General features: G+C 70.1%; 50 protein-coding genes, 1 pseudogene and 1 riboswitch (2 of these 52 cut by a window edge). Of the genes and pseudogenes, 31 read left to right on the top strand and 20 right to left on the bottom strand.

Going from position 1 to position 57099, the window contains the following annotated elements; translation table 11 throughout:
* The 5 genes from LUX31_RS09705 to LUX31_RS09685 form a co-directional block, all read right to left on the bottom strand.
* Positions 1-82: the beginning of a response regulator gene (locus tag LUX31_RS09705; RefSeq protein WP_235474384.1), read on the bottom strand. The gene continues 611 nt to the left of window position 1, outside the view; only the first 82 of its 693 coding nucleotides appear in the window; its start codon is at positions 80-82; its stop codon lies beyond the left edge, outside the window.
* A gap of 100 nt (positions 83-182) precedes the next feature.
* Positions 183-863 carry a response regulator gene (locus tag LUX31_RS09700; RefSeq protein WP_235474383.1) on the bottom strand — a complete coding sequence of 227 codons (681 nt, stop codon included), beginning with the start codon at positions 861-863 and terminating at the stop codon, positions 183-185.
* Positions 860-2566: an ATP-binding protein gene (locus LUX31_RS09695; protein ID WP_235474382.1), complete on the bottom strand. Its 1707-nt coding sequence runs from the start codon at positions 2564-2566 to the stop codon at positions 860-862. Before LUX31_RS09695 ends, LUX31_RS09700 begins: the two co-directional genes overlap by 4 nt.
* A 120-nt stretch (positions 2567-2686) precedes the next feature.
* Positions 2687-3625 carry a sucrase ferredoxin gene (locus tag LUX31_RS09690; protein ID WP_235474381.1) on the bottom strand — a complete coding sequence of 313 codons (939 nt, stop codon included), beginning with the start codon at positions 3623-3625 and terminating at the stop codon, positions 2687-2689.
* A gap of 105 nt (positions 3626-3730) precedes the next feature.
* Entirely contained in the window at positions 3731-4987 is a 1257-nt protein-coding gene (locus LUX31_RS09685; RefSeq protein ID WP_235474380.1) for a citrate synthase family protein, read from the bottom strand.
* Between the two features lie 98 nt (positions 4988-5085).
* Between LUX31_RS09685 and LUX31_RS09680 the strand changes: the two genes are divergently transcribed.
* The gene (locus tag LUX31_RS09680) at positions 5086-6261 is read left to right on the top strand and encodes a citrate synthase/methylcitrate synthase (protein WP_235474379.1); all 1176 of its coding nucleotides are present in this window, start codon (positions 5086-5088) and stop codon (positions 6259-6261) included.
* 55 nt (positions 6262-6316) lie between these two features.
* On the opposite strand, the gene LUX31_RS09675 is transcribed toward LUX31_RS09680, so the two are convergent.
* Together LUX31_RS09675 and LUX31_RS09670 are read right to left on the bottom strand one after the other, a co-directional pair.
* Positions 6317-6556, bottom strand: coding sequence for a hypothetical protein (locus LUX31_RS09675; RefSeq protein WP_235474378.1), 240 nt, complete (start codon positions 6554-6556; stop codon positions 6317-6319).
* Between the two features lie 224 nt (positions 6557-6780).
* Complete coding sequence (locus LUX31_RS09670; protein WP_235474377.1) at positions 6781-7344, bottom strand: DUF6082 family protein; 564 nt, start codon at positions 7342-7344, stop codon at positions 6781-6783.
* 320 nt (positions 7345-7664) lie between these two features.
* On the opposite strand from LUX31_RS09670, the gene LUX31_RS09665 reads away from it, so the two are divergent.
* A complete protein-coding gene (locus tag LUX31_RS09665) occupies positions 7665-8762 on the top strand; it encodes a CobW family GTP-binding protein (RefSeq protein WP_235474376.1) in 1098 nt (365 codons plus the stop codon).
* Between the two features lies 1 nt (position 8763).
* On the opposite strand, the gene LUX31_RS09660 is transcribed toward LUX31_RS09665, so the two are convergent.
* On the bottom strand, positions 8764-11220 hold the full coding sequence (locus LUX31_RS09660; RefSeq protein WP_235474375.1) for a DNA gyrase/topoisomerase IV subunit A: 2457 nt from the start codon (positions 11218-11220) through the stop codon (positions 8764-8766).
* Positions 11221-11524: 304 nt separating this feature from the next.
* Between LUX31_RS09660 and LUX31_RS09655 the strand changes: the two genes are divergently transcribed.
* The 4 genes from LUX31_RS09655 to LUX31_RS09640 all read left to right on the top strand — a co-directional run bounded on the left by LUX31_RS09655 (position 11525) and on the right by LUX31_RS09640 (position 16379).
* Complete coding sequence (locus tag LUX31_RS09655; RefSeq protein ID WP_235474374.1) at positions 11525-12919, top strand: M16 family metallopeptidase; 1395 nt, start codon at positions 11525-11527, stop codon at positions 12917-12919.
* Complete coding sequence (locus LUX31_RS09650; protein ID WP_235474373.1) at positions 12916-14304, top strand: M16 family metallopeptidase; 1389 nt, start codon at positions 12916-12918, stop codon at positions 14302-14304. Before LUX31_RS09655 ends, LUX31_RS09650 begins: the two co-directional genes overlap by 4 nt.
* A gap of 215 nt (positions 14305-14519) precedes the next feature.
* A riboswitch (cyclic di-AMP (ydaO/yuaA leader) is annotated at positions 14520-14687 on the top strand.
* A 13-nt stretch (positions 14688-14700) separates the two neighbouring features.
* On the top strand, positions 14701-15495 hold the full coding sequence (locus LUX31_RS09645) for a M23 family metallopeptidase (protein ID WP_235474372.1): 795 nt from the start codon (positions 14701-14703) through the stop codon (positions 15493-15495).
* Positions 15496-15683: 188 nt separating this feature from the next.
* On the top strand, positions 15684-16379 hold the full coding sequence (locus LUX31_RS09640) for a GntR family transcriptional regulator (protein WP_235474371.1): 696 nt from the start codon (positions 15684-15686) through the stop codon (positions 16377-16379).
* Between the two features lie 155 nt (positions 16380-16534).
* Here LUX31_RS09640 and LUX31_RS09635 read toward each other — a convergent pair whose 3' ends face one another.
* Positions 16535-16816, bottom strand: coding sequence for an HPr family phosphocarrier protein (locus tag LUX31_RS09635; protein ID WP_006379745.1), 282 nt, complete (start codon positions 16814-16816; stop codon positions 16535-16537).
* Positions 16817-16994: 178 nt separating this feature from the next.
* On the opposite strand from LUX31_RS09635, the gene LUX31_RS09630 reads away from it, so the two are divergent.
* The 5 genes from LUX31_RS09630 (at position 16995) to LUX31_RS09610 (ending at position 24083) form a co-directional block, all read left to right on the top strand.
* A complete protein-coding gene (locus tag LUX31_RS09630) occupies positions 16995-20036 on the top strand; it encodes a bifunctional acetate--CoA ligase family protein/GNAT family N-acetyltransferase (RefSeq protein WP_235474370.1) in 3042 nt (1013 codons plus the stop codon).
* A gap of 40 nt (positions 20037-20076) precedes the next feature.
* The gene (locus LUX31_RS09625; RefSeq protein WP_235474369.1) at positions 20077-20664 is read left to right on the top strand and encodes a DUF5998 family protein; all 588 of its coding nucleotides are present in this window, start codon (positions 20077-20079) and stop codon (positions 20662-20664) included.
* On the top strand, positions 20664-21854 hold the full coding sequence (locus LUX31_RS09620; protein ID WP_235474368.1) for an alkaline phosphatase family protein: 1191 nt from the start codon (positions 20664-20666) through the stop codon (positions 21852-21854). Before LUX31_RS09625 ends, LUX31_RS09620 begins: the two co-directional genes overlap by 1 nt.
* A 67-nt stretch (positions 21855-21921) precedes the next feature.
* The gene (locus tag LUX31_RS09615; RefSeq protein ID WP_235474367.1) at positions 21922-22572 is read left to right on the top strand and encodes a thymidine kinase; all 651 of its coding nucleotides are present in this window, start codon (positions 21922-21924) and stop codon (positions 22570-22572) included.
* Between the two features lie 218 nt (positions 22573-22790).
* Positions 22791-24083, top strand: coding sequence for a C40 family peptidase (locus LUX31_RS09610; protein WP_235474366.1), 1293 nt, complete (start codon positions 22791-22793; stop codon positions 24081-24083).
* A gap of 69 nt (positions 24084-24152) precedes the next feature.
* Here LUX31_RS09610 and LUX31_RS09605 read toward each other — a convergent pair whose 3' ends face one another.
* Entirely contained in the window at positions 24153-24950 is a 798-nt protein-coding gene (locus LUX31_RS09605) for a VOC family protein (RefSeq protein ID WP_235474365.1), read from the bottom strand.
* Between the two features lie 558 nt (positions 24951-25508).
* Here LUX31_RS09605 and LUX31_RS09600 point away from each other — a divergent pair.
* On the top strand, positions 25509-26351 hold the full coding sequence (locus LUX31_RS09600; protein ID WP_235474364.1) for a sulfurtransferase: 843 nt from the start codon (positions 25509-25511) through the stop codon (positions 26349-26351).
* A 127-nt stretch (positions 26352-26478) separates the two neighbouring features.
* Here LUX31_RS09600 and sepH read toward each other — a convergent pair whose 3' ends face one another.
* From sepH to LUX31_RS09585, 3 genes are all read right to left on the bottom strand, one after another.
* Positions 26479-27498, bottom strand: a complete 1020-nt coding sequence (sepH, locus tag LUX31_RS09595; RefSeq protein WP_235474363.1) for a septation protein SepH — start codon at positions 27496-27498, stop codon at positions 26479-26481.
* A 406-nt stretch (positions 27499-27904) separates the two neighbouring features.
* Positions 27905-29224: a D-arabinono-1,4-lactone oxidase gene (locus LUX31_RS09590; RefSeq protein WP_235474362.1), complete on the bottom strand. Its 1320-nt coding sequence runs from the start codon at positions 29222-29224 to the stop codon at positions 27905-27907.
* Positions 29184-30422: an MFS transporter gene (locus tag LUX31_RS09585; protein ID WP_235474361.1), complete on the bottom strand. Its 1239-nt coding sequence runs from the start codon at positions 30420-30422 to the stop codon at positions 29184-29186. The genes LUX31_RS09590 and LUX31_RS09585 overlap by 41 nt, the downstream gene beginning before the upstream one ends.
* 150 nt (positions 30423-30572) lie before the next feature.
* Here LUX31_RS09585 and LUX31_RS09580 point away from each other — a divergent pair, with 150 nt between their 5' ends.
* Together LUX31_RS09580 and LUX31_RS09575 are read left to right on the top strand one after the other, a co-directional pair.
* A complete protein-coding gene (locus LUX31_RS09580; RefSeq protein WP_235474360.1) occupies positions 30573-31700 on the top strand; it encodes a ferrochelatase in 1128 nt (375 codons plus the stop codon).
* Positions 31701-31708: 8 nt separating this feature from the next.
* Positions 31709-32524, top strand: a complete 816-nt coding sequence (locus LUX31_RS09575; protein WP_235474359.1) for an inositol monophosphatase family protein — start codon at positions 31709-31711, stop codon at positions 32522-32524.
* A 102-nt stretch (positions 32525-32626) separates the two neighbouring features.
* Here LUX31_RS09575 and LUX31_RS09570 read toward each other — a convergent pair whose 3' ends face one another.
* On the bottom strand, positions 32627-32800 hold the full coding sequence (locus LUX31_RS09570) for a hypothetical protein (protein ID WP_167467697.1): 174 nt from the start codon (positions 32798-32800) through the stop codon (positions 32627-32629).
* A 434-nt stretch (positions 32801-33234) separates the two neighbouring features.
* Here LUX31_RS09570 and LUX31_RS09565 point away from each other — a divergent pair, with 434 nt between their 5' ends.
* From LUX31_RS09565 to LUX31_RS09550, 4 genes are all read left to right on the top strand, one after another.
* Positions 33235-33888: a response regulator transcription factor gene (locus LUX31_RS09565; RefSeq protein WP_006380516.1), complete on the top strand. Its 654-nt coding sequence runs from the start codon at positions 33235-33237 to the stop codon at positions 33886-33888.
* A 7-nt stretch (positions 33889-33895) separates the two neighbouring features.
* Positions 33896-35140 (top strand): sensor histidine kinase, encoded by a 1245-nt coding sequence (locus tag LUX31_RS09560; RefSeq protein ID WP_235474358.1) that lies wholly within the window; start codon positions 33896-33898, stop codon positions 35138-35140.
* 394 nt (positions 35141-35534) lie between these two features.
* Positions 35535-35831 (top strand): DUF4193 domain-containing protein, encoded by a 297-nt coding sequence (locus LUX31_RS09555; RefSeq protein WP_235474357.1) that lies wholly within the window; start codon positions 35535-35537, stop codon positions 35829-35831.
* 13 nt (positions 35832-35844) lie between these two features.
* A complete protein-coding gene (locus LUX31_RS09550; RefSeq protein WP_235474356.1) occupies positions 35845-36768 on the top strand; it encodes an EcsC family protein in 924 nt (307 codons plus the stop codon).
* Positions 36769-36852: 84 nt separating this feature from the next.
* Here the strand turns inward: LUX31_RS09550 and LUX31_RS09545 are convergent, their stop codons facing one another.
* Positions 36853-37329 (bottom strand): DUF3093 domain-containing protein, encoded by a 477-nt coding sequence (locus LUX31_RS09545; RefSeq protein WP_235474355.1) that lies wholly within the window; start codon positions 37327-37329, stop codon positions 36853-36855.
* Positions 37330-37387: 58 nt separating this feature from the next.
* Here LUX31_RS09545 and LUX31_RS09540 point away from each other — a divergent pair, with 58 nt between their 5' ends.
* From LUX31_RS09540 to LUX31_RS09510, 7 genes are all read left to right on the top strand, one after another.
* A complete protein-coding gene (locus LUX31_RS09540; protein WP_235474354.1) occupies positions 37388-37972 on the top strand; it encodes a PaaI family thioesterase in 585 nt (194 codons plus the stop codon).
* 11 nt (positions 37973-37983) lie between these two features.
* Entirely contained in the window at positions 37984-38535 is a 552-nt protein-coding gene (gene dut, locus LUX31_RS09535) for a dUTP diphosphatase (RefSeq protein ID WP_235479855.1), read from the top strand.
* A gap of 1 nt (position 38536) precedes the next feature.
* The gene (locus tag LUX31_RS09530; RefSeq protein WP_235474353.1) at positions 38537-39304 is read left to right on the top strand and encodes a DUF3710 domain-containing protein; all 768 of its coding nucleotides are present in this window, start codon (positions 38537-38539) and stop codon (positions 39302-39304) included.
* A gap of 230 nt (positions 39305-39534) precedes the next feature.
* Positions 39535-42126 carry a sensor histidine kinase gene (locus LUX31_RS09525; RefSeq protein WP_235474352.1) on the top strand — a complete coding sequence of 864 codons (2592 nt, stop codon included), beginning with the start codon at positions 39535-39537 and terminating at the stop codon, positions 42124-42126.
* Positions 42123-42806, top strand: a complete 684-nt coding sequence (locus LUX31_RS09520; protein WP_235474351.1) for a response regulator — start codon at positions 42123-42125, stop codon at positions 42804-42806. Before LUX31_RS09525 ends, LUX31_RS09520 begins: the two co-directional genes overlap by 4 nt.
* Positions 42807-42852: 46 nt before the next feature.
* Positions 42853-43251 carry an OB-fold nucleic acid binding domain-containing protein gene (locus LUX31_RS09515; RefSeq protein WP_235474350.1) on the top strand — a complete coding sequence of 133 codons (399 nt, stop codon included), beginning with the start codon at positions 42853-42855 and terminating at the stop codon, positions 43249-43251.
* A 3-nt stretch (positions 43252-43254) separates the two neighbouring features.
* A complete protein-coding gene (locus LUX31_RS09510) occupies positions 43255-43989 on the top strand; it encodes a DUF3159 domain-containing protein (protein WP_235474349.1) in 735 nt (244 codons plus the stop codon).
* A 166-nt stretch (positions 43990-44155) separates the two neighbouring features.
* Here LUX31_RS09510 and LUX31_RS09505 read toward each other — a convergent pair whose 3' ends face one another.
* Both LUX31_RS09505 and LUX31_RS09500 read right to left on the bottom strand, forming a co-directional pair.
* Positions 44156-44821: a potassium channel family protein gene (locus tag LUX31_RS09505; protein ID WP_235474348.1), complete on the bottom strand. Its 666-nt coding sequence runs from the start codon at positions 44819-44821 to the stop codon at positions 44156-44158.
* Positions 44821-45492, bottom strand: coding sequence for a potassium channel family protein (locus tag LUX31_RS09500; protein ID WP_235474347.1), 672 nt, complete (start codon positions 45490-45492; stop codon positions 44821-44823). Before LUX31_RS09500 ends, LUX31_RS09505 begins: the two co-directional genes overlap by 1 nt.
* A 403-nt stretch (positions 45493-45895) precedes the next feature.
* Here LUX31_RS09500 and LUX31_RS09495 point away from each other — a divergent pair, with 403 nt between their 5' ends.
* Positions 45896-47944 (top strand): APC family permease, encoded by a 2049-nt coding sequence (locus tag LUX31_RS09495; protein ID WP_235474346.1) that lies wholly within the window; start codon positions 45896-45898, stop codon positions 47942-47944.
* A 116-nt stretch (positions 47945-48060) separates the two neighbouring features.
* The gene (locus LUX31_RS09490; protein ID WP_235474345.1) at positions 48061-49389 is read left to right on the top strand and encodes a class I SAM-dependent RNA methyltransferase; all 1329 of its coding nucleotides are present in this window, start codon (positions 48061-48063) and stop codon (positions 49387-49389) included.
* 146 nt (positions 49390-49535) lie between these two features.
* On the opposite strand, the pseudogene LUX31_RS37835 reads toward LUX31_RS09490, so the two are convergent.
* Positions 49536-50605: pseudogene (locus LUX31_RS37835) on the bottom strand (IS630 family transposase).
* A 173-nt stretch (positions 50606-50778) separates the two neighbouring features.
* Between LUX31_RS37835 and LUX31_RS09470 the strand changes: the two are divergent.
* Positions 50779-51357, top strand: coding sequence for a hypothetical protein (locus LUX31_RS09470; protein WP_235474342.1), 579 nt, complete (start codon positions 50779-50781; stop codon positions 51355-51357).
* On the opposite strand, the gene LUX31_RS09465 is transcribed toward LUX31_RS09470, so the two are convergent.
* Entirely contained in the window at positions 51332-51991 is a 660-nt protein-coding gene (locus LUX31_RS09465) for a TetR/AcrR family transcriptional regulator (protein WP_235474341.1), read from the bottom strand. The genes LUX31_RS09470 and LUX31_RS09465 overlap by 26 nt on opposite strands.
* 150 nt (positions 51992-52141) lie before the next feature.
* On the opposite strand from LUX31_RS09465, the gene LUX31_RS09460 reads away from it, so the two are divergent.
* Positions 52142-53605 carry an MDR family MFS transporter gene (locus LUX31_RS09460; protein WP_235474340.1) on the top strand — a complete coding sequence of 488 codons (1464 nt, stop codon included), beginning with the start codon at positions 52142-52144 and terminating at the stop codon, positions 53603-53605.
* A gap of 65 nt (positions 53606-53670) precedes the next feature.
* On the opposite strand, the gene LUX31_RS37830 is transcribed toward LUX31_RS09460, so the two are convergent.
* On the bottom strand, positions 53671-54081 hold the full coding sequence (locus tag LUX31_RS37830) for a hypothetical protein (RefSeq protein ID WP_443045941.1): 411 nt from the start codon (positions 54079-54081) through the stop codon (positions 53671-53673).
* Between LUX31_RS37830 and LUX31_RS09450 the strand changes: the two genes are divergently transcribed.
* Positions 54071-56467: a hypothetical protein gene (locus tag LUX31_RS09450; protein WP_235474339.1), complete on the top strand. Its 2397-nt coding sequence runs from the start codon at positions 54071-54073 to the stop codon at positions 56465-56467. The genes LUX31_RS37830 and LUX31_RS09450 overlap by 11 nt on opposite strands.
* An 89-nt stretch (positions 56468-56556) precedes the next feature.
* Positions 56557-57099, top strand: partial view of a helix-turn-helix domain-containing protein gene (locus LUX31_RS09445; RefSeq protein ID WP_235474338.1) — the 5' portion only. It continues 327 nt past the right edge of the window; 543 of the gene's 870 nt are visible here — the first part of the coding sequence; the start codon lies at positions 56557-56559; its stop codon lies off the right edge, out of view.

Below are 57099 nucleotides of genomic sequence, written 5' to 3'. Positions count from 1 at the left end.
TGAATCCGGGGACCTTCTCCACGTACTTGGTGTTGATCTCCGCGACTCGGAGGTCGTCGTCCACCACCAGGACGTCAATCATCGGACCACTCTTGCAAGCAGAGGAGCGGTTTGCGCCCAGAAGGCGGATGTTGTGGCATGCGCCACATCTGTGGTCCTCCGCTGTCGGTTCTCCGGGTTCCTCAGGGGCGGGTCGCCCACACGTAACGGTGTTCGGGGCGGCCCGCGTCGCCGTACTTGAGGGTCAGTCTGGCTCGTCCCGTGCGCTCCAGGAGCTTCAGATAGCGCTGGGCGGTCTGTCGGCTCACCCCTGTCCGTTCGGCGATCTCCTGGGCGGACAGGGGGCCTTCGGCGTTCACCAGGGCGCGGCGCACGAGTTCCGCGGTGGTGGGGGAGTGCCCCTTGGGCAGTTCGGGCTCGGGGCCGGAGGACAAGGCGCCGAAGATCCGGTCCACCTCGGCCTGTTCGGCCTCGCCGCCGCCGTCGAGGGTGCGGCGCAGTTCCGCGTATGCCTCCAGCTTGGAACGCAGTCCCGCGAAGGCGAACGGCTTGACCAGGTACTGCAGCGCCCCCTGCCGCATCGCCGCCTGCACGGTCGACACGTCACGGGCCGCCGTCACCATGATCACGTCGGTCTCGTGGCCGCGTCGGCGCATCTCCTGGACGACCGAGAGGCCCGTGTCGTCCGGCAGGTAGTGGTCCATCAGGACGAGGTCCAGCTGCGGCAGCGCCTCCAGTTGCCGCAGTGCCTCGGCCGCGCTGTGCGCCTCTCCCGCGACATGGAAACCGGGCACCTTCTCCACATAGGCGGCGTTGACGCGCGCCACCCGGATGTCGTCGTCCACTACCAGGACCTCGATCATCTCGACTCCTCCTCAGCAGCGGGGGCGGTGGTGGCGGCCGGCTCCAGGGGCCGTCCCGTGTCCGGGAACCGCACTTGTTCCGGCGCCGGGTCCGGCTCCGCGAGTGCCTCCGGCAGGACGACGGTGAACTCCGCGCCCCCGCCCTCGGCGTCGGCCACGCGCGCGCTGCCGCCCTGCCGCTCCGCGAGGCGACGTACCAGGGGGAGCCCGATTCCGCGCTTGCCGTGCGCCGGGGGCTTCTTCGTGGACCACCCCTCCGTGAAGATCAACTCACGCTGTTCCGCCGGGATTCCGGGCCCGGTGTCCCGCACTCTGAGGACCGCGGTACGGCCCTCCGCGCGCAGTTCGACCTCCACGCGCGCGTGCGGAGTGCCGGCGACGGCGTCCAGCGCGTTGTCGACCAGGTTGCCGACGACCGTGACCAGCTCCCGGGGGTCGATCAGCCGGTTCGGGAGCAGCGTCCGGTCCGAGACCCACAGGGCGACCCCGCGCTCCGCCGCCACGGTGGCCTTGCCGACCAGCAGCGCGGCGAGCAGCGGATCGCGGATCTTCTCGGCGACTTGCTCCGCGGTGGCCCGGTGGTCGCCGACCACCTCACCGACGAACTCCACGGCGTCGTCGTACATCTCCAGTTCGAGCAGTCCCAGCAGGGTGTGCATGCGGTTGGCGTGTTCGTGGTCCTGGGCGCGCAGGGCGTCGAGCAGACCGTGCGTGGAGTCCAGTTCGCGGCCGAGCTGCTCCAGCTCGGTGCGGTCGCGCAGGGTGGCGACGGCGCCCCCGTCGTCGGTGGGCATGCGGTTGGCGACCAGGACACGCTGGCCGCGCACGGTGAGCAGGTCGGTGCCGGTCACCCGGCCGGCCAGCACATCGGTCGTACGTCCGGCGCCGAGCGCCTTGTCCAGGGAGCGGCCGACGGCCTCCTCGCCGATGCCCAGCAGGCGCTGCGCCTCGTCGTTGAGGAGCCGTACGCGGCCCGCGCGGTCCAGGGCGACGACACCCTCGCGGATGCCGTGCAGCACGGCCTCACGTTCCGCGAGCAGCGCCGCGATGTCCGAGAAGGCCAGGTCCCGGGTCTGCCGGTGCACCCTCCGGGAGATCACCCAGGCGGCCAGGGCACCCACGGCCATGGCGCCGCCCGCGTACGCGAACAGTCCCGGGATCGCGTGGATCAGCCGGGCGCGCACACTGTCGTACTCGATGCCGACCGAGACCGCCCCGACGATCCTGCCGTCGGTGTCGCGCAGCGGCACCTTGCCCCGGGCCGAGCGGCCCAGGGTGCCGCTGTCGATCTCCATGACCTCCTTGCCGGCCAGGGCCTCGCGGGGGTCGGTGGAGACGACCTTGCCGATCTCCGCCGGGTCCGTGTGCGACCAGCGCACGCCCCGCATGTCCATCACCACGACGTACTCGGCCCCGCTGGCCTTCCGGATCCGCTCCGCCTCGGTCTGCACCGGCCCGTCGACCGACGGCTCGCTTCCCTGCAGATCCTCGGCGATCTGCGGCTGGGCCGCTGTGGTCTGCGCGATCGCCAGCGCCCTGCGCATCGCCTGGTCGTCCAGCTGATCACTGAGCGGTGCGAGGAACAGCCCGGTCGCGAGCACCGCGACTCCCGCGGCGATCGCCACCTGCATCAGCAGCACCTGCGAGAACATCCGCCGCGGCAGACCGAGGCGCAGGCGGCGTACGGGGGGAGTGGGGCTCATACCCATGAAGGTACGGGGACGAGTGGGTTGTGCCGTAGTGGGATGTGACGTGGATCCCTTGATCAGTACGTGTACGGGGTGCTTGACGGGTGGACGACGGCTGTCCTCTACGTTGCGCGATCAGCGCGTGGGAGCCGTCGGCTCCAGTTCGCGCACCGACACCACATCCATCCGCGCCGGCGAACCCAGCGCCGATCCGCAGCTCTCCGGACGAGGCGGCGCGGAGGCGCTCTGGGCGACCTCGACACTCCACCGGCGCCCGTCCGTGTGCGCGACGGTCACCTTCCAGAGCGGGGCCGAGCCGTCCGTCCGTACGACGCTCAGCGCGTCCGCCGTGTCCTCGCGCGCAGCCGAGCGGACGGCGAGTTCCGCGGCCTGTCCGGGCCGCTCCCAGGCGGAGCCGCCGCGGCAGCCCTCCACGACGACCCGCCCTTCGCGCACGCCCTGGAGGATCTCCTTGACGTGCGGTGCCTGGGCGCGGCCGTAGGCGTAGCCGTACGGCAGGACGAGCAGCGTCGGCGAAAAACGGTGTCCGCCGAGGTGCGTGACCTCCCAGGCGCCCTCGACGCCGGAGGCGGCCAGTTCGGCCGCGAGGGGACGGCCGAGCAGCGCGCAGCAGCGGTCGCGCTTGCCGTTGGTGCAGACGAGCGCGAGGGGATCGCCGGTGTGCGGCCGCCCCTGGAGCGCGGCGTCGAAGGATCGCGGGTCACCCTTGCCGAGCGCGGCGAAGTCGAGGCCGAGCAGTTCCTCGGGGGTGCGGGTCGTGGCGCCGTGCAGCCAGGCGCTTCCGGGCGTGGTGTGGGCCGCGTACACCTGCCGTACGGCGGGCGTCCCGAAGTCGGCGTGGCGGCCGGGGCGGCGGATCAGCGCGATCCGTACGCCGGTGCCCTCCGCGGCCTTCTCCAGGGCGCGGCCGAGCGCGGGGTCCAGGTGGCTCATGGTGAGCGCCTGGGCACCCCAGGGGCCGGGCTGCTCCAGCAGCAGCCACGTCCTCGCGGTCGCCGCGGTTCCCGCGATGGGCTCGTCGAGGTCCCGGGAGACGGTCGCGCACCTACTCACAGAGGTGAGCCTAACCTGACTTGGAGCGGGATGACTTCCAGCCGCGCGGAACGGGTGGTTCAGGGGGGTTGGGGGTGGTTGGCGGTGGCTCCGGGCGTGGTCGGGCTACTCCGGGAGCGGTTGCGGAGGGCGCTCGCCCACGTAGGTTCCGGACGGACGCATCCGCAGGGGGCGCTCGTCGTACTCCTCCAGGGCGTGCGCGATCCAGCCCGCCGTACGGGCCACGGCGAAGATCGTCTCGCCTGCCGACGCGCCCATGCCGCAGGCGACCGTGAACACGGCCAGGGCGAGGTCCACGTTGGCGTGCAGCGGGGTGTGGCGGGCGGCGGTGGTCACGATGTCGCGGGCGGCGGCGAGGGCGGGTTCGGCCTGGGGCATCTCCTCAAGGAGGGTGAAGAGGGCACGCGCGCGTGGGTCCTCGCCGGGGTAGATCCGGTGGCCGAGCCCGGGGACGCGGCGGCCCACACGCAGCTCGTCCGCGACCACGGGAGCCGCGTCGCCCTCTTCGAGCACGGCCAGGAGCATCTTGTGGGCCAGGCCGCTGGCGGCGCCGTGCAGCGGGCCCTCGAGGACGCCGAGGCCGGCCGAGACGGCCGCGTAGGGGTGCGCGCGGGCGGACGCGGCGACGCGTACGGCGAGGGTCGAGGCGGCCAGGTCGTGGTCGACGAGCAGGCCGAGAGCCGTGTCCAGGGTGCGCAGTGATGCCTCGTCGGGGACCCGGAAGGCGAGCCGGGGCCAGAGGCGGTGGGCCAGCGGGCCCTCGTCACGGTGGCCCGGTGAGAGTGTCGGCAGGGCGGCGACGAGGGTGGGGATGAGGGTGCGGGCGGTGCCCAGGACGGTGTCCGCGGAGAGGTCGAAGCGGAGCGGGTCGGCCGCCGCCGCGGCGATCGCGGCGACGCGGAGCCGGTCGACCGGGTCGCTGTGCTCGGGCAGCGCGTTGACGGAGCGGCGGGCGGCGGCGACGGAGGCCTTGGGGGCGGTGAAGGTGACCCCGGGGCGCAGGGTGCCGGTCCACAGCCACTCGGCGACCTCTTCGTAGGAGTGACGCGCGGCCAGTTCGGCGGCGTCGACGCCCCGGAAGTAGTACCGGTCCTTGTCGATGAGGGTGAGCCGGGTCCGTACCGACAGCTCACCGCCGGAGCCCGAACTCGCGGCGCTTTCCCGCTTGTTGCGGCGGGCGAGCGCCTCCACCTCCTTGGCGTCGAAGGTGCTGCCGCGGCCACTGGGATCGCGACGGCTGCTGAGCTGACCGCGGCTCACGTACGCGTACACAGTCTCGGGCTTCACGCCGAGCAACTCGGCGGTCTCCTTGGTGCTCAGCCGCCGGCCGGTGTGGTCGGGGGCGGGGTCTTGATCGCGCATGAGGGTCACCGTATCCGTATGGACTGAGCATTGATTCAATCAATATTGACATCGTTTCAGTCAATCATGGACAGTCGAATCAAGTTCAGGGAGGAACCATGCCGATCAACCAGGCCGCTGCAGTGGCGACCACCGCTGTCGACGTACCGCGAGGGCTCGCGGGCGTCGTCGTCACCGACACCCGAATTGGTGACGTCCGGGGGCGTGAGGGCTTTTACCACTACCGCCAGTACTCCGCCGTCGAACTCGCGCAGACCCGCGGCTTCGAGGACGTCTGGCACCTCCTGGTCCACGGCGATCTGCCGGACGGGGACCGTCTCGCCGCCTTCACCGCCGAGACCGCGGCGCTGCGGCGGCTGCCCGACGAGGTACGGGCGGCGCTGCCCGCGATCGCGGCGGCGAGTGGCCGGTCCGGACCGCTGGCCGGAATGCGTACGGCGCTGTCGCTGCTCGGTGCGGCGAAGGGCTTCCGGCCCGTGTACGACATCGACGCGGAGCAGCGACGGGCGGACGCCCTGGTCGCCTCGGCGGCCGTACCCGCCGTGCTGACGGCGCTGTATCGGCTGGGGCGGGGTCTCGACCCGGTGGAGCCTCGGGACGACCTCCCGTATGCGGCCAACTACCTGTACATGTTGACGGGGTCGGAGCCGGACCCGCTGCACGCCAGGGCGATCGAGCAATACTTGATCTCAACCATTGATCACGGATTCAATGCATCAACATTCACGGCGAGGGTCATCGCGTCGACCGGGGCGGATGTGGCGGCGTCTCTGGTGGGAGCGGTGGGAGCCCTTTCGGGCCCGCTGCACGGCGGTGCCCCGAGCCGTGCGCTGGACACCCTGGACGCGATCGGCACGGCGGACCGCATCGACGGCTGGATCCGCGAACGCGTCCTCGCCGGTGACCGCATCATGGGCTTCGGTCACCCGGTCTACCGCACCGAGGATCCCCGCTCCCGCATGCTCCGGGGCATCGCCGAGCAGTTCGGTGGCCCGCTGGTGGACCTGGCGGTCGAGGTCGAACGGCGGGTGGAGGCGATCCTGGCCGAACTGAAGCCGGGCCGGGAACTGCACACGAACGTCGAGTTCTACGCGGGCGTGGTCATGGAACTGTGCGGTCTGCCACGCGAGATGTTCACGCCGACGTTCGCGGCGGCTCGGGTGGTGGGCTGGAGCGCCAACATCCTGGAACAGGCGGAGGACTCGAAGATCATTCGGCCGGCGGCGCGGTATGTGGGGCCTGTGGCGCCGGTGGCGGTGCCGGCCGTCGCCTGAACGACTGCGACCCGGCGCCGCGTCGAGCGGGCCGGGTCACCTCGTCCGGTCGGTGCTAGAGATCTGGAATGTCGGCCTTGGCGCGAATAAGGGTTTCGCGAGTAATGACTACGATTCTTTCGTAGTCGGCGCGAGACGCATCGGAAGGAAGGTCGGGGTCGAGTGATTCGGTGGCATCGGTGCCGATGACAGCGAAACTTCCGTCGGACAACTCGAAGATATCGGGGCAATTTCCGCCCCCTGTGCTCCCCCGGTCGACAGGAGGCACACCGATCCGACGGACAATCTTGCTCACTGTTGATTTCCTTTTCACGTCTCGCGGGCGGAAAGAAGTCTGCGCACGACTGCTGCGGGACGAAGGCGGCCCTGTGGGGCGTGCGCGTCGAAATCCGGCGGCGTGGGCGACGGTCTTGTGGAGTTGCCCTGCGCGATCACGTGTGAGTCAACCCCAGTGCCGCCTGGGACAACTGGGAACTTGACCCGTTCGTTATGGCCCGTGGGTGTGATTTCTGGCGTGCGCTACTCGTCGGAGCCCGGGGGATCGCCGACCACCCACCACTCGTCGATGTCCGCATCCTCCAGTTGGCGCAGGAGATCGTCGATCATGTGCCCCAACTCGGCCTCGTCCGAATCGCCGGGGATGGTCGCCCGCTGCCCCCGCGTGGCGTACCAGTACTCCCTGAATACGGGGTTCTGGAGGTGACCGCGTAGGTGCCCGAAGAACTCCTCGCGACTCAGGTTGCCGATGCGGTAGTAGAAAAGGGCATTGGTGTACAGGGCGTTGGCGAAGAGGTACTGCTTCCGTTTCTCGGGGGAGGCCGGTATCTCGAAGATGTCCAGCACTTCGGCCAGCTCGGGCCTGTCGATCGCCTTGCTCAGCAGTTCCCAGTGAAGGCGCTGTTGGTGTGCCAGGTTGGTGTGGCGTTGCGTGAGCGCGGACTGTTCCAGGTGGTCGAGCCGCTTGTGCAATGCGTTGAGCGCGTGACGTTGCGCGGCCAGGGTGGCGAGGGAGCCTGCCATCAGGCCGAGGCCCGCTGCCACGGCAGGGCCGAGCCCTCGTATCCCACTCTTCCGTGTGACCATGTCAACCCCCGAATCAGGCGGCCGTCCGCCGGTCGTCGGAATGCGGGTCGACGGAGGGGGACCGGCGAGCGATGGGCGGCGCTTGCCGCCTCCAGAGTGCCGAGCGGCTCTGATCGGCGGGGGAGGCGGAGAGGAGGCGCACGGAAGGAAGCGAGGGTCGCACACTTCGGCGCCATGTCAGACGTGTGCCCCGCGCCGACTGCTAACAATCGTTCACTCAGCGACGATTCCTCCGGCTCGTATCCTGGGGCGGCATTCGTTCCCCGTACGTGCGCGCGGCCGTGAGCCGGTGTGCGCGTCCGCGTGAGAGAGGTCGCAGATTGAGCCAGCCGGGTCCGGGTCCGAGCAGTCACCAGATCCCCGTCATCGTTCTCGCCGGCTTCCTCGGCTCCGGCAAGACCACCCTCCTCAACCACCTCCTGCACCGCAGCGGTGGCAGCCGTATCGGGGCCCTCGTCAATGACTTCGGGGCCATCGAGATCGACGCCATGGCTGTTGCGGGGGCCCTGGGGGACTCCACCGTCTCCCTGGGGAACGGGTGTCTGTGCTGCGCTGTTGATGCGAGTGAACTTGATGTCTATCTTGATCGACTCGCTCAACCCTCGACCCGGATCGACGTCATCGTCATCGAGGCCAGCGGACTCGCCGAGCCGCAGGAACTCGTGCGCATGGTGCTCGCCAGTGAGAATCCCCGGGTCGTGTACGGAGGGCTCGTCGAGGTCGTCGACGCCGTCGAGTTCGACGACACGCGGGCGAGGCATCCCGAGATCGACCGCCATCTCGCCCTCGCCGATCTCGTCGTCGTCAACAAGGTCGGCCAGGTCGCCGACGGCGGCGAGCGGGTCCTGGGCATCGTCCGCGGGCTGGTCGACCGTGCCGCCGTCGTCCCCGCCGACTACGGGCGCGTGGACCCCGAGTTCCTCTTCGACTGCCGGCCGACCGAGGAACGTATCGGGCAGCTGTCCTTCGACGACCTGCACGATCACGGGGAGGACGGGGAGGACGGGGAGGACGGGGAGCAGGGCCACTCCGGGCATCTGCACGCCGCCTACGACAGTCTCTCCTTCAGCTCCTCGACGCCTCTCGACCCGCGTCGGCTCATGGAGTTCCTCGACAGCCGGCCCGCAGGGCTCTACCGCATCAAGGGGTACGTCGACTTCGGGCCGCACGACCCGCGCAACCGGTACGCCGTGCACGCCGTCGGGCCGTTCCTGCGGTTCTATCCCGAGCCCTGGGCCGACGGCGAGGACCGGCTCAGCCGGCTCGTCCTCATCGGGTCCGGCATCGGACTGCCCGCCCTCGGCAAGGAGTTGGAGGCCTGTATGGACGACGCCCCACACGCCGACGAGCACAGTATGTGGGGCGTCCTGAGATACGTACAGGAGCCGAGCCCGGAGGGCTCCGGGGAGAGCGGCTGACCTACAGCGGGCCCGTCACCACGCCCACCGTCTTCGGCAGCGACACGCCCGAGCCGTCGCGGCGCGGGTCCATCTCCGGGAGTTCCGCCGGGGTGCCGTTCTTCTGGGACGCGCGCGCCGGTGCCGGGCCCGCCCAGGCCACGGACAGACAGTCCTCGCCCTTCAGGAACCGCTGGCAGCGGACACCGCCGGTGGCGCGGCCCTTGCGCGGGTACTGGTCGAACGGGGTCAGCTTCGCCGTCGTCTGCACCGAGTCGTCCAGCGTGCCGCGCGAACCCGCGACCGTGAAGACGACCGCGTCCACCGCCGGGTCCACCGCCGTGAACGAGATCACCTTGGCGCCGTCCGTCAGCTTGATGCCGGCCATACCGCCGGCCGGGCGGCCCTGGGGACGGACATGGGCGGCCTGGAAACGCAGCAGTTGGGCGTCGTCCGTGATGAAGACCAGGTCCTCCTCGCCCGTACGCAGCTCGGCGGCGCCGACGATCCGGTCGCCCTCCTTGAGCGTGATGACCTCCAACTCCTCCTTGTTGGAGGGATAGTCGGGGACCACCCGCTTGACGACGCCCTGTTCCGTGCCGATCGCGAGACCCGGGGACGACTCGTCGAGCGTCGTCAGACAGACCACCGTCTCGCCGTCCTCCAGGGACAGGAACTCCGACAGCGGGGCGCCGCCCGAGAGGTTGGGCGCCGCCATCGTGTCGGGGAGCTGGGGCAGGTCGATGACGTTGATGCGCAGCAGGCGGCCGGCCGACGTCACCGCGCCCACCTCACCCCGCGCCGTCGCCGGGACCGCCGAGACGATCAGGTCGTGCTTCGTCCGCCGGCCGTCCTCGTCCGCCGGGAACGGCTCGCCGTTCGCGGTACGCGCCAGCAGGTCCGTAGAGGACAGCAGCACCCGGCACGGGTCGTCGGCCACCTGAAGCGGGACCGCGGCGGCGGTGGCCGCACCGGCCGACTCCAGCAGGACCGTACGCCGGTCGGTGCCGAACTTCTTGGCCACCGAGGCCAGTTCGGTCGAGACCAGCTTGCGTAGTTCCGCGTCCGACTCCAGGATCCGGGTCAGCTCCGCGATCTCGGCGGCCAGCCGGTCCTTCTCGGACTCCAGCTCGATGCGGTCGAACCGGGTCAGCCGGCGCAGCGGGGTGTCCAGGATGTACTGCGTCTGGATCTCGGACAGGCCGAAGCGCTCCATCAGGCGTTCCTTCGCCTGCGCGGAGTTGTCGCTGGAGCGGATCAGCCGGATGACCTCGTCGATGTCCACCAGCGCGGTGAGCAGGCCCTCGACCAGGTGCAGCCGGTCACGGCGCTTGCCGCGACGGAACTCCGAGCGACGCCGCACGACCTCGAAGCGGTGGTCGAGATAGACCTCCAGGAGTTCCTTGAGGCCGAGCGTGAGGGGCTGGCCGTCCACCAGCGCCACGTTGTTGATGCCGAAGGACTCCTCCATCGGCGTCAGCTTGTAGAGCTGTTCCAGGACGGCTTCCGGTACGAAGCCGTTCTTGATCTCGATGACCAGACGCAGGCCGTGGTTGCGGTCGGTGAGGTCCTTGACGTCGGCGATGCCCTGGAGCTTCTTCGCGCCGACCAGGTCCTTGATCTTGGCGATCACCTTCTCCGGGCCGACGGTGAAGGGCAGTTCGGTGACGACCAGGCCCATCCGGCGCGCCGTCACGTTCTCCACCGACACCGTGGCGCGGATCTTGAACGTGCCGCGGCCCGTCTCGTACGCGTCCCTGATGCCGGCGAGGCCGACGATCCGGCCGCCGGTGGGCAGGTCGGGGCCCGGGACGTGCCGCATCAGGGTGTCGAGGTCCGCGTTCGGGTAGCGGATCAGGTGCCGGGCGGCCGAGATGACCTCGCCGAGGTTGTGCGGCGGCATGTTCGTGGCCATACCGACGGCGATGCCCGACGCGCCGTTCACCAGCAGGTTCGGGAAGGCGGCGGGCAGCGCCACCGGTTCCTGCTCCTGGCCGTCGTAGTTCGGCGCGAAGTCGACCGTGTCCTCTTCGATGGACTCCGTCATCAGGGACGTCGCGTCGGCCATCCGGGCCTCGGTGTACCGCATGGCGGCCGGCGGGTCGTCGTTGCCCAGCGAACCGAAGTTGCCGTGGCCGTCGACCAGCGGCACACGCATGGAGAACGGCTGGGCGAGCCGCACCAGGGCGTCGTAGATCGACGAGTCGCCGTGCGGGTGCAGCTTACCCATGACCTCGCCGACGACACGGGCGCACTTCACATAGCCGCGGTCGGGGCGCAGGCCCATCTCGTTCATCTGGTACACGATGCGACGGTGTACGGGTTTGAGGCCGTCGCGGGCGTCGGGCAGGGCTCGGGAGTAGATGACGGAGTACGCGTACTCGAGGAAGGAGCCCTGCATCTCGTCGACGACGTCGATGTCGAGGATCCGCTCCTCGAAGTCGTCGGGCGGCGGGGTCTTCGTGCTGCGGCGGGCCATCGCTGCCGGCTCCTTCTGTTTCCTGGTCGTTCGCTTACGGGGTGCTTGAGTCTGTGACGTGAACAGGATCTGACGCGGACCATTGTGGACTGCCGCACTGACAACGCGGACCAAGGCCCGTCCCTGCGGCGGCGTTGGGCGGTGGGCGCCGTTGCTGAAACGTACCGCCCCGAAGCTGCGGAATCTCGCTGTCGGCGTACGTCCGCCGGGAACTTCGCCAGCACTCCGCACGCTTGCATACAGTGGCAGGACCGGCAGGAAATCAGCGGTTGCAACAACCGCATCCGCGATCGAAGGGACGTACATGCCCATGGGTCACACGGCCACAGCCGAGGCAGGCTCCGGCGGCCTGACAGCGACAGAGCACCGCCTCGCCAACGGGCTGCGCGTGGTGCTCTCCGAGGACCACCTGACCCCGGTCGCGGCGGTGTGCCTCTGGTACGACGTCGGATCACGCCATGAAGTCAAGGGCCGTACGGGCCTGGCTCACCTTTTCGAGCACCTGATGTTCCAGGGCTCGGGCCAGGTGAAGGGCAACGGCCACTTCGAACTGGTCCAGGGCGCGGGCGGCTCGCTCAACGGCACCACCAGCTTCGAGCGCACCAACTACTTCGAGACCATGCCCACCCACCAGCTGGAGCTGGCCCTCTGGCTGGAGGCCGACCGCATGGGCTCGCTGCTCGCGGCCCTCGACGACGAGTCCATGGAGAACCAGCGGGACGTCGTCAAGAACGAACGCCGGCAGCGCTACGACAACGTCCCCTACGGGACGGCGTTCGAGAAGCTCACCGCCCTCGCCTACCCGGAGGGCCACCCCTACCACCACACGCCGATCGGCTCGATGGCGGACCTGGACGCGGCGACCCTGGAGGACGCCCGCGCGTTCTTCCGCACGTACTACGCGCCCAACAACGCCGTCCTGTCGGTCGTCGGGGACATCGACCCCGAGGAGACGCTCGCCTGGGTCGAGAAGTACTTCGGTTCCATCGCCGGGCACGACGGCAAGCCCGAGCCGCGCTCCGGCGCCCTCCCCGACATCATCGGCGAGCAGCTGCGCGAGGTCGTCGTCGAAGAGGTCCCCGCGCGCGCGTTGATGGCCGCCTACCGGCTCCCGGAAGACGGCACGCGCGCGTGCGACGCGGCCGACCTGGCGCTCACCGTCCTCGGCGGCGGCGAGTCCTCCCGCCTCTACAACCGGCTCGTACGGCGGGACCGTACGGCGGTGGCGGCCGGCTTCGGCCTGCTGCGGCTGGCCGGAGCGCCCTCCCTGGGCTGGCTGGACGTGAAGACCTCCGCGGACGTCGAGGTGCCGGTCATCGAGGCCGCCGTCGACGAGGAACTCGCCCGGTTCGCCGCCGAGGGCCCCACGGCCGAGGAAATGGAGCGCGCCCAGGCCCAGTTGGAGCGCGAGTGGCTGGACCGGCTCGGCACGGTCGCGGGCCGCGCCGACGAACTGTGCCGCTTCGCCGTGCTGTTCGGTAACCCGCAGCTCGCGCTGACCGCCGTCCAGCGCGTGCTGGAGGTGACCGCCGAGGAGGTCCAGCAGGCCGCCAAGGACCGACTGCGCCCCGACAACCGCGCGGTGCTCGTCTACGAGCCGGTCCCCGGAGAGACCGCCGAGGACGCGGATCCCCCCGAGGACCCCGAGGCCGAGGCCACGGTCGAAGCCGGCGACAAGGACGAGGAGGCGGCCAAGTGACCGAGCTCACCACGATGAAGTTCCACCCCCAGCCCCAGGCGGGCGAAGCCAGGCCCTGGGCCTTCCCGGCCCCCGGACGCGGCACGCTCGACAACGGCCTGACCGTCCTGCGCTGCCACCGCCCCGGCCAGCAGATCGTCGCCGTCGAGGTGCTCGTCGACGCCCCTCTGGAGGCCGAGCCGGCCGGTCTCGACGGCGTGGCCACGATCATGGCCAGGGCCTTCTCCGAAGGCACCGACAAGCACTCCGCCGAGGAGTTCGCCGCCGAACTGGAGCGCTGCGGCGCCACCCTCGACGCGCACGCCGACCACCCCTGCGTCCGCCTCAGCCTCGAAGTCCCCGTGTCGCGGCTCCCCAAGGCGCTCGGTCTGCTGGCCGACGCCCTCAGGGCACCCGCGTTCGCGGACAGCGAGATCGAGCGGCTGGTGCGCAACCGGCTCGACGAGATCCCGCACGAGACGGCCAACCCGGCCCGCCGCTCCGCCAAGCAGCTCTACAAGGAGCTGTTCCCGGAGACCTCGCGCATGTCCCGGCCGCGCCAGGGCACCGAGGAGACGGTCGCGAAGATCGACTCCGCGGCCGTACGCACCTTCTACGAGAGGCACGTCCGCCCCGCCACGGCCACCGCCGTGGTCGTCGGCGACCTCACCGGCGTCGACCTGGACGCGCTGCTCGGCGAGACCCTGGGGGCCTGGACCGGCTCGACGGCCCAGCCGCGGCCCGTGCCGCCGGTGACCGCCGACGACACCGGCCGGGTCGTCATCGTGGACCGCCCGGGCGCCGTACAGACCCAGCTGCTCATCGGCCGCATCGGCGCCGACCGGCACGACCGTGTCTGGGCCGCCCAGGTCCTCGGCACGTACTGCCTCGGCGGCACCCTCACCTCCCGCCTGGACCGCGTCCTGCGCGAGGAGAAGGGCTACACCTACGGTGTGCGGGCGTTCGGCCAGGTCCTGCGCTCGGCCCCGGACGGCTCGGGCGCCGCGCTGCTCGCCATCAGCGGCTCCGTCGACACACCGAACACCGGTCCCGCCCTGGAGGACCTCTGGAAGGTGCTGCACACGCTCGCTGCCGAGGGGCTCACCGACGCCGAGCGCGATGTCGCGGTGCAGAACCTGGTGGGCGTCGCCCCGCTCAAGTACGAGACGGCGGCGGCCGTGGCGAGCACGCTGGCCGACCAGGTCGAGCAGCACCTGCCCGACGACTACCAGGCCACGCTGTACCGGCAACTCGCCGCCACCGGCACCGTGGAGGCCACCGCGGCGGCCGTGAACGCCTTCCCGGTGGACCGGCTGGTGACGGTCCTCGTCGGTGACGCGGCGACGATCGAGGAGCCCGTCAGGGCCCTCGGCATCGGCGAAGTGACCGTCGTACCCGCCGAGTAGCGGCACCGCGATGCACGACAGGGGCCCGGTGACGGAAGCGTCACCGGGCCCCTCTTGTCCATATTGATGGGCAAGTTGCCCGTATTGATGGAGAGGTTGACTGTCTGACCTGTGGCATGCGCTACAAAACCCGTGATCGGTTTGTTGATTGAAAGTTACGCGGCTTAGCGTCGGTCCGGCTGTCCGTCACGCACTACGCCGCAGCCGCGGCACCCGGACAGTCATCGCCGAGTCCCCACATGGCGCGAGCCAGGGGAGCCGGGGACCCACACTGTGCAGTCCCTGGGGTGAATCGGACGCCCGCGCGCCCAGCGAGGGGGTCCGTAGGAGACCTTCCTGCTCCGAACCCGTCAGCTAACCCGGTAGGCGAGAAGGAAGGAAAGGACCAGCCACTACATGGCGTTCACCCGCGCCACCGGGAAGCACCGTCGTCCCAGCCGCCCCAGTCTCGTCACCCGTACGACCGTCCGCGCGGCCGGAGTCGCGGCCCTCGCCACCACCGGCGTCGTCGGCACCCTCGCCGCCCCGGCGCTCGCCGAGGAGTCCGCCGCCGAGCAGACCGGCCTCACCCCGGTGATCTCCATCGGCGAGGCGCTCGCCGACCAGATCGACGCGCAGGCCGCCGCACAGGAGCAGGCAGCCGAGAAGGCCGCCGCCGAGAAGCGGGCCGTCGCGGCCGAGAAACGCGCCCTGGCCGCCGCGAAGAAGGAGGCGGAGGAGCGGGCCAAGGAGGCACGCGAGGCGGAGGCCCGCGCCGCCCGCGAGGCCGAGCGCAAGCGCCTCAACACCTTCGTCGCCCCGATCTCCGGCTCGTACATCTCCACGGGCTACAAGTCGGGCGGAGCCGTCTGGTCCTCCGGCAGCCACACCGGCATCGACTTCCACGCCTCGTCCGGCACCACCGTCCACGCGGTGGGCTCCGGCACGGTCGTCGAGGCGGGCTGGGGCGGCGCCTACGGCAACAACATCGTGATCAAGATGATTGATGGTACGTACACTCAGTACGGTCATCTGTCGTCCATCAACGTGTCCGTCGGTCAGACCGTCACCCCGGGCCAGCAGATAGGTCTCTCCGGGGCCACCGGCAACGTCACCGGTGCGCACCTCCACTTCGAGGCCCGCACGACCGCGGAGTACGGCTCGGACATGGACCCCGTCGCCTACCTCCGCTCGCACGGTGTGAACGTCTGACAACCACGCGCATCTCTTGTCGTCGCCCCGGCTCCCCGAGCCGGGGCTTTCGGCGTTTCCGGCGGCCCTGTGTCCAAAAAATATCCCTGGATTCCGGCCCGCCGTCGGAAATTCCGGTTCTCTGCAATAGAGTCACTGAACACACGTCAATCGTCGACGTTTCACGGGGATTAAAGCGGAGGTCGGACATGCGTATTCCGGCGCACTCGGTATGCACGGCGATCCGGGACGACATCGTCGCCGGTGTCTACGAGCGCGGCAGCCGGCTCACCGAGGAACTGCTCGCGCGCCGGTACGGCGTCTCGCGCGTCCCCGTCCGCGAGGCCCTGCGCACCCTGGAGGCCGAGGGCTTCGTGGTGACCCGGCGCCACGCGGGCGCGTGCGTCGCGGAACCGACCGAGCAGGAGGCCTCCGACCTGCTGGAGATGCGCATGCTCCTGGAGCCGCTGGGTGCCTCCCGGGCCGCCCAGCGGCGCACCGAGGCCCATCTGAAAGTGCTGCGCGGCCTGGTCAGGCTGGGGCAGGAGCGGGCCAGGAGGGGCAACAGCGAGGACCTGCGCTCCCTGGGCGGCTGGTTCCACGAGACGCTCGCCCAGGCCTCCGGAAGCCACGCCCTGACCTCGACGCTCACCCAGCTCCGGCACAAGATCGCCTGGATGTACGCGGTGGAGGCCCCGGTCAACCCCGTCGAGTCCTGGACCGAGCACGGGGCGATCGTGGACGCCGTGGCGCGCGGCGACAGCGAGCGGGCGCGAGCCGTCACGGCGCTGCACACCGAGCGGTCGGCCGGCGCGCACCGGCTGCGCTTTCCCGGCGGCGGAGACCGTCCGGAGCGTGTGAGGACTTCGCAACATCCCGTAAACATGACGGGCCTGCGTCATTAACACGGGCGCCGTATACAAAGAGGGTGGAATTCGCGGGGGATTATTTCTGCTGCCCATAAACGATAAACGCGAAGGGGTCGCCCGGAATTCCGGGCGACCCCTTCGCGTATGCGGATGGTGCCTTTGAGGCGACGGCTGTCGCCGCCCTCAATTTCTCAGACCGTCTCGGGAAGTTCCTCGAGTCCCTCGGCCACCAGCTTCGCCAGGCGGTCGAGCGCCGCGTCGGCGCCCTCCGCCTCGGAGGCGAGGACGATCTCCTCGCCGCCCTGGGCACCCAGGCCGAGGACCGCCAGCATGGAGGCCGCGTTGACGGGGTTGCCGTCGGCCTTGGCGATCGTCATGGGGACGCCGGCGGCCGTGGCCGCACGGACGAAGATGGAGGCGGGGCGGGCGTGGAGGCCCTCCGCCCAGCCGACGTTGACGCGGCGCTCAGCCATGTGATGCTGCCCTTCACTGTCTCAGGGTTGTCTAGACCATTGTTCCATAGCGTGAAGCGTTCCGGGAGGCAGGTGGAAACCTGTCCCGGAACCGCGTTCGGACCCCGGCCTGGGCCCGACTTCGGTCCCCACAGACTGCCTCGCGACGTTGTCGTACGCGAGCCGTACTCTGGGGCGCATGCAGAACTCGTCGGACCGGCACGAGTACCCCGCCCACTGGGAGGCGGACGTCGTGCTGCGCGACGGCGGCACCGCCCGCATCCGGCCCATCACCGCGGACGACGCCGACCGGCTGGTCAGCTTCTACGAGCAGGTTTCGGACGAGTCGAAGTACTACCGCTTCTTCGCGCCCTATCCGCGCCTGTCCGCAAAGGACGTCCACCGCTTCACCCACCACGACTTCGTGGACCGGGTGGGGCTCGCGGCCACGGTCGGCGGCGAGTTCATCGCCACCGTACGCTATGACCGCATTGATGCCGACGGCCTGCCCGCGTCCGGTCCCGCCCACGAGGCCGAGGTCGCCTTCCTCGTGCAGGACGCCCACCAGGGCAGGGGCGTCGCCTCCGCCCTCCTCGAACACATCGGGGCCGTCGCCCGCGAACGCGACATCCGCCGCTTCGCCGCCGAGGTGCTCCCGGCCAACACCAAGATGATCAAGGTGTTCACGGACGCCGGATACACCCAGAAGCGCAGCTTCGAGGACGGCGTCGTCCGCCTGGAGTTCGACCTGGAGCCCACCGACCGCTCCCTCGCCGTCCAACGCGCGCGGGAACAGCGGGCCGAGGCACGCTCCGTACGTCGGCTCCTCGTCCCGGGCGCGGTGGCCGTCATCGGCGTCGGCCGCGCTCCCGGCGGCGTCGGCCGCAGCGTCCTCGACCACATCAGGGACGCCGGTTTCACCGGTGACCTGTACGCGGTCAACAGTGCCTTCCCGGAGGAGCAGAAGGACATCGACGGGGTGCCGGCCCACCGGTCGGTGCGGGAGATCGAGGGTTCCGTCGACCTCGCGGTCGTCGCCGTCCCGGCCGCGTACGTCCCCGATGTCGTCGCCGAGTGCGGAGAGCACGGAGTGCAGGGGCTCGTCGTGGTCTCGGCCGGGTACGCGGAGAGCGGCCCCGAGGGACTGGAGCGGCAGCGCGAACTCGTACGGCACGCGCGCACGTACGGGATGCGCATCATCGGCCCCAACGCCTTCGGCGTCATCAACACCGCCGAGGACGTCCGGCTGAACGCGTCGCTCGCCCCAGAGATGCCGAGGCCGGGCAGGATCGGCCTGTTCGCGCAGTCCGGCGCCATCGGGATCGCCCTCCTCTCCCGGTTGCACCGGCGCGGGGGAGGCGTCACCGGGGTCACGGGTGTGTCGACGTTCGTCTCCTCCGGCAACCGGGCCGACGTGTCCGGCAACGACGTACTCCAGTACTGGTACGACGACCCGGACACCGACGTCGTCCTCATGTACCTCGAATCCATCGGCAACCCGCGCAAGTTCACGCGCCTCGCGCGGCGCACGGCGGCGGCGAAGCCGCTGGTGGTCGTCCAGGGGGCGCGGCACGGTGGCGCCGCTCCACAGGGACATGCCGTACGGGCCACGCGGCTGCCGCACGCGACGGTGTCCGCGCTGCTGCGGCAGGCCGGGGTGATCCGCGTGGACACGATCACCGAACTGGTCGACGCGGGGCTGCTGCTGGCCCGGCAGCCACTGCCCGCCGGGCCGCGGGTGGCGATCCTGGGGAACTCGGAGTCGCTGGGCCTGCTGACGTACGACGCGTGCCTGTCGGAGGGCCTGCGGCCGCTCGCGCCGCTGGATCTGACGACGGGGGCGTCGCCGGAGGACTTCCGCCGGGCGCTGTCGGAGGCGTTGGCGGACGAGGGGTGCGATGCGGTGGTGGTGACCGCGATCCCCACGGTGGGGGAGGGCTCCCCTGGGGATGCCGCGTTGGCCGAGGCCCTGAGGTCGGCGGCGGCGGAGGTTCCCGGTAAGCCGGTGCTGGTGGTGCATGTGGAGCTGGGCGGACTTGCGGAGGCGTTGTCGGCTGCCGCGAGCACGGCACCACAGGCGGGTTCCGTGGCACCCGGCGTTGCGGGCGGTGCTCACCCTCCCCCGCTCTCGGCTTCGCTCGAGCGGGGGGACCCCCATCGCCCTGCGGAACGCCTGCCCACCGCGGGGGCGGAGCGTTCGTTCACGGCGGGGCCGGGACAGCCGCCTGCCCCCGGGCAGGGGCAGCCGCCCACCGCGGGGGCGGAACGCCCGCGCACGGCGGGGGCGTGGGAGCCCCCCGCCGCAGGGCCGGGACAGCCGTCCACCCCACCCGTGTCACAGACACAGGCACCGCCCCCGCCCACCCCCGACTCCTGCTCCCGTCTCATCCCCGCCTACCCCGCCGCCGAACGCGCCGTCCGCGCCCTCGCCGAAGCCGTGAAGTACGGGCAGTGGCGGCGGGAGGTGGCCGAGCCCGGCAAGGTGCCCGGGTACGAGGACATCGACGAGAAGGGCGCCGCCGAGCTGATCGGCGGGCTCCTCGCGCGCGGGCAGGGGCTCACCCTCGGTACGGACGAGACGTGCGAGCTGCTCGGGACGTACGGCATCCCGGTGCGCAGGGCCCTCCCCGCGCTGAGCGCCGACGACGCCGTGGCCGCCGCGCGGACCATCGGCTACCCGATCGCCCTCAAGGCCACCGCCCCCCACCTGCGCCACCGCGCCGACCTGGGCGGCGTACGCCTGGATCTCGCGGACGAGGAGCAACTGCGGCGGGCGTACGCCGAGTTGACCGGCCTCTTCGGGAATCCGCACGAGGTGCGGCCCGTCGTGCAGGGGATGGCATCGCGGGGAGTCGACACCGTCGTACGGGCGGTCATCGACCCGGCGGCCGGCGCGGTGCTGTCCTTCGGGCTCGCCGGGCCCGCCTCGCAGCTGCTCGGGGACACCGCGCACCGGCTGATACCGGTCACCGACCGCGACGCGGCCTCACTGATCCGGTCGATCCGGACGGCGCCGCTCCTCTTCGGCTGGCGCGGCTCGGCGCCGGTCGACACCGGAGCGCTGGAAGAACTGCTGCTCAGGGTGTCGCGGCTCGTCGACGACCACCCCGAGGTCATCGCCGTCTCCCTGGAGCCGGTGGTCGTCGCACAGCACGGGCTGAGCGTGCTCGGGGCGTCGGTGCGGCTGGCGCCGCCGCCCGTCCGTGACGACCTGGGTCCCAGGACACTTCCTGTGTACTGAGCGGTGCCTCGCAGTCAGTGGGCCCCCGTAGGATGGGCACATGGCCAAGACCAGTACATCGACCCAGGGGCTGCGAGCGGCGATCGAGCGCAGCGGCTACTACCCGGCCCTCGTGGCCGAGGCGGTGGAGGCCGCGATCGGCGGCGACTCCATCCGGTCGTACCTGGTCCACCAGGAGACGACGTTCGACGCGAACGAGGTGCGTCGGCATGTGACCGTGCTCGTCCTCACGGGCAACCGCTTCATCGTCAGCCACACCGACGAGCAGGCCGCGGACACCACATCCCCGACGCCGTACGCCACCACGTCCACGGAATCCGTGAAGCTCGGCCGGATCTCGTCCGTCGTGCTCAGTAGGGTCGTCGCCAACCCGGAGTCGTACACGCCGGGCACGCTGCCCCGTGAGGTCGTCCTGACCATCGGCTGGGGCGCCGTCGCCCGTATCGACCTGGAGCCGGCCGCTTGCGGCGACCCCAACTGCGAGGCCGACCACGGCTACACGGGCAGTTCCACGGCGGACGACCTGAGCCTGCGCGTCAGCGAGGCCGGCGACGGCCCCGAGACGGTCCGCCAGGCCCTCGTCTTCGCGCAGGCACTCTCCGAGGCGACCGCGGACGTCGCCCGCTGATGTCCCAGCCCACCACCTGGGACCACCCGGAACCACTCGCAGTCTCCTCCGCCCCCGTCCCGCACTACGGCACGGGCTCGCTCGCCGACCTGCTGCCCACTCTGGCCGCCGGCATGGACGTACCGGGCATGTCCCCGGCCATCCCGGAGCTGGCGCCCGCCGACCGGAACTGCGTGTTCCTGATCGACGGACTGGGCTGGGAGCAGCTCCTCGCCCACCCGGACGAGGCCCCCTTCATGAGCTCCCTCATAAGCAGCTCACGCGGGGACACGGGCCGCCCGATCACCACCGGCTACCCCGCGACCACCGCGACCTCCCTCGCCTCCGTCGGTACCGGGCTGCCGCCGGGTGCGCACGGCCTGCCCGGCTACACCGTCCGCAACCCGGCCACCGGCGAGCTGATGAACCAGCTGCGCTGGCAGCCGTGGACGGAACCGCGCGCGTGGCAGCCGCACCCCACGGTGTTCCAGCTGGCGCACCAGGCCGGTGTGCACACGGTCCAGGTCTCCTCGCCGACCTTCGAGAACACCCCGCTGACCAAGATCGCGCTCAGTGGCGGAACGTTCCGGGGGAAGCTGTCCGGCGAGGACCGCATGGACCTGGCGGCCGAGCAACTGGCCGCCGGTGACCGCTCGTTGGTCTACACGTACTACGCCGAGGTGGACGGCAAGGGCCACCGCTTCGGCGTCGACTCGGACGCCTGGCGCGGCCAGCTCATGTACGTCGACCGGCTCGTCCAGCGGCTGGCGGAGCAACTCCCGCCGCGCGCCGCGCTGTACGTCACCGCCGACCACGGCATGATCGACATCCCGTTCGACGAGCAGCACCGCATCGACTTCGACGAGGACTGGGAACTGCGCGCCGGCGTCGCCCTGTTGGGCGGCGAGGGCCGGGCGCGGCACGTGTACGCGGTGCCGGGCGCCCAGTCCGACGTACTGACCTGCTGGCGCGAGGTGCTCGGCGAGCAGTTCTGGGTGGCATCGAGGGACGAGGCCATAGCGGCGGGCTGGTTCGGACCGACGGTCGACGAACGGGTGTACGGACGGATCGGCGACGTGGTCGCGGCGGCGCGGGACGACGTCCTGATCGTCGCTTCCGAGCGGGAGCCGAGGGAGTCGGCGATGGTCGGTAACCACGGCTCGATGACCCCCGCGGAACAGCTCGTCCCGCTGCTCCAAGTACGCTCCTGACGCTTCCCCCCTTCCCGACCCACCTGCCACTCCTCCGTGTCTCTCGCCGAAAGGTGCTCAACCTCCCATGTCCGAGCTGGTGTTCTTCTCCGGGACGATGGACTGCGGGAAGTCGACCCTGGCGCTGCAGATCGCGCACAACAGGTCGGCGAGGGGACTGCAGGGTCTGATCTTCACCCGGGACGACCGCGCGGGGGAGGGCAAGCTCTCCTCGCGGCTCGGTCTGGTGACCGACGCGGTCGAGGCGGTCCTGGGGATGGATCTGTACGGCTATGTCGTGGACCGGGTGTCGCAGGGCGGCCGGGTCGACTACCTGATCGTGGACGAGGCGCAGTTCCTGGCGCCGGACCAGATCGACCAACTCGCGCGCGTGGTCGACGATCTGCGCCTCGACGTCTACGCCTTCGGCATCACCACCGACTTCCGCACGAAGCTCTTCCCGGGCTCGCGACGGCTGATCGAGCTGGCGGACCGGATAGAGACGCTCCAGGTCGAGGCGATGTGCTGGTGCGGCGCGCGGGCCACGCACAACGCACGCACCGTGAACGGCGAGATGGTCGTGGAGGGCGAGCAGGTCGTGGTCGGCGATGTGAGCAGCCTCGCCGCGGAGGTCGGCTACGAGGTGTTGTGCCGACGCCACCACCGTCGCCGCATGACGAGCGCCTCCGCCCACGCCGGCGCGCTCTCCCCGGACGTCCTGCCGGTCGGCCCCTCCTGATCGTCGCCGCCCGTCCCGCCTTCCCCGAACGTTCCGCCCGAATCCCGGAACACCCCCGATACGACGAAGGTCACAATTACGTATCGGACATTTCGCGCTTCAACCTTCACTTGAACCGCACAAGTTGGCTAAGTTGACCTCCGTACGACTTCTTCCCAAGTCGCTGTTCGAAGCAGACAGTTGACTCGGGGGTGGAACACGGAAGGAGCTCGTCCCGCATGGCGCCGGAACGAACCCGTAATGATGGGCCGAGCCGTGAGGAGGTCCAGCAGCGGATCAACAGCCTCTACGACCAGGCCGAAAGCGTCACCGGGACCTTCAACGCCACCCGCGCGATGAAGGTCGGCATGCGCAGGCGCGTCAACCCGACGCCCGACACCGCGCGCAGGCGCTCGGACCCCGCCCTCGACGAAGTCACCCGACCGTGGTTCGACGCGGCGCGCGCCAAGCTGGGCCCGACCCTGCCAGCCGTACTGCCGCCCGACAGGAGGCCGGCCCGCGCGGCCGAGCCCCGCCCCGCTCGTCCCGCGAGCCCTCCCGCCGAACCGGCCGCCCGCGCCGTGCCGGAGCTCACCGCCGCATCCATGCCCGAGTTGCCCACGGGATCCGCGCGCGAACTGTCGCCCGTACCCAGGGCCGAACTGCCGCCCGCCCCGGTCGCCGAACTGCCCGCCGCGCCCATGAACGCGCTGTCGGCAGTGCCTTCACCGCGGCAGGAAGCCCCGGGGGGCCTGACCGCGCTGCCCGCCGAGCCCAGCTGGTTCCCGCAGCCCGCCACGGGCACCGCTCCGTTCCCGGCCGAGATGCCGCAACTGCCCCAGTCGGCAGGCCCGGGCACGGACGCGTCCCTCGAAGGCACGCCCCTTTACGCGGGCACGCTCCGCGACGGGAACTATGCCCTCGTCACCGAACTCCCCCTGGTCGCGGACCCGTTCCCGGTGGCGGACCCGTTCCCCGCCGCCGCCCCGTTCCCCGTCGCGGAAGCGCCCTACGTCGCACAGGCGCCCCACGTCGCGCAGACCTCGTACGTCGCACAGACGTCCTACGGCACGGGAACCTACTTCGGCGCCGACCCGTTCCTGGGCGCCGGTGCCGTGGCCGGCGGGAGTATCGGCAACGGCATCGCGTTCGGTCTGGAGCCCGGTGCGAAGGCCGCGAAGGCGGTCGCCTTCGCCCGTGCGCAGATCGGCAGACCGTGCGTCTGGGGCGCGGTGGGACCGGGGTCCTACGACAACTCCGGTCTGATCCAGGCCGCCTGGAAGGCCGCCGGGGTCGCGCTCCCACGTGCCGTGCACGAGCAGGCGGGAGCCGGCATGGCGATCCACCTCGCCGACATCCGCCCCGGCGACCTCGTCTTCTTCCACGGCGACATGGGCCACGTCGGTCACGTCGGCATCTGCGTCGGCGACGGCACGATGATGCACGCACCGAGTCCCGGCGCGACGGTGCGCGAGGACTCGATCTTCGCGGCCGGCGAGGCGGCGATCCACAGCGTCCTGCGGCCGGCGTAGGGGCCACGGCGCAGGGGTCGCCAGGGGGCCGTCAGCGGGCCCCTCCGGATCACCGCGGGCCCTTCCGGATCACTTCTGGATCAGCGAGAACAACGCCCCCTCCGGGTCCGTCACCGTCGCCACCCGTCCGTGTGCGCTGTCGTGCGGAGGCTTGACGACATGGCCGCCCAGGTCCACCAGCCGGGTGGCCGCCGCGTCCGCGTCGGAGACCTCGAAGTACGTCATCCAGTGCGGACCCCGGTCCCGGGGCAGGGAGTTGCCCACGCCGTGGATGCCGGCGACCGGACGGCCCTCGACGTGCAGGGTGACGTAGTCGAAGTTCGCCGACACCACGGGCTCCTCCTCGTAGCCGAAGACGGTCTTGTAGAACTTGGCGACGCTCGACGAGTCACGGGTCACCAGCTCGTTCCAGGCGGGCGTGCCGGGGACACCGGTGATGTCCGTGCCCAGATGGGCGGCGGCCTGCCAGATGCCGAACACCGCTCCCATCGGGTCGGAGGCGATCGCCAGCCGGCCCGCCTCGGCCGCGTCCAGGGGGCCGACGCCCACCGTGCCGCCCGAGTGCCGGACCATCTCCGCTGTGAGGTCCGCGTCGTCCGAGGCGAGGTACGGCGTCCACGCGATGGGGAGATGGCGGTCCGGCGGCAGCTGGCCGATGCCGGCCACCTCATGACCGTCCAGCCGGGCCCGGACGTACCAGCCGAGTTGCTGGGGGCCCGGTTCGAACTCCCAGCCGAACAGCTCTCCGTAGAAGTCCTGGGTCGCCGCCATTCCGTGCACCATCAGACTCACCCAGCAGGGTGTGCCGGGCGCGTGCCGGTCGTGCGCCTCGCTGTTCCGGCCGTCCGACTCCCGTGCCTCGGTCATCGTCACTCTCTCCTCGACCCCTAGGGCCTGTCGTCACATTCCCGTCTGCCGGGCGACGCCATGCACGTACTCTCGCCGCACCGGGCACAGACCCACGTACTACCAGTAAGCGGGCCCGTGCCCGGCACGCCGAGAGTACGCACCTGACGCCGCCCGGCCCGCCCTCCGGGCGGACGACGGGAATGTGACGACAGGCCCTATCGGTGGCCGTGTCACTTCCGCCGTCCGCCGCGTCGGCGGACCTGCCGCATACCGTCGTACGGCGTGCCTCGTCCCGTACGTCCGTCGTGCCGAGCCGCGATCCCGCGCGCACGCACGCCCCGTGCCGATGCTCGCACCACCCGCGGTACCGCGCGCTCCGGCCGCGCCGACCCCCGCACGTCCTCGTCGTGAGGGTGCCCGATCCGCCGTTTCCCGCCCGTTTCCGTGCGATTGCCGCAAGGTGTCCATCGGTCGTACAGCATGTGCCCGATCCAGTACGCCTGGTGATCGAACCTGTCCGGCGGGAGAGTAGCCCGACCTGGCCGCCGCGGCCACCCCGTGCGCAAGGATGGAGCCATGAACGCCATCATCTCCGCATCCGAACTAGTGAACGAGCTGGCTGGTTCCCGTCCGCTGGTCCTGCTCGACGTCCGCTGGCAGCTGAGCATGCCCGGCGCGGCGCCTTTCGACGGGCACGTCGCGTACGTGGCCGGGCATCTCCCCGGCGCCGTCTTCGTCGACCTGGACCGGGAACTCGCCTCCGCGCCGGGGGCGAGTGGCCGGCATCCGCTGCCCGACCCGGAGGTGTTCGGCACAGCGATGCGCCGCGCGGGTGTCTCGTCCGGCGTCCCGGTCGTTGTGTACGACGGTGGACAGGGCTGGGCGGCGGCCCGCGCGTGGTGGCTGCTGCGCTGGACAGGTCACCCGGACGTGCGGGTCCTTGACGGCGGGTTGCCGTCCTGGGCGGGGGCGCTCGACACGGACGTACCTGCGCCCGCCGAGGGCGACTTCACGCCGGTGCCAGGAGCGGTGGACCTGCTGGACGCGGACGGCGCCGCCGCACTGGCCCGCTCCGGACTGCTGCTCGACGCGCGCGCGGGGGAGCGCTACCGGGGCGAGGTCGAGCCCATCGACCGGGTCGGCGGACACATCCCGGGCGCGGTCTCGGCCCCCACGAACGAGAACGTGGGCCCCGACGGCCGCTTCCTGCCCCCGGACGAACTGACGGCCCGCTTCAAGACCCTGGGTGCAACAGACACCACCGCGGTAGGCGTGTACTGCGGTTCAGGCGTCTCAGCCGCCCACGAGGTCCTCGCCCTGGCGGTAGCGGGCATCCCGGCAGCGCTGTACGTGGGCTCCTGGTCGGAGTGGTCGAGCGATCCGGCGCGACCGGTGGCAGTGGGCCCGGACCCGCAGTAGCCCAACAGTTCCATGCCCCCCCCGTTCAACTGAACGGGGGGCCACGCAACGCCCCGTCAGGGGCGCGAGGAACTGCGCGACAAGCCCCCACCGGACCCGCAGCAAACGAACCGCCTACCCAGCGGAGCTACTCCTTGTTCTTTCGGCGCGTGCCGAACACGATCTCGTCCCAGCTCGGTACAGCCGCTCTACGCCCAGGCCGCACCCCATCCGCCTCCGCCTGGCGGTCAGTCGCACCGACCAGCCGGTCACGGTGAGCGCCGACCGAGCGAGGCATCAGCACGTCCGCGTACGCGGAACCCGCCGAGGCCGCAGGAGCAGGAGGCTCCTCCACCTCGGGTTCGGGTGCCGGTTCCTCCGGGACTTCCGTGGAGGAGGGTCGTTCCGGCACGACCATGTCGCCACGGAAGCTCGGTACCGCCTCCAGCAGGCTGGTCAGCGAATCGCGCTCGCTCGCGCTCTCCTCGGTGGCCTCCGGCGACGGCGCCGGCAGGGCCGGACGGTCCAGCGGGCGGTCGCGCGGCAGCCGGGCGATACGCGGTACGAACGGGAAGCTGGGCTCGGGCGCCGAGAGGTCGTCCGACTCGCCGATCAGCGAGCGGGCCTCCTCGTCGACGGCCTGGACGAGCCGCCGGGGCGGGTCGTACGTCCAGCTCGCCGAGTGCGGTTCACCGGCGACCAGATAGACCAGCAGGACTTCCCAGGTGCCGTCGTCGCGGCGCCACGAGTCCCACTGGACGGTGTCCTTGTCGGCGCCACGGATCGTCAGCCGCTCCTGCACGGCCTCGCCGAGCTGTGGACCGGCGTTCTCACCGGGCCGGCGGACCGGAGTCTTCCGGGCCCGCTCGGCCATGAAGGCTCGTTCGGCCAGCACGGGGCCCTCGAAGCGACGCACACGGTCGACCGGAATCCCGGCGAGCTGCGCCACTTCTTCCGCGGACGCACCGGCACGTATGCGTGCCTGGATGTCGCGGGGGCGGAGATGACTCTCCACCTCGATCTCGATCTGGCCGAGGCGGGGACGGTCGCCGCGAACGGCGGCGCGCAGACGCTCATCGATCGGAAGCGTGTACTCCGTGCTGTCCGCAGCCTTCAGCACCAGCCGTGTGCCGTCGTTAGAGACGGCCACGACACGCAGTTCGGGCATGGGGACCTCCCGGGTGGTGCCTGCCGACGTCACGTGCGTCGCTGCTTCCGCTAGTCGAGTGTGGCCTGCCCGGGTGCAGCCTGCCACAACCTTGCCGAGTTGCCCGGCGTGTCGGGCGCGGGCCCGAGATCGCCGTTATGTCACGGTTATCTATTCGCAACGCTAAGTGACAAACTCCGTCACCCTGTGCAACGAGCCCCCTCTTGGCGATCCTGGAAGGCCCCGGACGCCCAGGCGGGAGACCGGACCCAGGGCTCGCAACAGTACTCCATTTGGGCCACGTGCGTGGATTGGCACGCCACCCAATTCCAGCAGGGGAGTGCGAGTTGGCCGATCTTCCACCGGTTCCGTGACCTCGGACGCAACGCAGCTCACGTAAACATCGGAAACGGAACCAATTCCTTCGTTACGCGCCGAGAACCCGTCGCAAGTAGTCGTTCTGGAACAGCCGTTCGGGGTCGAGCCGGTCCCGCAGGGCGGTGAACTCCCCGAAACGGGGATAGACCCCCGCGAAGTAATCGGCGTCCTTCGTGTGCACCTTGCCCCAGTGCGGCCGTCCCTCGTGCGCCGTGAAGATGCGCTCGGCGGCGGTGAAGTACGCCTGATAGGGCGTCCCCCGGAACATGTGGACGGCCACGTAGGCGCTGTCGCGGCCCGAGGCCGTGGAGAGCGCGATGTCGTCGGCGGGGGCCGTACGCACCTCCACGGGGAAGCTGACCCGCAGGTCCGACTTGTCGACCATCGCCTTGAGTTCGCGCAGCGTCTCCACCAGGGCCTCGCGCGGAACGGCGTACTCCATCTCCACGAAGCGCACCCGGCGCGGAGACGTGTAGACCTTGTACGGGATGTCCGTGTACGTCCGCGCGGACAGTGCCTTGCTGGAGATCTGGGCGATCGTCGGGATCGTGGCCGGCACCGTGCGGCCGACCAACTGGGCCGCCTGGAAGACGCCGTTGGAGAGGAACTCGTCCTCGATCCAGCCCTTGATCCGACTGACCGGTTTCTCGGGGCCCGCGCTGCGGTTGTTGCGCTTGGTGTTGGTGTTGCCGGTGTGCGGGAACCAGTAGAACTCGAAGTGCTCGTTCTCGGCCCAGAGTTCGTCGAAGGCGCTGGTGACCTTGTCGAAGGTCATCGGCTCCTCGCGGGCGGTGAGCAGGAAGAGCGGCTCCACGGCGAACGTGATCGCGGTGATGATCCCCAGGGCACCGATGCCGACCCGGGCCGCCGCGAAGACCTCCGGATTCTCCTTCTCGGAGCAGGCGAGCACCGAACCGTCCGCCGTCACCAGCTCAAGACCCTTGATCTGGGCGGCTATCGAGCCCGACTCACGGCCGGTGCCGTGGGTGCCGGTGCTGGTGGCGCCCGAGACCGTCTGCTCCATGATGTCGCCCATGTTCGTGAGCGACAGACCCTCGCGGGCCAGAGCCATGTTGAGTCTCTTGAGCGGAGTGCCCGCCTCGACCCTGACCGTCAGGTTCTCGCGGTCAATGTTGCGGATACCGGTCAACAGTTGAGGGCGGATCAACACCCCGTCGGTGGCGGCGGTCGCCGTGAAGGAGTGCCCGGTGCCGACGGCCTTCACCTTGAGACCGTCCGCGGCTGCTTTCCGTACCGCCGCCGACAGTTCCTCCACGGAAGCGGGCGTGACCTCCCGGGCGGGCCGGGCGGTGACGTTGCCCGCCCAGTTACGCCACGTGCCGCTCTTGCCGCTCGCTGTGCTGCTCAACGATGCCTCCCCGACGCGGAGCCGGCCTGCTCAGCCGGCGGTACCCGAGGAAACCGACCGCGACCGCGACGGCCCCGGACGCCACCGGAACCCCGTACCCGGCGCCCGCACCGGCGGCGTCGATCACCCAGCCGGACACGGAGGAGCCGAGCGCGACGCCGACCGCGAGCCCGGTGCTCACCCAGGTCATGCCCTCGGTCAGTTGCGCGCGTGGTACGTGCTGTTCGATGAGGGACATCGTCGTGATCATCGTGGGTGCGATGGACAGGCCCGCAACGAACAGCGCCACGGCCAGAAACGGCAAGTTTCCGACCAGTAGGAGGGGGATCATACTCACGGCCATCGCACATATGCCCAGCAGCCACCGGCGTTCCGGGGCTCCCGGAAGGTGCAGCAGCCCGAACACCGCTCCCGCCGTGCAGGAGCCCGCCGCGTAGAGGGCCAGCACGACGCTCGCGGCGCCCTGATGACCCCGTTCCTCGGCGAAGGCGACGGTGACCACGTCGACCGCCCCGAAGATCGCCCCGGTCGCCGCGAAGGTGACCACCAGGACCTGGAGACCGGGGGAGCGCAGCGCCGAGCCGCCCTTGTGCTGCGCGCGCGGATGCGGCTCGGGCTCGGTGGCCCGCTGCGCCGTCAGCCAGAAGACACCGGCCGCCAGGAAGCAGGCGGCGAGCAGCGGCCCCGCCTCCGGGAACCACACCGTGGACAGCCCGATGGAGATGATCGGCCCGAAGATGAAGCAGACCTCGTCCACCACGGACTCGAAGGAGTACGCGGTGTGCAGCTGCGGGGTGTCCCGGTACAGGGCCGCCCACCGCGCGCGGGTCATCGCGCCGACGCTCGGTACGCAGCCGATGCCGGCGCCGCACACGAACAGCACCCAGTCCGGCCACTCGAAGCGCGCGGCGAGCAGCAGCCCGGCCGAGGCCACCAGGGCGCAGAAGGTCGCGGGCCGCAGTACGCGGCGCTGCCCGTACTGGTCGACGAGCCGCGAGACCTGTGGACCCGCCACCGCGGCGGCCAGGGCGATGGTCGCCGTGAGGGCGCCCGCGAGCCCGTACCGCCCGGTGAGCTGGGAGATCATCGTGACCACGCCGATGCCCATCATCGACAGCGGCATCCGGCCGAGGAACCCCGCGGCGGTGAAGCGCCCGGAGCCGGGGGCGGCGAACAGGGCGCGGTAGGGGCTGGGCACGGGGAGACTCCGGTCGACCGGTAAGGCGTGAGGGGCGCGTGGGTAAGGCGTGAGGACAGCCGATACAGCTTACGGGTCAGGTGACCCTGATACACCCGTCGGGACGGGCCGCGATCCCGGCTGTCAGAGGGGGGTGGCAGGATCGGAGCCATGCGAGATGCGCTCGACGCCACCCCTTACGACGCCCTGCTCCTGCTCTCTTTCGGCGGCCCCGAGGGCCCGGACGACGTGGTTCCGTTCCTGGAGAACGTGACGCGCGGGCGGGGCATCCCCAAGGAACGCCTCAAGGAAGTCGGACAGCACTACTTCCTGTTCGGCGGGGTCAGCCCGATCAACGACCAGAACCGCGCCCTCCTGGACGCCCTGCGCAAGGACTTCGCGGACCACGGCCTCGACCTGCCGGTCTACTGGGGCAACCGCAACTGGGCCCCGTACCTCACCGACACCCTCCGCGAGATGGTCCAGGACGGCAGACGCCGCATCCTCGTCCTCGCCACCAGCGCGTACGCCTCGTACTCGGGCTGCCGCCAGTACCGCGAGAACCTCGCGGACTCCCTGGCCGCCCTGGAGGCCGAGGGCCTCGACCTCCCCCAGGTCGACAAGCTGCGGCACTACTTCAACCACCCGGGATTCCTGGAGCCCATGATCGAGGGTGTGCTCACCTCCCTCGCCGACCTCCCCGAGGACGTCAGGGACGGCGCGCACCTCGCCTTCTCGACCCACTCCATCCCGACCGCCTCCGCCGACACCTCCGGGCCCGTCGAGGACCACGGGGACGGCGGGGCGTACGTGAAGCAGCACCTGGACACCGCCCGGCTGATCGCGGACGCCGTGCGCGAGCGGACCGGCGTCGACCATCCCTGGCAGCTCGTCTACCAGTCGCGCTCCGGTGCCCCGCACATCCCGTGGCTGGAGCCCGACATCTGCGACCACCTGGAGGAGCGGCACGGTGCCGGCGTCCCGGCCGTCGTGATCGCGCCCATCGGGTTCGTGTCGGACCACATGGAGGTCCTGTACGACCTCGACACGGAGGCCAGGGCCAAGGCGGAGGAACTGGGCCTGCCCATGCGCCGCTCCGCGACCGTGGGCGCCGACCCGCGCTTCGCCGCCGCGGTCCGCGAACTTGTCCTGGAGCGCGCCGCCACCGAGAGCGGCCAGGACATCACGCCGTGCGCCCTGGGCGCGCTCGGCGCGACCCGCGACCTCTGCCCGGTGGGCTGCTGCCCGTCCCGTGCCCCCAGGCCCGCCGCCGCGGGCGCCGACAGCCCGTACGCGTGAGGAACCCAGTGACCGACCCCCTGCTGCCCGAACTGCTCCGGCTCGCCCAGGAGGCCGCCCGCCGCGCGGGAGAGCTGCTGCGGGACGGCAGGCCGGCCGACCTCGCGGTCGCCGCCACCAAGTCCAGCCCCATCGACGTCGTCACGGAGATGGACATCGCGGCGGAGAAGCTGATCACCGACGTGATCTCCGACCACCGCCCGGACGACGGCTTCCTCGGCGAGGAGGGCGCCTCCAGCGAGGGCAGCAGCGGCATCCGCTGGGTCATCGACCCGCTCGACGGCACGGTCAACTACCTGTACGGACTGCCCACTTGGTCCGTCTCCATCGCGGCTGAGCGGGACGGCGAGCGGATCGTCGGCGTGGTCGCGGCGCCGATGCGCGGTGAGACGTTCCACGCGGTGCTCGGCGGGGGAGCCTGGGCCACCGGCGCCTGGGAGGGCGAACGCCGGCTCACCGTCCGCCCGGCCCCGCCCCTGGACCAGGCCCTGGTGTCGACGGGCTTCAACTACGTCGCCGAGGTCAAGGCCCACCAGGCCGAGGTGGCGAGGCAGCTGATCCCGCTGCTGCGCGACATCCGGCGCGGCGGTTCGGCTGCGGTGGACCTCTGCGATCTGGCGGCGGGTCGCCTGGACGGCTACTACGAGCGCGGCCTCAACGCCTGGGACGTGGCCGCGGGCGACCTGATCGCCCGGGAGGCGGGCGCCCTGACCGGTGGACGCCCCGGAGAACGCCCGTCACGCGATCTGACGGTCGCGGGCACCCCAGGCGTCTTCGAACCCCTCCAGCACCACCTGGAGGCCTTCGGCGCCTGGCACGACTGATGCTGAAGCGGCCCAGGGGCCGGAAACACAGAAACAGCGGAACCCCGGCGCTGGATTCGCCGGGGTTCCACTGTTACCGCGACGTAGTGCGTACGCACTACGTCAGACGCTCGTCGCGCCGACCTCCACACCGTGTTCGGCGGCGAGGCGGCGCAGGTCGTCGAGTTCGGCCTGTTCCACTTCGACGAGGAAGTCGTCGCCCTCGTCGCGAGCCCGAGTGAGGTCGGTCTCGGTCGCCCTTATGCGCTGCAGAAGTCCTGCGGTGAATGCGTCCATGCTGCGCCCCCTCGTCCTGGGTCGTGGGTCGATGGCACGGGGGTGTGCCGTTCGGAAGGGGCGATCACGTCTCCAACTGGGTGCCCAGCGCTGCCCTGCCGGGCGGCGACGGTGCCGGACACCCACGCCCGCTCTGCGGAAAGCGGTCCGTTGTGCCACTAGGTGTCATGGCACACGCAGAGCGTGATCGCGGGGTGTAAAGCCGTCCTCCCCCCGCTCCGTTCCGGGGAAACCTCAACCCGCCAAGAATTCTTCCCTCCGTTGTCGGCGGGAGCGGCCCGGGGCGGCCGGGAAGGTGTCCTGCGGTGATCGTTCTGAGCCCTCTTACAACCGGTTTACGGGCGAAAGCGGCAGGATGGAGGCCTGACCACACGAAAAGATTCCGCCAACGTGCCGACCGGGCCCGCGGGCGACCCCGAGGAAGGACAAACGACGTGCGCGTACTCGTCGTCGAGGACGAGCAACTGCTCGCCGATGCGGTGGCCACCGGACTGCGCCGGGAGGCCATGGCCGTCGACGTCGTGTACGACGGTGCGGCGGCCCTGGAGCGCATCGGCGTCAACGACTACGACGTGGTCGTCCTCGACCGTGACCTCCCGCTGGTGCACGGCGACGACGTCTGCCGCAAGATCGTCGAACTCGGCATGCCCACGCGCGTGTTGATGCTCACGGCTTCCGGAGATGTCAGCGACCGGGTCGAGGGACTGGAGATCGGCGCGGACGACTACCTCCCCAAACCCTTCGCCTTCAGCGAGCTGACGGCACGCGTGCGTGCCCTCGGCCGGCGTACGAGCCTGCCGCTGCCGCCCGTCCTGGAGCGGGCCGGGATCAAGCTCGACCCGAACCGCCGCGAGGTCTTCCGCGACGGCAAGGAGGTCCAGCTCGCGCCGAAGGAGTTCGCCGTCCTGGAGGTGCTGCTGCGCAGCGAGGGCGCGGTCGTCTCCGCCGAGCAGCTCCTGGAGAAGGCCTGGGACGAGAACACCGACCCGTTCACCAACGTCGTACGCGTGACCGTGATGACCCTGCGGCGCAAGCTGGGCGAGCCTCCCGTGATCGTCACCGTGCCGGGCTCCGGTTACCGGATCTGAGGATTCGATGGCCACGACACCCGCTCCCCCGAAGGCGCCCCCGAAGCCCACCTGGGACCCGAGGAAGCCCCAGCAGCTGCCGCTGCCATGGCTCCGCCCGACCATCCGCATACGCCTGACGCTGCTCTACGGCGGCATGTTCCTGATCGCCGGCATCCTGCTGCTGTCGATCATCTATCTGCTGGCCGCCCAGGCCATCCGGGAGGGCAGCAACCAGTCGTTCCAGATCGAGGGCACCGTCACCCGGATCACCAGTGACACCTGCCCGGTGCTGGACAGCGCGACCACCGACAACCAGCGCAACGCCGCGCTCAAGGCGTGCAGCGACGCCCTGCGCCAGCACGCCCTGGACAGCCTGCTCAGCCGCTCGCTGCTCACGCTGCTGGGTCTCGCCGTGATCGCCTTCGCGTTCGGCTACGCCATGGCAGGCCGGGTCCTGACCCCGCTGGGCCGGATCACCCGTACCGCCCGCGCGGTGGCCGGCTCGGACCTGTCCCGCCGGATCGAGCTGGACGGCCCCGACGACGAGCTGAAGGAGCTGGCGGACACCCTGGACGAGATGCTGGAGCGCCTCCAGCGGGCGTTCACGGCCCAGCAGAGGTTCGTCGGCAACGCGTCGCACGAGCTGAGAACGCCGCTGGCGATCAACCGCACGCTCCTTGAGGTGCACCTGTCCGATCCGGCGGCGCCACCGGAACTCCAGCAACTGGGCAAGACGCTGCTGGCGACCAACGAGCGCAGTGAGCAGCTCGTCGAGGGGCTCCTGCTGCTGGCCCGCAGCGACAACCAGATCGTCGAGCGGAAACCGGTCGATCTGGCCGAGGTCGCCTCGCAGGCCGTCGACCAGACGCATGCCGAGGCCGAGGCCAAGGGGGTCGAGTTCCGCGGACAGCGCGATCCCGTGGTCGTCCAGGGCAACGGCGTACTGCTGGAGCGGATCGCGCTGAACCTCGTACAGAACGCGGTGCGGTACAACGTGCCGGAGGACGGCTGGGTCGAGGTGAACACCGTGGTCCAGCACGGGCAGGCGGTGCTGGTCGTCTCGAACACGGGTCCTGTGGTCCCGGCGTACGAGGTGGACAACCTCTTCGAGCCCTTCAGGCGGCTGCGTACGGAGCGAACGGGCAGTGACAAGGGTGTGGGCCTCGGGCTGTCGATCGCGCGCTCTGTGGCGCGCGCTCACGGCGGCCACATCTCGGCCACACCGCGTGAGGGGGGTGGGCTCGTGATGCGAGTCGCCCTTCCTATCTGAGATCATGTCGCCGACACGCGAGGATGTTCGCTTTGCGCGGAATTTCCGGGGCACCCTCCCGGAGACTTCGTGTGTGATCGATCACAAGGGCGAAATTCCGGCCATCTACTGTCCGTGATCATGCGACCTGCCATAAGGCCCGGATAATCCGGGTTTTCAGGGGTCTTGATCACGGGAAGTACACGGTGGGGCGCCTTTGAAGTGCGGTATTCGGACCGTGTACGGTCCGCATCGCCATCCATGCCGATCTCTCTTGAGGGGGTCGGTTGGGTGTCGATTGAGTAACAGACCTTGATGTGAGGCAAAATCTCCGCCTCAGGTCGGGCACAAGTCCGGCCTCTCACGCGTTACCTGCGCTGAGACACCGCAGACACCCAGAGGGGGAGAGCGCGACATGGCAACGGATTACGACACCCCACGCAAGACCGACGACGACGTCGACTCGGACAGCCTTGAAGAACTGAAGGCCAGGAGGAACGACAAGTCGACTTCCGCCGTGGACGTCGACGAGTTCGAGGCCGCCGAAGGCCTCGAACTGCCCGGAGCGGACCTCTCGAACGAGGAGTTGGCCGTCCGGGTCCTGCCCAAGCAGCAGGACGAGTTCACCTGCATGACCTGCTTCCTGGTGCACCACCGCAGCCAGCTGGCCCGCGAGAAGAACGGTCAGCCGATCTGCCGCGACTGCGACTGAGGGCGGGTCGGCCGTGACTGGCTCGACCCCTCCTTGGAAGCGCCGCTTCCCTTCGCGGGGAGCGGACCAGGGGCCGCAGAACGGCCCTCACGGTGCTCGTGACGACGAGCGAGGCTCATCCGGTACAGGATCGGCCTCGCTCGAACCGGCCGACAGGCCGGCCGACCACGGGGATGACCTCCCGGTGCCGGCCGAGCCTTCCGTCCCCGTCGCCGGGCGACGGACGGCCGCGATCCGGCACAAGGCCAGGGAAGGCGTCCGCAAGGGCGGCAGCCGGGCGAAGGCGAGCCTGGCGTACCTCACCGACCGGATCATCGAGAACGCCCCGCGTATCCCCGTACGCGACCTCGCCACCCTCCGCAGACAGTTCCCGGGCCTCGGGCCCGAGGAGATCGCGGACAAACTCGTCGCGGGCGCCGCGAGCGCGACGGCGACCGTGGGCGCGGGCATCGGGGCCGCAGCCATGCTGCCGGTGCCACCGGCCATGCCGACCGAGCTGGCCGCCGAGATCACCGGTGTGGCCGCGATCGAGCTCAAGATGATCGCCGAGCTGCACGAGGTCTACGGCGTACGGCCACCGGGCAATCTGAAGCAGCGCAGTACCGCGTACCTGAACTCGTGGTCGGGCGAGCGCGGCATCGACGTGACCAAGCCGTCGACGTTCAACTCGGCCCTCGGGGGCCAGATGAAGCGCGAACTCCGCCAGCAGATCATGAAGCGGATGGTCCGGGACCTGCCCAACCTGATCCCGTTCATGGTGGGCGCGGCCGTCGGCGCGGTCATGAACCGGCGCGACACCAGAAAGCTCGCGGGCCACGTCCGCAAGGACCTGCGCAGGTTCCAGGTCCCCTGGGACCAGCTCCCCGAACTGCCCCCGCTGCCGCTGCCCACCGACGCACTGGACATCGCGAACGGGCCGAAGGAACTCGGGAAGTAGCGGCCCGCAGGGGCTCAAAGCCCCCGGGCGCAGGAGCGGCGGGCAAGTCTTTGCCCGCCGTCGAAGAAGAATTTGCCGATCGGTTCAGCCGGCGTCGCGGGCGGCGGCCGCCCGCGCCGATTCCAGCGCTGCCACCAGCCGCTCGGGCTCCCGCGTCGACAGATACAGGTACGGGGTGGGGTCCGCGGGGTCCGTGACCTGGACGCGCAGCGCCGTGGGGATGTAGGCGCGCAGCAGCATGAAGGCGCGGGTGTCGGCCTTGTACGTGCGCCAGGCGCGGGCCTCCTCCGCGTCCAGGATCTCCGCCTCGCCCAGGGCCGCCACCGGGATCTTCGCCTCGCCCGCGATCAACGCGTCGCCCACGATCCGGATCCGGATCGAGCCGTACGAACTCGCCGCCACCGCGGCCGCAGCCGTACCGCCCACCAGGCCGCCGAGCAGGGGCAGCGTGCCGAACGGGAGCAGGATCAGGGCGAAGGAGACGCCGACCAGGAAGGAGATCAGCCACCAGGAGCGGGGGGCCGTGAGGCGTTCTTCGTACGGGGAGGCCGAAAGCTGCATGGAGCCAAGCTTGGCATGGTGTCGGTCGACGGCCGACTCGCGGGTAAGGTCTGCGGCTGTGAGTGGTACATCCGCAGCTCTGAAGCCCCCCGCCGACGCCGTGGCGCCCGTGCGGCACCCGGACGCACCCGCGCCCGGAGAGCTGCTCGGCGCCCACTACGAACAGTGTTTCGGATGTGGCAGCGAACAGGCCCATGGCCTGCACCTCGCCGCGCGGGCCGGCGACGGGGTCACCGTCACCGCCGAGTTCACCGTGCGGGAGGCCCACCAGGGCGCCCCCGGCCTCGCCCACGGCGGAGTGCTCGCCAGCGCGCTGGACGAGACGCTCGGCTCCCTGAACTGGCTGCTGCGCACCATCGCCGTGACCGGACGGCTGGAGACCGAGTTCGTCCGGCCCGTGCCCGTCGGCACCCTGCTGCATCTGGAGGCCGAGGTCACCGCGGTGGCCCGGCGGAAGATCTACTCGACCGCCACCGGACGCATCGGCGGCCCCGACGGGCCCGTCGCGGTGCGCGCCGAGGCCCTCTTCATCGAGGTCAAGGTCGAGCACTTCATCGAGAACGGCCGCCCGGAGGAGATCCAGGCGGCCATGAGCGACCCGGACCAGGTCCGGCGCGCCCGCGCATTCGAGGTGAACCCGTGAGCCCCGCACCCATGGGCCGTGAGCCCCTGGACGTCCTCATCCGCCGCGTCGACCCGGACGTACCGCTTCCGTCGTACGCACAGCCCGGCGACGCAGGAGCCGATCTGCGGACGACGCGGGAGTGCGAACTGAAGCCCGGGGAACGGGCCGTTCTGCCCACCGGGGTGTCCATCGCACTTCCCGACGGGTACGCGGCCTTCGTGCACCCCCGTTCGGGGCTCGCCGCCCGCTGCGGTGTCGCTCTGGTGAATGCCCCGGGGACGGTTGATGCCGGGTACCGTGGGGAGATCAAGGTGATCGTGGTGAATCTCGACCCGCACGAACCCGTGCGATTCGAGCGCTTCGACAGGATTGCCCAACTGGTCGTCCAGCAGGTCGAGAAGGTCCGCTTCCGGGAGGTCGCGGAACTTCCCGGCTCGGCGCGGGCCGAGGGGGGCTTCGGGTCCACCGGAGGTCACGCCTCGGTGGGCGGTGCGAGCGGTCACAGCGGTCAGGCCGCAGTGGGCGGCACAACGGGTGGGAATCGATACGCTTCGGTCGTATCCGACCGGGAAGGACAGTGACGTGTTCGGACGTCGCAAGAAGAAGGGTGCCGCCGAGGACGCGGCCGGCGAGGCCGAGCAGGTCGTCGACAGCGGCACTGAGGCGGACGAGGAAGCCGCGGGCGGACGTGGACGCGTCCGGCTGGAGCCGGAGCCGCGTCCCGACGGACCCTGGGACGACACCGAGGTCCGCGAGCCCGGCGAGGGCCGGGTGGACCTGGGCGGACTGTTCGTGCCCGGAGTCGACGGCATGGAACTTCGGGTCGAGGTCGCGGGTGACGCGATCGTCGCGGCGACCGTCGTGCTGCGCGACAGCGCCGTACAGCTCCAGGCCTTCGCCGCGCCCAAGCGCGAGGGCATCTGGGGCGAGGTGCGCGAGGAGATCGCCTCCGGCATCACCCAGCAGGGTGGCATCGTCGACGAGGTCGAGGGGCCGCTGGGCTGGGAGCTGCGCGCGCAGGTTCCGGTGCAACTGCCGGACGGCACGGGTGGTTTCCAGGTCGTGCGGTTCGTCGGTGTGGACGGTCCGCGGTGGTTCCTGCGGGGGGTCATCTCCGGGCAGGGTGCGGTGCAGCCGCAGGCGGCCGGGCTGCTGGAGCAGATCTTCCGGGACACGGTCGTCGTTCGTGGCGAGGGGCCGATGGCGCCTCGCGACCCGATCGTGCTGAAGCTGCCGAACGATGCGCAGATGGTGCCCGAGGGTGTTCAGCAGGAGGAGCAGGCTGGGTCTCGCTTCTCCGGTGGCATGGGGCAGCTGCAGCGTGGGCCGGAGATTACTGAGGTTCGCTAAGAGTTCCGTCGGTTACGCGGTTTGTTTGCCGCGGGCCGGTGGGGGCTGGTCGCGCAGTTCCCCGCGCCCCTTTTTCGGGCTTCGCCCCGAAAAAGGGGCGCGGCTCGTTTGTGGGCGCGTCAGGGTTGCGTCAAAGGCGTGCTTCGGTCTGCTTCTCGTCCATTTTGTCGGCATTGTTCGACGTAATGTCGACGCTGCGTCCGCAGCGGGCGCGGGAAGACAATGAGGCCATGGGACGCGGCAAGCTTCGGATCTATCTCGGTGCGGCACCGGGCGTCGGCAAGACGTACGCGATGCTCTCCGAGGCGCACCGCCGTGTCGAGCGGGGAACGGACTGCGTGGTGGCCTTCGTGGAGCACCACAGCCGGCCGCGTACGGAGGTGATGCTCCACGGCCTTGAGCAGATCCCGCGCAAGGAGTTGGGCTACCGCGGATCCGTGTTCACCGAGATGGACGTGGACGCCGTGCTCGCGCGTCGGCCGCAGGTCGCCCTGGTGGACGAACTGCCGCACACCAATATCCCGGGCTCGCGCAACACCAAGCGCTGGCAGGACGTCGAGGAGCTGCTGGCCGCCGGTATTGACGTGATATCGACTGTCAACATTCAACATCTTGAGTCGTTGGGTGATGTGGTTGAGTCGATCACTGGTGTACGTCAACAGGAGACCGTTCCCGACGAAGTGGTCCGGCGTGCGGATCAGATCGAGCTGGTCGACATGTCCCCGCAGGCGCTGCGTCGGCGGATGGCCCACGGCAACATCTACAAGTCCGACAAGGTAGACGCGGCTCTCTCCAACTACTTCCGCCCGGGGAACCTGACAGCGCTGCGGGAACTGGCGCTGCTGTGGGTGGCCGACCGGGTCGACGAGTACCTGACCGAGTACCGCAGTGAGCACCAGGTCTCCAGGATCTGGGGTTCGCGGGAACGGATCGTGGTCGGACTGACCGGCGGACCCGAGGGTCGTACGTTGATCCGGCGGGCCGCGCGGCTCGCCGAGAAGGGCGCCGGCGGCGAGGTCATGGCCGTCTACGTCGCCCGCAGCGACGGGCTGACCAACGCCTCCCCGAAGGAACTGACCGTCCAGCGGACCCTGGTCGAGGATCTTGGCGGAACCTTTCACCATGTGGTCGGGGACGACGTCCCGGTGGCGCTGCTGGACTTCGCGCGGGGCGTGAACGCCACCCAGATCGTGCTGGGTGTCTCCCGGCGCAAGACCTGGCAGTACGTCTTCGGGCCCGGGGTCGGCGCGACCGTGGCCCGGGAGTCGGGGCCCGACCTCGACGTCCACCTGATCACCCATGACGAGGCGGGCAAGGGACGCGGGCTGCCCGTGGCCCGGGGGGCCCGGCTCGGGCGGGCGCGGATCATCTGGGGCTGGCTGGTCGGCGTGGCCGGTCCGCTGGCCCTCGCGCTGCTGCTGAACGCCGTCGACCTCGGCCTCGCCAACGACATGCTGCTGTTCCTGGCGCTCACCGTGGCGGCGGCCCTGCTCGGCGGCCTCTACCCGGCGCTCGCCTCGGCGGCCTTCGGCTCCATGCTGCTGAACTACTACTACACGCCGCCGTATCACCGGCTGACCATCGCCGACCCGAAGAACATCGTCGCCCTCGTGATCTTCTTCGGGGTCGCCGTGGCCGTGGCGTCGGTGGTGGACCTGGCCGCCCGGCGGACGCATCAGGCGGCCCGGCTGCGGGCCGAGTCGGAGATCCTCTCCTTCCTCGCGGGGAGCGTCCTGCGCGGCGAGACCAGCCTGGAGGCGCTCCTCGAACGGGTCCGGGAGACCTTCGGGATGGAGTCCGTGGCGCTGCTGGAGCGGGCGGGCGACGTCGATCCATGGACCTGCGCGGGCAGCGTCGGCACCAGGCAGGCGGTGGAGCGGCCGGAGGACGCGGACGTGGACATGCCGGTCGGCGACCACATGGCGCTCGCGCTGTCCGGCCGGGTGCTGCCCGCCGCCGACCGGCGCGTGCTGGCCGCGTTCGCCGCCCAGGCGGCCGTGGTACTCGACCGCCGGCGCCTCCAGTCCCAGGCCGACCAGGCCCGTACCCTCGCCGAGGGCAACCGGATCCGCACGGCGCTGCTCGCCGCCGTCAGCCATGACCTCCGTACGCCACTGGCCGGGATCAAGGCGGCGGTCACGTCGTTGCGGTCGGACGACGTGGAGTGGTCCGAGGAGGACCGGGCCGAACTGCTGGCCGGCATCGAGGACGGCGCCGACCGGCTCGACCACCTGGTGGGCAACCTGCTGGACATGTCCCGGCTCCAGACCGGCACCGTCACCCCGCTGATCAGGGAGATCGACCTCGACGAGGTGGTGCCGATGGCGCTGGGGGGCGTACCCGAGAACAGCGTCGAGCTGGACGTTCCCGAGACGCTGCCGATGGTCGCCGTCGATCCCGGGCTGCTGGAGCGCTCGGTGGCCAACCTGGTCGAGAACGCCGTCAAGTACAGCCCGGACGGGGAGACGGTGCTGGTGGCCGCCAGTGCCATCGCCGACCGGGTGGAGGTGCGGGTGGTGGACCGCGGGCCGGGCGTGCCGGACGAGGCGAAGGACCGCATCTTCGAGCCCTTCCAGCGGTACGGTGACGCTCCGCGCGGGGCCGGGGTCGGACTGGGCCTGGCGGTGGCCCGGGGGTTCGCGGAGGCGATGGGCGGCACGCTCCAGGCCGAGGACACGCCTGGGGGCGGGCTGAGCATGGTGCTCACGGTGCGGGCGGCGGGGACGGACGCAGGCGCGGGGGTCGAGTCTCTGAGGCGTGGTGGAGTGGCGGGGGCCGTGGCAGTGGGAACAGAAGTGCAGGCGGAAAGGCAGGTTTCATGACCCGGGTGCTGGTGGTCGACGACGAGCCGCAGATCGTGCGCGCGCTCGTGATCAACCTCAAGGCACGCAAGTACGAGGTCGACGCGGCCCCCGACGGTGCCACCGCCCTCGAACTGGCCGCCGCCCGCCATCCCGACGTGGTCGTGCTCGACCTCGGTCTGCCCGACATGGACGGCGTCGAGGTGATCAAGGGGCTCCGGGGCTGGACCCGGGTGCCCATCCTGGTGCTGTCGGCCCGGCACACCTCCGACGAGAAGGTCGAGGCGCTCGACGCGGGCGCCGACGACTACGTCACCAAGCCCTTCGGCATGGACGAACTGCTGGCCCGGCTGAGGGCCGCCGTCCGCCGGGCCGAGCCCACCGGGAGCGCGGAGGACGACGTCATGGTGGAGACCGCCGAGTTCACCGTCGACCTGGCCGCGAAGAAGGTCCACCGCGGGGGGCGCGACGTACGGCTGACTCCCACGGAGTGGCATCTGCTGGAGGTGCTCGTGCGCAACACGGGCCGGCTGGTCAGCCAGAAACAGCTGCTCCAGGAGGTGTGGGGGCCGTCGTACGGGACGGAGACCAACTATCTGCGCGTGTACATGGCGCAGCTGCGGCGCAAACTGGAGACGGATCCCTCGCATCCGAAACACTTCATCACCGAGCCGGGGATGGGGTACCGGTTCGAGCGGTAGGTCACGGGGGTACGTCGGTGTCGGTGGGCGCCGGTACGCTTCAGGTATGACTGCTGTTCCTCGTTCCGAGAAGCCGACGGGCCGGTTTCGGCGCATGCTCGACCGGCTCTCCTCGTCGCAGGAGGACCTGGAGTCCGAGGAGCTGCGCGAGGACACCGAGACCGCGGGCTGTACGCGTATCGGTGACTGCCACGACCGACAGATAGTGACGGTTACTGGTACCTTGCGCACGGTCACGCTACGGCCGAGGGCGGGGGTTCCGGCCCTGGAGGCCGAGCTGTTCGACGGCTCGGCCGCGCTGGACGTGGTGTGGCTCGGCAGACGCTCCATCGTCGGGATAGAGCCGGGACGCAAGCTGATCGCGTCGGGCCGGATCTCGATGAGCCGGGGCCGCCGTGTGCTGTTCAATCCGAAATACGAACTGAGACCCCTCGGACGGGAGTAGCCGGTGACGTCGCTCGACAAGCCGACCGAAGACGCCCAGCACGATTCCAGGGCGGTGACCGAGGCCGCGCTCTTCGAGGCGTTCGGCGGTCTGCGGGGCATGATCGAGACGGTCCTGCCGGGGCTGCTCTTCGTCACGATCTACACGATCAAGAAGGACCTGCACGCGTCGGCCATCGCGGCCCTCGGTGTCTCGGTGCTGATGGTCGTGGTGCGCCTCGTCATGAAGGACACCGTCAAGCACGCCTTCAGCGGGGTGTTCGGGGTCGCCTTCGGTGTCGTCTTCGCGATGATGACGGGCAATGCGAAGGACTTCTATCTGCCCGGCATGCTCTACACGCTGGGGCTGGCGCTGGCGTACATCATCACGACGCTGGCCGGTGTGCCGCTGCTCGGGCTGATCCTCGGGCCGGTGTTCAAGGAGAACCTCTCCTGGCGTACGCGTAATCCTGGGCGCAAGAAGGCCTATGCGAAGGCCAGTTGGGCCTGGGGGCTGATTCTGCTCGCCAAGTGCGCGATTCTGTTCCCGCTGTACTGGTGGGCGGACACGGCGTCGCTCGGGTGGGTGCTGGTGGCGTTGAAGATTCCGCCGTTCCTGTTGGCCGTGTGGCTCACGTGGGTGTTCCTGGCGAAGGCGCCGGCGCCTATTGATGTGTTCGCTGAGATGGAGGCGGAGGAGCGGGCGGAGGAGGAGCGGCGGAAGGCTGCGGCTTCCTCGTCCCCGTCTTCTTCCGAGTAGGGGGTGCGGGGGTCGGCGTTGGGTTTTCTTCGCCCCCGCCGCCCCTACCCGTTCCCATCCTTCTGGGGGCTGCGCCCCCAGACCCCCCTTTCGCGCTGAACGCGCTCGTCCTCAAACGCCGGACGGGCTAAAGGATCCCCGGACGGGCTGAAAGATCCAGCCCCTGTCAGTCCTTTCGGACCGACAGCAGGTCCTCCAACTGCTCCTCCCTTGCCTGGGCGGCTACGAACAGGAGTTCGTCTCCCGCTTCCAGGGAGTCCTCGCGGGACGGGGTCAGGACTCGGGTGCCGCGGATGATCGTCACCAGGGACGTGTCCTCCGGCCACTCCACGTCGCCGACCTGGGTGCCGGCCAGGGCCGACTCCGGGGGGAGGGTCAGTTCGACCAGGTTCGCGTCGCCGTGGCTGAAGCGGAGGAGGCGGACCAGGTCGCCCACGCTCACCGCTTCCTCGACCAGGGCCGACATCAGACGCGGGGTGGAGACCGCCACGTCCACGCCCCAGGCCTCGTTGAACAGCCACTCGTTCTTGGGGTTGTTGACGCGGGCGACGACGCGTGGGACGCCGTACTCCGTCTTCGCCAGCAGGGAGACGACGAGGTTCACCTTGTCGTCGCCCGTCGCGGCGATCACCACGTTGCAGCGCTGCAGCGCGGCCTCGTCCAGCGAGGTGATCTCGCAGGCGTCGGCCAGCAGCCACTCCGCCTGGGGGACCCGTTCGACCGAGATGGCCGTCGGGGCCTTGTCGATCAGCAGGATCTCGTGGCCGTTCTCCAGCAGTTCGCCCGCGATCGAGCGGCCGACGGCACCGGCACCGGCAATGGCGACCCTCATCAGTGACCGGCCTCCTCTTCGGGGCCTTCGGCGAAGGACGCCTCGACCTTCTCGACGTCGTCCGTACGCATCATCACGTGCACCAGGTCGCCCTCTTGCAGCACCGTCTGCGAGGAGGGCAGGACCGCCTCGCCCAGGCGGGTGAGGAAGGCGACACGCACGCCGGTCTCGTCCTGCAGCTTGCTGATCTTGTGGCCCACCCAGGCCGACGACGCGTGCACCTCGGCGAGCTGGACGCCGCCGGTGGGATCGCGCCACAGAGGCTCCGCACCGGACGGCAGCAGCCTGCGCAGCATCTGGTCGGCCGTCCAGCGGACGGTGGCCACGGTCGGGATGCCGAGGCGCTGGTAGACCTCGGCACGGCGGGGGTCGTAGATACGGGCCGCGACGTTCTCGATGCCGAACATCTCGCGCGCCACCCGGGCGGCGATGATGTTCGAGTTGTCACCGCTGGAGACGGCGGCGAAAGCGCCTGCCTCCTCGATGCCCGCCTCGCGCAGGGTGTCCTGGTCGAAGCCGACCCCGGTGACGCGCCGGCCGCCGAACCCGGAGCCCAGTCGTCGGAAGGCGGTGGGGTCCTGATCGATCACGGCGACCGTGTGCCCCTGTTGCTCCAGGGTCTGGGCGAGAGCGGAACCCACTCTGCCGCAGCCCATGATGACGATGTGCACGACCGTCCTTCCGATCCGAGGTCGAAGCCCGCCGTTGTCGACTTGGCTCGATTGGCTTGAACAGGGTCTCAGACCCTCGCCCAAGCTACACACGCACGGTCGGCGGAGGGCACCCCCCTACCTGCGGCTGATGCTGCGGACGCTGGCCAGAGTGAGCAGGGCGAGGACGACAAGTGAGGCGACGGCGCCGATCAGCTCCGCGGCGAGGTGGGGCATGGGGGCTCCCGGAAGGCGATGAAAGGGTTAAAAGGTTCATAAGGTGCGCTGTGTTTTCGTCATATAGCCATGAAGACGCGGTCCCGGGGGCGTTTGCCTGTCTCGGATGCCGGGATTTCACTCGGCGGACCGCCGGGATTTCACCCGGATGTGCCCAGAACAAGGCGGGGAGCTTACGATCCTGTCCGTGTCCAAACTGACCGACGTGCCCAAACGGATCCTGATCGGGCGCGCACTGCGCAGTGATCGGCTCGGCGAAACGCTCCTGCCGAAGCGCATCGCTCTCCCCGTCTTCGCCTCCGACCCACTCTCCTCCGTGGCCTACGCTCCCGGGGAAGTGCTGCTGGTCCTGTCGATCGCGGGCGTGTCGGCGTACCACTTCAGCCCGTGGATCGCGGTCGCTGTCGTCGTACTGATGTTCACCGTGGTCGCCTCCTACCGGCAGAACGTGCACGCGTACCCGAGCGGCGGCGGCGATTACGAGGTGGCGAACACCAACCTCGGCCCAAAGGCCGGGCTCACGGTCGCCAGCGCGCTGCTCGTCGACTACGTGCTCACCGTCGCCGTGTCGATCTCCTCCGGCATCGAGAACCTCGGCTCCGCGATCCCCTTCGTCGTCGAGCACAAGGTGCTCTGCGCGGTCGCCGTCATCGTGCTGCTCACGCTGATGAACCTGCGGGGCGTCAAGGAGTCCGGGAAGCTGTTCGCGATTCCGACCTACGTGTTCGTCGCGGGCGTCTTCATCATGATCGCGTGGGGCGCGTACCGCGGGCTGGTGCTGGACGAGACCATGCGTGCGCCGACGGCCGGCTACGAGATCAAGGCCGAGCACCAGGGCCTCGCCGGATTCGCCCTCGTATTCCTGCTCCTGCGCGCCTTCTCCTCCGGCTGTGCCGCGCTCACCGGCGTTGAGGCCATCTCCAACGGTGTGCCCGCCTTTCGTAAGCCGAAGTCCAAGAACGCGGCGACCACGCTCGCGGCGATGGGCCTCCTCGCCGTCACCATGTTCTGCGGGATCATCGGGCTCGCCATGGCCACCAAGGTGCGGATGGCCGAGAACCCCGCGCACGACCTGCTGGACAAGGGCGTCGAGCTGGGCCCCGACTACGTCCAGAACCCGGTGATCTCCCAGGTCGCCGAGGCGGTGTTCGGCGGCGGCAGCTTCTTCTTCATTCTCCTGGCCGCCGCCACCGCGCTGGTGCTCTTCCTGGCCGCCAACACCGCGTACAACGGCTTCCCGCTCCTCGGCTCGATCCTCGCCCAGGACCGCTACCTCCCGCGCCAGCTGCACACCCGCGGCGACCGGCTCGCCTTCTCCAACGGCATCGTGCTGCTCGCCGGTGCGGCCGTCCTGCTGGTGTGGATCTACGGGGCCGACTCGACCCGCCTCATCCAGCTGTACATCGTCGGCGTGTTCGTGTCCTTCACGCTCAGCCAGACCGGCATGGTCCGGCACTGGAACCGCCACCTGGCCACCGAGAAGGACCAGGCGAAGCGCCGGCACATGATCCGCTCCCGCGCCATCAACACCTTCGGCGCCTTCTTCACCGGCCTTGTGCTGGTCGTCGTACTCGGCACGAAGTTCACGCACGGTGCCTGGGTGGCGCTGCTCGGCATGGTGATCTTCTACGCGGTGATGACCGCGATCCGTAAGCACTACGACCGGGTCTCCGCGGAGATCGCGGCCCCGGAGGGCCCGAGCGACGACAGCGTACGGCCGTCGCGGGTGCACTCCGTCGTCCTGATCTCGAAGATCCACCGGCCCACGCTGCGCGCGCTCGCGTACGCGAAACTGATGCGCTCCGACACGCTGGAGGCGCTCAGCGTCAACGTCGACCCGGAGGAGACGAAGGCGCTGCGGGAGGAGTGGGAGCGGCGGGGGATCACCGTCCCGCTGAAGGTGCTCGACTCGCCGTACCGGGAGATCACCCGGCCGGTGATCGAGTACGTGAAGGGGCTGCGCCGGGATTCGCCGCGCGACGCCGTGTCCGTGATCATCCCGGAGTACGTGGTCGGCCACTGGTACGAGCACCTGCTGCACAACCAGAGCGCGCTCCGCCTCAAGGGGCGCCTGCTGTTCACGCCGGGTGTCATGGTGACGTCGGTGCCCTACCAGCTGCAGTCGTCCGAGGCGGCCAAGAACCGCGCCCGCAAGCGGCAGGACTGGAACGCGCCCGGATCGGTCCGGCGCGGCCCGGCCGAGGAACGGCCGAAGGAGCCGACCGCGAAGGGCTGAGCCGACGGGTCCGGGTTCGGGTGCGGGCTTGTGGTGAGCGGTCGGGCAGGGCCCACGTAGACTGGTGGGCTGTTGTCCGGCCGTTCTCTCTTTCTCTCTTACGGAGTCACCCCACCATGCAGGCAGAACCGAAGAAATCGCTGGTGGGGCTGGAGTACGAGGTCGAGGTCGGTCCCGTCGCCCATGGCGGCCACTGCATCGCGCGTACGGAGGAGGGGCAGGTCCTCTTTGTCCGGCACACGCTGCCCGGTGAGTGGGTCGTGGCCCGGGTGACGGAGGGTGAGGAGGGGGCGCGGTTCCTGCGCGCGGACGCGGTGGAGGTGCTCACGGCGTCCAAGGACCGAGTCGAGGCCCCCTGTCCCTACGCCGGCCCCGGCCGCTGCGGCGGCTGCGACTGGCAGCACGCCAAGCCGGGCGCACAGCGTCGGCTCAAGGGCGAGGTCGTCGCCGAGCAGCTGAAGCGGCTCGCCGGTCTGACCCCGGAGGAGGCCGGCTGGGACGGCACGGTCATGCCTGCCGAGGGCGACAAGCTGCCGCCCGGTGAGGTGCCTCAGTGGCGTACGAGGGTGCAGTACGCGGTCGACGCGGACGGCAACGCCGGTCTGCGCCGCCACCGTTCGCACGAGGTCGAGCCGATCGAGCACTGCATGATCGCGGCGCCGGGCGTCAGCGAGCTGGGCATCGAGGAGCGTGACTGGTCGGGGATGGAGTCCGTCGACGCGATCGCCGCGACGGGGTCCCAGGACCGCATGGTCATCCTGGAGCCGAGGCCCGGTGCTCGGTTGCCTCTGGTCGAGTTGGACAAGCCCGTTTCCGTCATGCGGGTCGAGGAGCACGACGGCGGCATCCACCGCGTCCACGGCCGCGCGTTCGTCCGCGAGCGCGCCGACGGCCGTACGTACCGGGTCGGCAGCGGCGGCTTCTGGCAGGTCCACCCGATGGCGGCGGACACGTTGATGAAGGCGGTCATGCAGGGCCTGCTTCCGCGCAAGGGAGACATGGCCCTCGATCTGTACTGCGGGGTCGGCCTGTTCGCGGGTGCGTTGGCCGACCGGATCGGCGAGAAGGGCGCGGTTCTCGGCATCGAGTCGGGCAAGCGCGCGGTCGAGGACGCCCGTCACAACCTCGCCGCGTTCGATCGGGTTCGCATTGAGCAGGGCAAGGTCGAGGCGGTGTTGCCCCGTACGGGGATCACCGAGGTTGATTTGATCGTCCTGGATCCGCCGCGGGCTGGGGCGGGGCGGAAGACGGTCGAGCAGTTGGTGAAGCTGGGGGCGCGGAAGATCGCTTATGTGGCTTGCGATCCGGCGGCGTTGGCTCGGGACTTGGGGTATTTTCGGGAGGGGGGGTATCGGGTGCGGACGCTTCGGGCTTTTGATCTGTTTCCGATGACGCATCATGTGGAGTGCGTGGCGATCCTTGAGCCTGCCGCAAAGGGCTCCTGACCTGCAGGTTCGGGTGGTGTGTGTTATGAGCGCGGTGGGCGTTACGGGTGATATCTTGACGCACGTTCTGATGTGCCGTCAGGTGTCTTGTGCTGCAGGTCGGGAGCCCAAGAGGGCTGGGATCTGGAGATCTTCAATGGCTGAGGTTACGGCGGTTGGAATTCGAGGCCGGTCTTGGCGATGAGGCCGTCGATGAGGCCGGGTCGGTACTGCATCCGTTTGAGCCGGGCCTTCACCAGCGTGGTGAGCTGGTCGAGGCTGTGTTTGGTGAGGTTGCCCAGTGACCGTTTCAGCAGTGACCAGACGCCCTCGACCGGGTTGAACTCGGATGCGTACGGCGGCAGTTGGTAGACAGTCAGCCATAATCGGGCGTCGATCAGTTGCCGCATGGTGCGGCTGACGTGCGTGTTCAGATTGTCCCAGACCAGGACGATCGGGCCACCGAGTTGCTGGTGTGCGGCGTCGAGCAGGCGGGCGTAGTCGGTCTCGGTGGAGCACTTGCGCCGGCCTTTGGCGGGGCCGCGATCGAGGTGGGTGCGGTAGACCAGTCGGGACCGGTGGCCGGACTTGGTGCAGATCAGTGCAGCCGTGGAGACGCGCTTGATGCCTGCGGCGGTGACCCGCACGACGGGTGTGTGGCCGCGCCGGCCCCAGGTGCGGCCTTTGGGCGGCCTCAGGCCCTGGCCGGCTTCGTCTTCGAAGCAGAGCCAGGCGCCCAGGTCCGCCGCCGTCTTTTTATGACGGGCCACTGCTCGTCCTTCCAGGCGGCGATCTTCTCCTCGTCGCGCTCGGTGGCCTTGCGGGACGGGACCTGCACACTCCAGCCGATGCGGTGCAGCAGCAGGTCCAGCCCGGCCAGGGTGTACTCGACGCCGAACCGACGGCGCACGACCTCGGCGATCCTCACTTAAGTCCAGCACTGGTCAGGCCAGCCGGAGGCAGCCGGGCCGGCTTCCGACACCGCTTCCAGCACGCCTAGTTGAACCACGTCGAGCTTGCAGCGGGAACCGCCAGGGCCCTTGGAGACCAGAGCCTGCCGCCCGCCCGCAGCCAACGCCCGCCGCCAGCGGTTCACCGACATATACGTCACCCTGAACCGCCGGGCCACCTCCCGGTCACTGGCCCCCGCCTCGATCAGATCGGCGGCCGCCAACCGGACCCGCTCACGCCGAGCCCCCTCCTCAGCGGTCAGCCCTCCGCCATCGGGGTACCTCATCCCTCCGGCATAGCGCAGCCCACGACAGCCGTCACGGCCCCACGTAACCCGCACCCTTAAAGATCTCTAGCTAAGCGGCGCTTCGCCAAGATCTACCCGGTGTACTTCATCTCGACGGTGCTGGCGTTCGTCATGTTCTCCGGCATGGGCAAGGTCCCGAGCCTGTACTTCGGGTGATCGGCACGTGCGTCATGCTGTCCTTCGTCCTCCCCTGCACCCTCGGTGCCCTGATCGAACTCCCTTATCCCGCCGAGGAGATGATCCCGACGGGGCCGGTCGGCGGCCCCTTCGCCTACTGGTTCACGTACGTCTTCCCGGCCTTCCGTGTGCTGGAATTCATGGCCGGTGTCGCCGCCGCCCTGCTGGTGCGCAGGCATGCACGAGGCAGGGACTTTCCTTCCGTTCGTGATCCTGATCGCCGCCCTGGCGGTGGCGGATCTGCGAGGCGACTGGTCCCCGCTGCGTTCCCCCGGATGCTCTTCCTCGGCGAGATCTCCTATCGCCTGTACGTCTTCCAGTTGCTGCTGCTCGCGGTTGTCGCGGGCGGGCTGCGTCCGGCGCTCGCGGCAGCCGGGGTGCTCGTGGACAAGGAGGCGGCACTCCCGCACGGGCTGCTGGTTCCGGTGGTAGGGGCCTGTCTGGCGTTCTGCTCGCTGGTCGCCTGGGCGGCGTACCACAGGGTTGAGGTGCCGATGATGCGGCGCCTGCGGCCCCGTACGACAGGGCCTACGGCCGGCCGTACGCCCGCATGAACATGGCAATCCCGCGGTCGACGACCGCGGCGATCCGCTTTTCGTCCAGCGTGACCTGCCCGAGGACGGACTCCAGCTGAGCGTCGCCGATGAGCAGGGCGCGCAGTTGGCGGGCCCCGGCCTCGGGATCCGGGACGGACAGCCGTCCGGCCCGGTCGAGGAGGGCGAGTTGTTCCGCGATGGAGCGGAGGCCCGCCTCCTGGTCGACGCGCCGCAGAGCCACTTGGAGCGACTCCTCCAGCGGGGCGTCGGCGAGGATCCGCCACCGCAGGGCGGCCGCGTCGTCGCACAGCATCAGCCGTACCCAGCGGCGGCCGAAGTCGATGAACTGCGCCTCCAGGTCGGCGCAGTCGTGGGCGGCGATGGTCTCGCCCACCACCGTGCTGAACTGCGTGGCCATTGGGTCCATCGCGGCCTCGACCACCGCGATGACCAGGGACTCCCGGTCGCCGAAGTGGTTGTAGAGGGTCTGCTTCGCGACGTTCGCCTCGGCGGCGATGGCGTCGACGCTGCCGCGCACGAAGCCGTCCCGGATGAACACCCCGGCCGCCGCCTCCAGGATCTGGGCCCTGCGGTCCCGGCCGCCGTGTGTCCGCCGCGGCCGCGCCGCGACAGCGTGCTGGGTCTTCGCCACTGATCTGCCTTCCGGTCGAGTACCGGCTTGATTTCTAGACGATCCAGTCTACTATTCAAATCTAGACGACCTAGTCCAAGTTTTGTTCCAGATCTACACCCACATCCACATCCACGGCTGACTCCCGCACTTCCGGAGGGGACTCCCGGCATGACTCGACAGACACCCGCGCCCCCGGGAACGGAGCAGGACGGCCGCATCGACACCCAGCTCTGGTGGCTGTGCGGCGTACTGGAGCTCGGCGCCATCACCACACTGCTCGACGGGACGATCGTCAACGTCGCCATCGACGCGCTGTCGCAGGAGTTCGACTCCACGCTCGACTCGATCCAGTGGACGGTCACCGGCTACCTGCTCGCCCTGTCCCTGGTGGTGCCGCTGTCCGGCTGGGCCATGGAGCGGTTTGGCGCCAAACGGATGTGGCTCGCCGCCCAGTTCCTCTTCCTGCTCGGCTCGGTGCTCTCCGGTCTGGCCTGGTCGGTGGAGAGCCTGATCATCTTCCGGGTGGTCCAGGGCCTCGGCGGAGGCATGGTGATGCCGATGGCGCAGGCCATGCTGGCCCGGGCGGCGGGGCCGAGCCGGCTGGGCCGGGTCATGGCGGTGGTCTCCGTACCCGCCATGCTCGCCCCGATCATCGGCCCGGTGATCGGCGGAGTCTTCGTCGACGAGCTGAACTGGCGCTGGATCTTCTTCGTGAACATTCCCATCGGCCTGGCCGCCATCGTCCTGGCCTGGGTGAAGCTGCCCGCCGACCGCCCGTCGAAGAACATGAGCCTCGACGTGCTCGGACTGCTGCTCCTCTCCCCGGGACTGGCCCTGCTGCTCTACGGGTTGGCCGAGAGCGGCACCGAGGGCTTCACCGGCGGCGACAGTCTCCCGTGGACCCTGGCGGGCATCCTGCTGCTGATCGGCTTCGCCGGGCACGCCCTGCGGACCTCCCGGACATCGCTGATCGATCTGCGGCTGTTCGCCGACCGGGGCTTCTCGGCCGCCGTCGTCACGCAGTTCACCCTGAACGCGGCCGTGTTCGGCGCGATGTTCCTGCTCCCGCTGTACTTCCAGATGGACCGGGGCTACAGCGTGCTGCACGCCGGTCTGATGCTCGCCCCCCAGGGCGTCGGATACGTCATCGCCATGGTTGTCGTCGGCAAGGCGACGGACCGGATGAGCCCCGGCCTGCTGGCGCTCGCCGGTGTGCTGGTCACCCTGATCGGCACGATCCCGTTCGCGATGCTGGACGACGGCAGCAGCCAGGCGCTGCTCGCCGCCGGCATGGTGGCGCGCGGCATCGGCGTTGGTGTGGTCACCCTGCCGAGTCTCGCCGCGGCCTACCGCTCGCTGGCTCCGGCGGCGCTGCCGAGGGCGTCGAGCGCGATGAACATCTTCCAGCGCCTGGGCGGTTCGGTCGGCACGGCGGTCGTCGCTGTCGTGCTCCAGCGGTCCTTCACCGACAACACCGACGCCCCGCTGGCGGACGCGTTCAACACGTCCTTCTGGTGGGTGCTCGGCTTCACCGCGATCACCCTGCTCCCCGTGCTCCTCCTGCCGCGCAAGGCCCCGGCCCCCGCACCGGATGCCACGAAGACACCGGCCGAGTCGCCCACCGCGGCCTGACCCGGCGCCCCAGAAGTCCGGCCCGGCCCCTTTCGAGGGGCCGGGCCGGATCGCTGTACGGAGAGTCAGACGGTGAAGACGACCTTGCCGAAGAGCTCACCGGAAGCCATGGCCGCCAATCCGGCCCTGACCTCGGACAGTGGCAGCACCCGGTCCACGACCGGACGCGCCCCGGTCCGGACGCAGAAGGCGGCCAGCCGGCCCAGCTGATCGGCCGTCCCCATGGTCGAGCCCACCACGGAGAGCTGGTTGGCGAAGATCCGGCCCAGGTCGGCGGGCGGAAAGGTCAGGCCGTGGATGACGATGGCGACCGTGTGCACGGCTTCCCCGTGGCCAAGATCGGTCCGGGTCTCCACGTCATGGCCACGGTTGTCGGCTTCGGTCAGGAGAGCGTGCATGATGCGCAGAGCCCGATCGACCAGCGGACGTGACAGGTACAGGGGGATAACCTCGGGCTTGCCCCGGGTGTCGACCACGGTCCGGGACCTGCCGCCCGCCGAGGTCGTCATGAGCCGGGCGGAGCACGACGCCAGCGGAGGGAGCCTGCTCGTCGTCTACTTCGGCACACTGAGCCGTGAGGCCCGGGTCGAACTCGCCGTGGGCTCGGCGCGGTTGTCGCAACCCCTGCTGGTGGTCGACGACGCCGCCCTCGCCTACCTGGCGGCTCGCGGCAACCGTCAGGTCAGCACCGCCACACAGACCCTGCTGCCGTTCTCCGGCGTCAACCCCTACATCCGGGAGAAGCGCGGCCGGATCGGCGGCGAGATGTTCTACGGCCGTGACGCCGAGCGGAAGAGCATCCTCGACCCACGCGGCACCCAGGTCATCTTCGGCGGCCGGGGGCTGGGCAAGTCGGCACTGCTAGCCGACGCGGGGGACAGGTTCGTGGAGCACCGCCCGGGTTACCACCAGGCGGTGTACGTGAACCTCGACCACGAGAACATCGGCAAGGGCAGTTCGCTCGGCCCGGAGGCGCTGTGGAGCGTCCTGGACCGGAAGCTCACCGAGGCACAGGTGCTGAGCCCGTCGCAGGGCCGCAAGCCCGTGAAGGACATCTCCGAGCGGGTGTGCGCGGGCATCCGGGCCTGGTCCGACGCGGATTCGCGCCGCGGGCTGCTGATCCTGCTCGACGAGTGCGACCAGTTCTTCGAGGCGGACGCTCCCCGGTTCAACCAGACGAAGAAGCTCAAGGGCCTCGGGGACGACACCAAGGATCACGCGAAGGTCGTGTTCGCGGGGCTGCACTCGGTGCAGCGCTTCGCCAAGCTGGCGAGCAACGGGCCGTTCGGCCACCTCGCGCAGACCCCGAAGGTGATCGGTCCGCTCGCCCCCCAGTCCGCCGCCGATCTCCTGGTCGAGCCGATGCGGGCACTCGGCTTCGAGTTCAAGGACCTGGATCTCGTCAACCGGGTGCTCGGCTACTGCTCCTACCAGCCGTTCCTCATCCAGATGTTCGGGCACCGGCTGGTCGAGGTGATGCACCGCAAGCGGACGCGGCGCCTGCCCGAGGGGCCCAAGGAACCTCCGTACGAGGTGGAACTCGCCGACATCGTGGTCGTGGAGTCGGACACCGGGCTGCGGGACAGCATCTCGGCGGCCTTCAAGGACACCCTGAGTCTCGACCACCGCTACGACGTGATCGCCAACGTGCTGGCCTATCACGCCCGTCAGCGTGGCCTGGAGGTGCGGCTGAGCGACGCCGAACTGCGCGAGGAGTGCGAGACGTTCTGGCGCAAGGGCTTCGAGCAGCTCGACACCGAGGGTTTCCGCGCCTACCTCTCCGAGATGGTCGGGCTCGGTATCCTCGCCCCCAACCACGACGGCCAGGGCTGGCATCTGCGCGGCCCGAACGCCCTGCGCATGATCGGCACCTCCCACGAGGTGGACGCCCGGCTGCTCAGGGCCGAGCAGGACTGCGAACTCCAGGAGAGCATCGTGCAGGAGGGCCGCCCCGAGCTGCCCGACGACCGGCCGGCTCCGCTCACCATCACCCAGCTCGACGACCTGCTCGGCGAGCGGTCCAACCAGACGAGGGTCGTCCTCGGCACCTCCGCGACCGGTGTCGCCGACGTCGGAGACACCCTGCGGGCGGTCGCCGGACGCATCGCCGACTGGGAGCTGCCGCCCATCGGCAGGCCCAGTGTCTACCGGCAGGAACTCCAGGGCGGGCGCCCGCGCGAACGGCGCGTCGTCATCAGTGACTTCGTCCGCTGCCCTGCACGGCCCGAGACCTGCCGGGAAGCCGTCGAGCAGGCGGAGAACCTGCTTCCCGCCACCCCCGGGGTGACCCGCGCGGTCGTCCTCGTCATCGACCCCGGCCAAATGGCCCTGTGGCGTTCGCTGTTGACGGGTACGGAGCCCACCACGGCCGCCCCCGTCGTCCTGCGGCGCCACGACCGCCGCAGCCTGCGCGGCTGGACCCAGCGCATCGAGATGTTCCACACGGAGGACCGCCTGGACCGTCTCCATGAACTGACCGGCGGATGGCCGCTGTTGGTCGGCCGGGCGCACCGTCTGCACCGCGAACTCGGCGACCCCGACGAGGTGTTGCGCCGTCTGGCCGGTCTGCGCACGGACCGGACCGAGGCCCGCGCGTTCGCCGAGGCGACCGGTGTGTACGCGGACCCGCTGCTGGCGACGGGGTATCAGTCCCTCGCCGACGAGTTCAAGGAGGACCCGTTCGACCTGGAGAGCGCGGTGACCGCCGTGGCCGTCCGGGCCCGGATCGAGGACGAGGAGGAGGCGCGGTGGATCGTCACCTGCCTGGACGCCCTCCAGGTCTTCGACCGAGAGGACGGCCAACTGCGCCTGGAGCGGCTGCTCCGGGAGTGCGTACGGTGCGTCAGCGTACGTGGACACTGAGTGGACGGTACGGAGATCCTTCCGTCACTCTGGGTGCTGTCGAGCGCGGGGACACAGCACGGAACGTACGCACCTGGAGGTGGCCGCGGATGATGCACGGCGATACGAACGAGGACGACGGAGACCTGACGGGGTGGGAGGAGGAAAGGGAGCCCGATCCCTCGGACAGCCTGCGGACGTTCGGGGCCGTCGTCCAGGCGCTGCGCGAGCATGCGGGGCTCAGCCGGGAGGAGTTCGGGGACCGGGTGCGGTTCTCCAAGCACACGGTCGCGTCGGTGGAGTTGGGGAGGCGGTTCGCGGACGACTCCTTCGTGGAGCTGGCGGAGGACGCGACCGGGAACACCGGGGCGTTGCGGAAGTCGGCGAAGCATCTGACGCGGGGGGACGCGGGGTTGGCGGCCTGGTTCCGGCGGTGGGCGAAGCTGGAGCGGGTCGCGGTGAGCCTGTGCACGTACGAGTGCCGGTTGGTGCCGGGGCTGTTGCAGTCGGAGGGGTACGCGCGGGCGGTGTTCGAGGGGACCGTGCCCGTGGCGCCCGACGAGCAACTGGAGGACTTCATGGTCAGGCGGATGGAACGACAGCGGATGCTGTTCGAGCGGCAGACAACGCCGTTCAGCTTCATCGTCGAAGAG

The sequence above is a fragment of the Streptomyces sp. GQFP genome, assembly GCF_021545335.1.
GTDB lineage: Bacteria > Actinomycetota > Actinomycetes > Streptomycetales > Streptomycetaceae > Streptomyces.
This window is presented reverse-complemented; position numbering and strand designations above follow the sequence as displayed.

What these genes read in the sequence shown, in the direction of transcription:
- LUX31_RS09545 (WP_235474355.1), bottom strand. Translation starts at nt 37,329, where the DNA reads ATGCAGCTTTCGGCCTCCCCGTACGAAGAACGCCTCACGGCCCCCCGC.
- LUX31_RS09685 (WP_235474380.1), bottom strand. Translation starts at nt 4,987, where the DNA reads ATGCGCGATCAAGACCCCGCCCCCGACCACACCGGCCGGCGGCTGAGC.
- LUX31_RS09515 (WP_235474350.1), top strand. Translation starts at nt 42,853, where the DNA reads ATGACTGCTGTTCCTCGTTCCGAGAAGCCGACGGGCCGGTTTCGGCGC.
- LUX31_RS09620 (WP_235474368.1), top strand. Translation starts at nt 20,664, where the DNA reads ATGTCCCAGCCCACCACCTGGGACCACCCGGAACCACTCGCAGTCTCC.
- LUX31_RS09560 (WP_235474358.1), top strand. Translation starts at nt 33,896, where the DNA reads ATGGCCACGACACCCGCTCCCCCGAAGGCGCCCCCGAAGCCCACCTGG.
- LUX31_RS09645 (WP_235474372.1), top strand. Translation starts at nt 14,701, where the DNA reads ATGGCGTTCACCCGCGCCACCGGGAAGCACCGTCGTCCCAGCCGCCCC.
- LUX31_RS09615 (WP_235474367.1), top strand. Translation starts at nt 21,922, where the DNA reads ATGTCCGAGCTGGTGTTCTTCTCCGGGACGATGGACTGCGGGAAGTCG.
- LUX31_RS09490 (WP_235474345.1), top strand. Translation starts at nt 48,061, where the DNA reads ATGCAGGCAGAACCGAAGAAATCGCTGGTGGGGCTGGAGTACGAGGTC.
- dut (WP_235479855.1), top strand. Translation starts at nt 37,984, where the DNA reads ATGGGCCGTGAGCCCCTGGACGTCCTCATCCGCCGCGTCGACCCGGAC.
- LUX31_RS09610 (WP_235474366.1), top strand. Translation starts at nt 22,791, where the DNA reads ATGGCGCCGGAACGAACCCGTAATGATGGGCCGAGCCGTGAGGAGGTC.
- LUX31_RS09655 (WP_235474374.1), top strand. Translation starts at nt 11,525, where the DNA reads ATGCCCATGGGTCACACGGCCACAGCCGAGGCAGGCTCCGGCGGCCTG.
- LUX31_RS09680 (WP_235474379.1), top strand. Translation starts at nt 5,086, where the DNA reads ATGCCGATCAACCAGGCCGCTGCAGTGGCGACCACCGCTGTCGACGTA.
- LUX31_RS09635 (WP_006379745.1), bottom strand. Translation starts at nt 16,816, where the DNA reads ATGGCTGAGCGCCGCGTCAACGTCGGCTGGGCGGAGGGCCTCCACGCC.
- LUX31_RS09625 (WP_235474369.1), top strand. Translation starts at nt 20,077, where the DNA reads ATGGCCAAGACCAGTACATCGACCCAGGGGCTGCGAGCGGCGATCGAG.
- LUX31_RS09605 (WP_235474365.1), bottom strand. Translation starts at nt 24,950, where the DNA reads ATGACCGAGGCACGGGAGTCGGACGGCCGGAACAGCGAGGCGCACGAC.
- sepH (WP_235474363.1), bottom strand. Translation starts at nt 27,498, where the DNA reads ATGCCCGAACTGCGTGTCGTGGCCGTCTCTAACGACGGCACACGGCTG.
- LUX31_RS09700 (WP_235474383.1), bottom strand. Translation starts at nt 863, where the DNA reads ATGATCGAGGTCCTGGTAGTGGACGACGACATCCGGGTGGCGCGCGTC.
- LUX31_RS09695 (WP_235474382.1), bottom strand. Translation starts at nt 2,566, where the DNA reads ATGAGCCCCACTCCCCCCGTACGCCGCCTGCGCCTCGGTCTGCCGCGG.
- LUX31_RS09570 (WP_167467697.1), bottom strand. Translation starts at nt 32,800, where the DNA reads ATGGACGCATTCACCGCAGGACTTCTGCAGCGCATAAGGGCGACCGAG.
- LUX31_RS09630 (WP_235474370.1), top strand. Translation starts at nt 16,995, where the DNA reads ATGCAGAACTCGTCGGACCGGCACGAGTACCCCGCCCACTGGGAGGCG.
- LUX31_RS09640 (WP_235474371.1), top strand. Translation starts at nt 15,684, where the DNA reads ATGCGTATTCCGGCGCACTCGGTATGCACGGCGATCCGGGACGACATC.
- LUX31_RS09660 (WP_235474375.1), bottom strand. Translation starts at nt 11,220, where the DNA reads ATGGCCCGCCGCAGCACGAAGACCCCGCCGCCCGACGACTTCGAGGAG.
- LUX31_RS09520 (WP_235474351.1), top strand. Translation starts at nt 42,123, where the DNA reads ATGACCCGGGTGCTGGTGGTCGACGACGAGCCGCAGATCGTGCGCGCG.
- LUX31_RS09670 (WP_235474377.1), bottom strand. Translation starts at nt 7,344, where the DNA reads ATGGTCACACGGAAGAGTGGGATACGAGGGCTCGGCCCTGCCGTGGCA.
- LUX31_RS09460 (WP_235474340.1), top strand. Translation starts at nt 52,142, where the DNA reads ATGACTCGACAGACACCCGCGCCCCCGGGAACGGAGCAGGACGGCCGC.
- LUX31_RS09525 (WP_235474352.1), top strand. Translation starts at nt 39,535, where the DNA reads ATGGGACGCGGCAAGCTTCGGATCTATCTCGGTGCGGCACCGGGCGTC.
- LUX31_RS09600 (WP_235474364.1), top strand. Translation starts at nt 25,509, where the DNA reads ATGAACGCCATCATCTCCGCATCCGAACTAGTGAACGAGCTGGCTGGT.
- LUX31_RS09505 (WP_235474348.1), bottom strand. Translation starts at nt 44,821, where the DNA reads ATGAGGGTCGCCATTGCCGGTGCCGGTGCCGTCGGCCGCTCGATCGCG.
- LUX31_RS09555 (WP_235474357.1), top strand. Translation starts at nt 35,535, where the DNA reads ATGGCAACGGATTACGACACCCCACGCAAGACCGACGACGACGTCGAC.
- LUX31_RS09580 (WP_235474360.1), top strand. Translation starts at nt 30,573, where the DNA reads ATGCGAGATGCGCTCGACGCCACCCCTTACGACGCCCTGCTCCTGCTC.